We start from the raw sequence: 55,787 nt of genomic DNA, 5'->3' as shown, positions 1-55,787 counted from the left end.
TCGAAGATCCAATCATGAAGCCTCGAATTGCACAATGGCCATCTCTCGCGCAACAAAAGTTCGTGCCCACCCTGAGGCGCCTGCCGCACCCCCGCCCGCGCTCGATCGCACCGACAAGGCGATCCTGCGCGCCCTGCAAACCGACGCGTCCATCTCCAACGTGGCGCTGGCCGACAGAGTCCACCTGAGCCCGCCGGCCTGCCTGCGCCGGGTCGACCGCCTCAAGCGCGCCGGGCTGATCGATGCGACGGTGGCGCTGCTCAATCCCCAGGCGCTCGGCGCCGGCATGCTGGTGATGATCGGCGTGGTGCTCGATCGCTCGACGCCGGAGTCCTTCAGCGCCTTCGAGAAGGCGGCGGCCAAGATCTCCGGCTGCATGGAATGCCATGTCGTGACCGGCGAGTTCGACTACTTCATGCTCGTGCGCACGCGCGACGGCGAGAGCTTCAACCGGCTGCACGCCGAGCAACTGCTGTATCTGCCCGGCGTGCGGCAGATTCGCTCCTTCATCGTGCTCAAGCAGGTGCTCTCGACGACGCAGATCCCCCTGTGAGCTGCGGCTGAACAAAGACGTCGATGTCGGCGGCGGCTCGGCCGCCGCCGGTGAAGAAGATCCTTAGCCAGCGCGCGGCCAGGTGCCCGTGCCCGTTGGCGAAGGGATTGAAGAGGCGCACCAAATCAAGGGGTAATGGTTTCAAAGTAGAACAATCACCTACTAGAATGCGAATCACTCTCAACAAGATTTCGGGACGGAGAATTGACTTCCAGCTTTTCCGCGCGGCGCAAGGCCGCATCGCTTCTGGCGGGGTATATGGCGATGACCGCTTCATCGACGGTGTTTGCGCAAGTGGGCAGCGGCGGCGCGCTGCCCGAGGTGCGCGTCGACGCGAACGCGGAGAAGGAGACTGCCACCACCCCGGTGATCGGTTACCGCGCGAAGAACGCCGCCACCGCGACCAAGACCGACACCCCGCTCGCGGAGACGCCGCAGGCGGTGACGGTGGTCACGCGCGACCAGATCGTCGACCAGGGCGCCACCAACCTGCAGGACGCGCTCACCTATGCGGCCGGCGTCCGTTCGGACGCCTACGGCCTCGATGCGCGCACCGACTCGTTCCGCGTGCGCGGCGCCTACCCCGACGTCTACCTCGACGGCCTGCGCCAGGCGTACGGCTACTACACCAGCACCACCCGCACCGAGCCGTACATGCTGGAGCGCCTCGAAGTGCTGCGCGGGCCCTCGGGCATGCTGTTCGGGTCGGGCACCGCGGCCGGCATCGTCAACATGGTGAGCAAGCGGCCGCTGCAGGAGACCCAGCGCGAGGTGGGCGTGCAGCTGGGCAGCTGGAACCGGCGCCAGCTCCAGGCCGACCTGACCGGTCCGCTGACGGCCGACGGCCAATGGTCGTACCGCCTGATCGCAGTCGCGCGCGAGGCCGACACCCAGGTCGATTTCGTGCCGGACGACCGCCGGCTGATCGCGCCCTCGCTGACCTGGCGCCCGAACGCCGCCACCTCGCTTACGCTGCAGGGCCTCTATCAGAAGGACAAGAGCGGCACGACTTCGCAGTTCTTGCCGTGGGAGGGCACGCTGTTGCCGAACCCCAACGGCCGCCTGCCGACCAGCCGCTTCATCGGCGAACCCGGCGACTACTACGACAGCGAGCGCAAGACCTTGGGCTGGCTGTTCGAGCACAAGTTCAACGAGAACTTCACCTTCCGCCAGAACTTCCGCCACGCGCAGAACGAGAACGACAACAGCTACCACTGGGCAGACGCCTTCACCATCCCCGGGGGCTGGGGCGCCGACCCCGTCGGCAAGCGTCGTCTGGCGCGCTTCATCGACAGCTCGCTCACGCGCAACCGCATCGACACGCTGGACAACCACCTCGAGAGCCACTTCGATACCGGTGCGCTCAAGCACACGCTGCTGGTCGGCGCGGACTACCAGCGCCACCGCGAGAACGTGTGGGCCGGCATCTCGATGAGCGAGATCGATGCCTACGCACCGATCTACGGCAACCGGCTCGAGCCGGAGCGCACGGCGCGGCCGCGCACCACCCAGCGCGCGACCGGCGTCTACCTGCAGGACCAGATCAAGCTGGGCAACTGGAACTTCATCGCCGGCCTGCGGCACGACCGCGTCGTCGCGGGTTCGGAAGGCAGCGAGGACGCGAGGGACAGCGCAACCAGCAAACGCTTCGGCGTCCTGTATGCCTTTCCCTCGGGTTGGTCGCCCTACGTGAGCTATGCGGAATCTTTCACGCCGCAGTCGCCTCGCGACGGCAGGGTGTTCTCGCCGCTGCGCGGCGAGCAGTGGGAAGCGGGCGTCAAGTACGAGCCTGCGGGGCGCGGTCTTGCCTTCAACGCCGCGGTCTACGATCTGCGCGAGAAGAACCAGATCGCGCAACCGATCCCCAATGTCTACACGCAGCTGGGCGAGACCAAGACGCGCGGCGTCGAGCTCGAGGCCAAGGGCTCGATCGCGCCGAACCTCGATATCACGGCGCACTACAACTACACCGACCTCGATCCGCAGCTCGAAGGCCTCCCGCGTCATCAGGCGGCCGTGTGGGCCAAGTACCGCTTCGCGATTGCAGGCGTGCCGGGCTTCTCGGTGGGCGCCGGCGTGCGCCACATGGGCTCCTTCCGAGACGTGTCCTTCGGCGGCAGCGGCCCCCGCATCCCGAGCGCAACGCTGCTCGACCTGGTGCTCGCCTACGAAACCGCGAAGTGGCGCTATGCGCTCAACATCAACAACGCGACCGACAAGGCGTATTTCAGCACCTGTCTCGCGCGCGGCGACTGCTGGTGGGGCGCGCGCCGCAACGTCGTGGCCAGCGCCACCTACCGCTTCTAGACCCGAGGAATCCCGCGATGAACAACAGCCGAAGGATCAAGGCCTGGGCCTGGGTGCACAAGTGGAGCAGCCTGGTCTGCACGGTCTTCATGCTGCTGCTGTGCATCACCGGGCTGCCGCTCATCTTCCACCACGAGATCGGCCATCTGCTGGGCACCGAAGTCGATGCGCCGAAGATGCCGGCCGGCACGCCGCGCGCCAGCCTCGACCGCGTGATCGCGACGGCGCACGCGCTGCATCCCGAGCGCGTGGTGCAGTTCGTGTCCCAGCCCGAGGACGACGACGGCCTCTGGTTCGTCACCCTCACGCCCACGCCGGCCCCCACCGACGACTTCAAGTCGGTGGCGGTCGACGCGCGCACCGGCCAGGTGCTGGCGCAGCCCAAGTTCGACGAGGGCTTCATGTGGGTGATGCTCAAGCTGCACGTGGACCTGTTCGCCGGGCTGCCCGGCAAGCTGTTCCTGGGCTTCATGGGCCTGCTGCTGCTGGTGGCCATCGTCAGCGGGGTGGTGCTCTACGCGCCCTTCATGCGCAAGCTGGATTTCGGCACCGTCCGGCGCGAGCGCCGGCCGCGCCTCAAGTGGCTGGACCTGCACAACCTGCTGGGCATCGTGACCCTGGTGTGGGCCTTCACGGTGGGCGCCACCGGCATGATCAACACCTGGGCCGACCTGGTGATCAAGTACTGGCAGTACGACCAGCTGAGCGCACTGCTCACCCCCTACAAGGGCCAGCCCGAAACGCCGAAGGCCGAGCGCGGCTCGGTGCAGCGTTCGCTCGACGTCGCGCTCGAGCGTGCGCCGGGAATGAAGGTCAGCTTCATCGCCTTCCCGGGCACGGCCTTCTCGAGCCCGCACCACAACACCGTCTTCCTGCGCGGCAGCGAGCCTTTCACCTCGCGCCTGCTGCAGCCGGTGCTGGTCGATGCCAGGACCGCCGAGGTGACCGCCAGTCCGCAACTGCCGTGGTACCTCACGGCCCTGCTGGTCTCGCAGCCGCTGCACTTCGGCGACTACGGCGGCATGCCGATGCAGATTCTCTGGGCCCTGCTGGACATCGCCACGATCATCGTGCTGGGCAGCGGGCTCTACCTGTGGCTCAAGCGCGGCAAGACCGTGCCGGCGGACGCGCCGGGGGAGGTCGCCGCCAAGGGCGCGCCGGCGGCGCCGATCGCGCGGCCGGCCGTGACCGCGAAGGCGGGTTCATGACCAAGGTGCGGCATTCTTTCCGGCACCTGTGGGGCTGGCCGATCTTGCTGGGCGTGCTGACCTCCATCGGCCTGGTGTCCGCGCTGTTCAGCGACGGCGGGCTGGGCGATGCAGTGGCCTGGGTCGCGCTCGGCGTCCCGACGGTGATTGGCTTCTGGTACGGCTGGCGGCGCGCGCCGGCGCGTTCCTAGTTTCAATGGCGCGTCCTGCGCCATAGGGTCTTGCCCGCCGCGGCGGGGCGGCGGGTGGCCGCAGAATCGCCGCGATGAAATCCCGTCTTGCCACGGCCGGCCTGGTCGCCGCCGCTTCCTGTGCCGCCCAGGCGCAGGAAGCCCCGCCCGCGCCCACGCTGCGCGAGATCACCGTGTCCACCCCGCGTGGCGAAATGCGGCCTTTCGAAGTGCCGGGTTCGGTCGATCGGCTCGAGGGAAGCGAGATGCGCGATGCGCGCCTTGGCGTGAACCTTTCCGAGAGCCTGGGCCCGGTGCCGGGGCTGCAGGTCCAGAACCGCTACAACTACGCGCAGGACCTGCAGTTGTCCATCCGCGGCTTCGGCGCGCGCTCCACCTTCGGCGTGCGCGGCGTGCGCCTCTACGTGGACGGCATCCCGGCCACGCTGCCCGACGGCCAGGGCCAGACTTCCAACATCGACATCGGCTCGGCCGACCGCGTCGAAATCCTGCGCGGGCCCTTTTCGGCGCTCTACGGCAATTCCTCGGGCGGCGTGGTGCAGGTCTTCACCGAGGAGGGGGAGGGGCCGCCGACCTTGGGCTTTTCGGCGGCTGGCGGCAGCTTCGGCACCTGGCGGGTCGGCACCAAGCTCGGCGGCTCCACCGGCGCCGTCGACTACACCCTGAGCGCCAGCCGCTTCCACACCGATGGCTGGCGCGAGCACAGCGCGGCGGAGCGTGAGATCCAGAACGGCAAGCTGGGCTTCCGCCTGGACGATGGCAGCAAGCTCACGCTGGTCTTCAACAGCGTGCATGTCCACGCCCAGGACCCGCTGGGCCTGTCGGCCGAGCAGTACGCACTGAACCCGCGCGGCGCCGACCTGGCGAAGCAGTTCGATACGCGAAAGACGGTGGACCAGCAGCAGCTCGGGCTGAGCTACGAGCGCCGAATCGATGCCCGCAACACGCTGCGCCTGATGGTCTACGGCGGCCAGCGCAGCACCGTGCAGTTCCAGTCCATCCCGCCCGCGGCGCAGCTGAATCCGCTGCATGCCGGCGGGGTGATCGACCTGGCGCGCGACTACGGCGGCGTGGACCTGCGCTGGAGCGCGAAGCTGCAGCTGGGCGACCGGCCCTTCGACCTGGTCGCCGGCCTGGCCTACGACAAGCTGCGCGAAGAGCGCCGCGGCTTCGAGAACTTCTTCGGCCGGGCCGCAGCGCCCCTGGCCCTCGGCGTGCAGGGCCGGCAGCGCCGCAACGAGCGCAACGAGGTGCGCAACCTCGATCCCTATGTGCAGGGCAGCTGGCGCTTCGCCGACGCCTGGACGCTGGAAGCCGGCCTGCGCCGCAGCAACGTGCGCTTTTCTTCGCACGACCTCTACATCGGTGGGCCCAACCGCGACGACAGCGGCAGCGCACGCTACGGCAGGACCCTGCCGGTGGCCTCGCTGCGCTACCAGGCGACGCCCGACCTGGCGCTCTATGCCTCTGCCGGGCGCGGCTTCGAGACGCCCACGCTCAACGAGCTGTCCTACCGGGCCGACGGCATCGGCGGGCTCAACTTCGGGCTGCGGCCTTCGGTCAACACCAGCGTCGAGGTCGGCGCCAAGGCGCGCCTGGCCGGCGGCCTGCTCACCGCGGCCCTGTTCCAGACCCGCACGCGCGACGAGATCGTGACCAACACCAACCTCGGCGGGCGCGCCACCTTCCAGAACGCCGGCCGCACCAGGCGCGACGGCTTCGAGCTGGCCTGGCAGCACGAGACCGCCGATCACTGGCGCACGCAGCTGGCCTACACCTGGCTCGACGCGCGCTACCGCGATGCCTTCTGCTCGCCTGCGCCCTGCGGCACGGGCAGCACGGTGGCCGCGGGCAACCGCATCCCCGGCATTGCCGAGCATGCGCTCTATGCCTCCTTCGGCTGGGTGCCGCCCGAGGGCTGGCGCGCCGGCGCCGAACTGCGGGCGCTCGGCCACATCGAAGCCAACGACCGCAACACGGCCGGCGCGCCGGGCTATGCGGTGGCGGCGCTGTACGCGGGCTATGTCAAGCGCTGGGCGCAATGGGACTTCAACGCCTTTCTGCGTGTGGACAACCTCTTCGACCGGCGCTACGTCGGCTCGCTGATCGTCAACGAGGGCAATGCGCGCTACTTCGAGCCCGCGCCGGGACGCAGCTGGACGCTGGGCATGGGAGCGGCGTATCGTTTCTGAGTTGCGGCTGCCAAGGCGAGGAGCGCAAATGGCTCAAGTGGAATTCAGGGATCGACACGATGCGGGCCGGGTGCTCGCGAAGGCGCTCGCGGCCTGGCGCGGCCAGCCCGAGGTGGTGGTGCTGGCGCTGCCGCGCGGTGGCGTGCCGGTGGCCTGGGAGGTCGCCCGGGCCTTGGAGGCACCGCTCGACGTGCTGGTCGTGCGCAAGCTCGGCTATCCGGGCCAGGAGGAGCTCGCGATGGGCGCGATCGGGCCCGGCGGCGTGCGCGTGATGTCCGATGTCCCGCGCATGTGGCCCGTGTCCGACGCCGAGGTGGAAAGGGTGGTCCAGCGAGAGCAGGAAGAGCTGGCGCGCCGCGAGCGGCTCTACCGCGGCGAGCGCGCCCCGCTGGTGCTGGCCGGGCGCGTGGCCATCCTGGTCGACGACGGCCTCGCCACCGGCGCCACCATGCATGCGGCCTCGCTGGCGGTGCGTGCGATGCAGCCGCGGCGGATCGTGGTGGCGGTCCCCGTGGGTTCGAGGGAGGCCGTGCAGCTGCTGAACACGGTGGCGGACGAAGTGGTCTGCGTCCATGTCCCGGAGCCGTTCCGCGCGGTCGGCCTCTGGTACGAGAACTTCGGCCAGACCAGCGACGAAGAGGTGCGCGAGCTGCTGCAGGGCGAAGGCGCCCAGCCCGATTGAAACGGCCGGTTTTTACAGCCCGGCAGCGGCTCGCAGCGCCGCAGCCTTGCTCGTGTCTTCCCAGGTGAACTCCGGCTCTTCGCGGCCGAAGTGGCCGTAGGCCGCGGTCTTGCCGTAGATCGGGCGCAGCAGGTCCAGCATCTGGATGATGCCCTTGGGACGCAGGTCGAAATGCTCCTGCACCAGCTCCGCGAGCTTGGCATCGGAGATCACGCCCGTGCCTTCGGTGTAGACCGTCACGTTCATCGGGCGTGCCACGCCGATCGCGTAGGCCACCTGGATCTGGCACTGGCGCGCCAGGCCCGCGGCCACGATGTTCTTGGCCACGTAGCGCGCGGCATAGGCGGCCGAGCGGTCCACCTTGCTCGGGTCCTTGCCCGAGAAGGCGCCGCCGCCGTGCGGGCAGGCGCCGCCGTAGGTGTCGACGATGATCTTGCGGCCGGTCAGGCCGCAGTCGCCCTGCGGACCGCCGATGACGAAGCGGCCTGTCGGGTTGATCAGGTACTTGGTGTTCTTCAGCCATTCCTTGGGGAGCACCGGCTTGATGATCTCTTCGATGATGGCTTCGTTGAACGAGGCCTTCATCTTGGTCGGCGTCTCGCTCTGGTCGGGGTGGTGCTGGGTGGAGAGCACCACGGTGTCGATGCTGTGCGGCTTGCCGTCCACATAGCGCATGGTCACCTGGCTCTTGGCGTCCGGCCGCAGGAAGGGCAGGCGGCCGTCCTTGCGCAGCTGGGCCTGGCGCTCGACGAGGCGGTGTGCGTAGTAGATCGGCGCGGGCATCAGCTCGGGCGTCTCGTCGCAGGCATAGCCGAACATCAGGCCCTGGTCGCCGGCGCCGGTGTTGAGGTGGTCGTCGCTCGCGTGGTCCACGCCCTGGGCGATGTCGTTGGACTGCTTGTCGTAGCAGACCATCACGGCGCAGCCCTTGTAGTCGATGCCGTAGTCGGTGTTGTCGTAGCCGATGCGCTTGATGGTGTCGCGCGCGACCTGGATGTAGTCGACATGCGCGTTGGTCGTGATCTCGCCGGCGAGCACCACGAGGCCGGTGTTGGTGAGCGTCTCGGCGGCCACGCGGCTGCGCGGGTCCTGGGCGAAGATCGCGTCGAGGATGGCATCCGAGATCTGGTCCGCGACCTTGTCGGGATGGCCTTCGGAGACCGATTCGGAAGTGAAGAGAAAGTCGTTCGCCATTCGATAAAACTCCAAGCAGTTGAATTGGCGCGTTGCCAATCCATTTGGAGTGTGGCGAACGCTTTAGCAGTGATGTTTAACGTCGCCCTGCAAGTAGTTCCATAACTCAGCGACAATTTCGATTGTATTCGAGCCGCGCGATAGCCCGCGCGCGCGTCCTGGTTTTCACCCCCTCCAACTGGATGATCCTTCTCTTTCGATTGCTCGCCCATGTGCCGCTGCGCTGGATGCATGCCGCCGGCCGCTGCCTGGGCTGGCTGGTGTGGTGGGGCTCGCCCACCTATCGCCAGCGCTTCAAGGACAACGCCGAGCGTGCCGGCTTCACGCCCGCGCAGTACCGCCCGGCCATCGGCGCCGCCGGGGCCATGGCGGCGGAGCTGCCGTGGCTGTGGGCCCGGCCGCAGGGCGAGAGCGTGCTGCCGCGCATCGTGCGCTGGGAGGGCGCGGCCGAACTCGAGGCGGCGCTGGCGGCGCGCAAGGGCGTGATCATCGCCTCGCCGCACATCGGCTGCTGGGAGATCCTGGGGCAGGCCATCGGCGAGCGCTTCGTCGACGCCTACGGCCCGATCACGGCGCTGTTCCGTCCGGCGCGCAAGAAGTGGATGGCCGAGCTGATCGGCGCCGGCTCGCGCGAGCGGCGCGGGCTGCAGATGCTGCCCACCAGCGTGGCCGGCGTGCGCGGCCTGATCCGCACGTTGCGGGCAGGCGGCTATACCGGCATCCTGCCGGATCAGGTCCCGCCGCTGGGGCAGGGCGTCTGGGCGCCCTTCCTCGGCCGGCCGGCCTACACCATGACCCTGCTGCCGCGCCTGGCGCAACAGACCGGGGCGCGCGTCTTCTTCGGCGTGTGCGAGCGGCTGCCGCGCGGCGCGGGCTATGCGATCCGCCTGACGCCTTTCGACGGCACCGCCCTCGGCGACCCGAAGGCCACGCCTGAAGCCGCCGCCGCCGCGATGAACGAGGGCATCGCCGCGCTGATCCGCGCGCTGCCGGGCCAGTACGTCTGGGACTACGCGCGCTACAAGCAGCCGCGCGGCGAAGCGGCGGCAGTGACCGGGGCGGAGGCCGCGCCATGAGCGTGTTTTCACGCCTCGGCATCGTCTTCATGCGCACCCTGGCCCATGTGCCATTGCCAATGGTGCGCGGCTTCGGCACCGTGCTGGGCCACGTGCTGCATGCCGTCGCCGCGCCGCGCCGGCGCGTGGTCGACGCCAACCTGGCGCTGTGCTTCCCGGACAAGCCACCGGCCGAGCGCCGGCGCATCGCGCGCGAGACCTTCGTCTATGTGGCGCAATCCTGGCTGGACCGCAGCTGGCTCTGGCATGCGCCCGAAGAGACCGTGGCCGCACGGCTGCAGGTGAAGGGCTCGGCGGAGGAGATCGACGAGATCGCCAACGGCAAGGAGCCGATGATCCTCTTCGCGCCGCATTTCTACGGTCTCGATGCGGCCGCCACGGCCCTGACCATGCACACGGCGCGGCCCTCCACCACCATCTACACCACGCAGCGCGACCCGATGGTGGACGAGTGGATCCGCGAGGGCCGCAAGCGCTTCGGCAACGTGATCACGCTCAATCGGGTCGACGGCATCAAGCCGATCATCGCGGGGCTGCGCAAGGGCGGCCTGCTGTACCTGCTGCCCGACATGGACTTCGGCCGCGACCAGACCGTCTTCGTGCCCTTCTACGGCGTGCCGGCGGCCACCGTGCCCTCGCTGTCGCGCTTCGCCCGGCTCGGGCGGGCCAAGGTGGTGCCGATCGTCTCGAAGCTCACGCCCACCGGCTACGAGATCGAGGTGCTGCCGGCCTGGCGGGACTTCCCGACCGAAGACGTCGTGGCCGACACGGCGCTGATGAACCAGCGCCTGCAGGGCTACATCGACACCATGCCCTCGCAGTACTACTGGGTGCACCGGCGCTTCAAGACGCGCCCCGAGGGCGCAGCGCCCGTCTACTGAGTCCGCCGGAGGAAGGCCTCGATCTCGCGGGCCACGAACTCCGGCTGCTCGTGCAAGATCCAGTGCGTGGCGTCGGGCACCTTCTTCAGATCGAGCTTCGGCACGTAATCTTCCAGGCCTTCGAGCAGCCCCGGCAGGAGCGCCGCGTCGTCCAGCGCCCAGAAGACGAAGGTGGGCACCTCCACCACCAGCCGTTCCCGTGGCAGCTCGGGGATTTCGGCGGCAGGCTTGCCGGGGATGGCCGGCTTCATCGGCGTCACGCGGTAGAGGTTCAAGGCGCCGGTGAGGCCGTGGTCCCACACCTCGCGGTACTTGGCCTTGACGTCCTCGGTCAGCCAGCCGTAGCCGTCCGGCCCCGCCTTCATCTGCGTGAACGAGAGCCACATGCGCTTGTAGTCGTCGGCCGACATCAGCGCTTCGGCATCGGGCCGCGCGAGGAAGTTCATGTAGGCGCTGGCGGCCTGCTGGGCGGGGTTGTTGCGCAGCTCGCGTACGAAGGTGCCCGGATGCGGCGAGTTGATGATGACCAGCCGGCCCAGCTTGTCGCCATGCTGGTTGCCGTAGCCCCAGCCGAAGGCGCCGCCCCAGTCGTGCGCGACCAGCACCTCGATGCGGCCGTCGTCACGCTCGCTCCGGGCGAGCTGCTCGACGTCCTGGATCAGCAGGTGGGCGCGATAGGCCGACACCTCGGTGGGGGAGCTCGACTTCTCGAAGCCGCGCAGGTTCGGCGCCACGCAGCGGTATCCACCGTGCTCCGGCTGGCTGAAATGCTCGAGCAGCTCGTCCCAGATGAACGCGGCTTCCGGAAAGCCGTGCAGGAACACCATCAAGGGGCGGCCGGGCTCGCCGGCAGCACGGCAGCTGAGCGTGGTGCCGTTGGGCAGCGCCCGGGCAAAGGTCTGGATCATGGCGGGTCGTCTCCTTCTTTCGGTTCTGCGGGCGGCTCGTCCTGCGGATGGGCCCAGCGCCACAGCAGTTCAGCCGCTTCGTCCACTCCCTGTTGTTTCAAGGCCGAGAACAGTTTGACCTCGCCGCCGCCGGCCTGCAGTCGCACGATGGACAGCGCCTTGGCGCCGTCGGAACGCGTGAGCTTGTCGGCCTTGGTCAGCAGCACGAGGAACTTCAGGCCCTGCTCGACCCGCGGGCGGATGACTTCCAGCAGGATCTCGTCGAGTTCGGTGAGGCCGTGGCGCGGGTCGCACATCAGCACCACGCCGCGCAGGCTCTCGCGCGTCATCAGGTAGTTGCCCATGACGCGCTGCCAGCGCAGCTTGGCCTCGCGCGGCACGGCCGCGTAGCCGTAGCCCGGCAGGTCGGCCAGCACGGCGTCGTCCACCTTCTGCCTGCCGACGCCGAACAGGTTGATGTGCTGGGTGCGGCCGGGCGTCTTGGAGGCGAAGGCCAGGCGGGTCTGCTGGGTCAGCGTGTTGATGGCGGTCGACTTGCCGGCGTTCGAGCGCCCGACGAAGGCGATCTCCGGGAGCTCGAGGGCGGGCAGATGCTCCAGCTGCGGCGCGCTGGTCAGGAAGTGGGCGGTATGCAGCCAGCCGCGCGCGATGCGGATGCGTTCGGCGGCCGCGCCGTCCACGGCAACTGCCGGGCGGGAGAAAGGGGCGGCCGGCTTGCGGCTCGGGGTGGTCATGGGTAGAGCCTCGGTAACGGGGCGCCATTGTAGAATCGCGCGGTTTTGCGCCATAAATCCAGAGCCCCCGATATGAAGTTGTTTGCCCGTCTCCTGCTTGCAGCCCTCATGGGCGCCGCCGCCAGCGCCAGCTTCGCGGCCGACGATCCGGCAAGCAAGCCCGCTGCCGCCGCGGCCCCCGCCAAGGCCGCCAAGCCCGATCCGGCCAAGGGCGACACCATCTTCAACAACACCCCGGCCAACAGCCAGAGCTGCGCCTCGTGCCACAACGCCGACGGCAACTCGGCCATCGCAGCCAACCCCAAGCTGGCGCAACAGCACCCCGAATACATCCTCAAGCAGCTGCAGGACTTCAAGTCCGGCAAGCGCAAGAGCGCGATCATGAAGCCGCTGGCTTCGGCCCTGTCCGAGGAAGACATGCGCAATGTCGCCTGGTTCGTCGGCTCCAAGAAGGTCAAGACGGGCTTTTCGAAAGAGAAGGACCTGGTCGCCCTGGGCGAGAAGATCTACCGCGGCGGCATCGGCGAGCGTCAGATCCCGGCCTGCGCCGGCTGCCACAGCCCGAACGGCGCCGGCATCCCCGCCCAGTACCCGCGCCTGGGCGGCCAGCATGCCGACTACACCATGGTCCAGCTCAACCAGTTCCGCGACGGCACCCGCCAGAACAGTCCTCAGATGACCGGCGTGGCCGCCAAGCTCAACGACCGCGAGATCAAGGCCGTTTCGGACTACATCGCCGGCCTGCGTTGATGGCGCTGGCGCCAGCGTGAACTAACCGCCGATAAAAAACCCCAACAGGGCGGGCCGATCCAGCGAGGATGGCCCGCCTTTTTGCTTTCCACCTTCCGCTTCCATGTCAGCAGTCTCCACCCACGGCCTTCGCATTCGTCGCGGTCCCCATGCGGTCCGTGCGGGCGTGGAACTGCTGTCGTCGATGCGCTTCGCGATCGCGCTGCTGACGGTCATCTGCATCGCCTCGATCATCGGCACCGTGCTCAAGCAGCAGGAACCGGTCAACAACTACATCAACCAGTTCGGCCCCTTCTGGGCCGAGGTGTTCCGCGCGGCGCAGCTGGACTCGATCTACAGCGCCTGGTGGTTCCTGCTGATCCTGGCCTTTCTGGTGATCAGCACCTCTCTGTGCATCGCGCGCAACACGCCGCACATCTTCGCCGACCTGAAGAACATCAAGGAGAGCATCCGCGTCCAGAGCCTGCGCGCCTTCGGCCAGCGCGCCGAGACCCGGCTCGACGAGACGCCCGATGGTGCGGCCAACCGCATCGGACAGCTGCTCGCCGGCGGCGGCTGGAAGGTCAAGCTGCAGCACCGCGATGGCGACGGCTGGATGGTGGCCGCGCGCGCGGGCGGCGCCCACAAGCTCGGCTACATCGCGGCGCACGGTGCCATCGTGCTGGTGTGCCTGGGTGGCCTGCTCGACGGCGACCTGGTGGTGCGCGCCCAGACCTGGTTCAACGGCAAGAGCGTCTACACCGGCGGCGGGCTGATCGCCGATGTGGCGCCGCAGCATCGCCTGTCGCCCAGCAACCCCACCTTCCGTGGCAACATCCTCGTGCCGGAAGGAGGGCAGTCGAGCGTCGCCATCCTGAACCAGGCCGATGGCGTGCTGCTGCAGGACCTGCCCTTTTCCATCGAGCTGAAGAAATTCATCGTCGACTACTACTCCACCGGCATGCCCAAGCTGTTCGCCAGCGAGGTGGTGCTGCACGACCGCGCGACCGGCCAGCAGGTGCCGGCGCGCATCGAGGTGAACCACCCGGCCAGCTACAAGGGCATCGAGATCTACCAGTCCAGTTTCGATGACGGCGGCTCCAGCGTGAAGCTCAAGGCCGTGCCGATGGCGGCGGCGGCCAAGCCCTTCGAGGTCGACGGCATCATCGGCAACAGCTCGGAAATCACCAACGGCAGCGAGCGGCTGACGCTGGAGTACACGGCGCTGCGCGTGATCAACGTCGAGAACTTCGGCGACGCCGGCGCCATGGCGAGCGGTGCCGACGTGCGCAAGGTCGACCTGCGCAACGACCTCGAGTCGCGCCTGGGCGCGGCCAACAAGACCAACAAGCCCAAGGTGCTGCGCAACATCGGCCCGAGCATCGGCTACAAGCTGCGCGATGCCTCGGGCCAGGCCCGCGAGTACCAGAACTACATGGTTCCGGTCGACACCGGCGACGGCCAGCCGGTGTTCCTGCTCGGCATGCGCGAGCGGCCGGAGGAGCCCTTCCGCTACCTGCGCGTGCCGGCCGACGAGCAGGGCTCGATGGACGGCTTCGTGCGCATGCGTGCGGCCCTGGCCGACGCCGACATCCGCACGCGCGCCATCGAGCGCTACATCGCGCGCAGCGTCGATCCCAAGCGGCCCGAGCTGGCAGGGCAGCTGCGCATCTCGGCCGGCCGCGCGCTCGCGCTGTTCGCGGGCGCCGAGCGCGCCAAGGCCAACGCGGTGAGCAGCGGCGGCTGGCAGGCGATCGCCGAATTCATGGAGGCCAACGTGCCGGAGGCCGACCGGGAGCGGGCGGGCGCGGTGCTGGTGCGCATCCTCAACGACGTCCTGTTCGAGGTGCTGAACCTCAGCCGCGAGCAGGCGGGGCTGGCGGCGCTGCCGGCCGACGAGAAGGCGCAGGCCTTCCTCACGCAAGCGGTGCTGGCCGCCAGCGACGCCTACTTCTACCCCGCGCCGGTGGCGATGATGATGACCGACTTCAAGCAGGTCCAGGCCAGCGTGTTCCAGGTTGCCCGTGCCCCTGGCAAGAACATCGTTTACCTGGGCTGCCTGTTGCTGATCGTGGGCATTTTTGCCATGCTGTACGTCCGCGAGCGCAGGCTCTGGGTGTGGCTCGCCAAGGACGCGGGCGCCGGCGGCACGGCGGCCACCATGGCCTACTCGGTCAACCGCAAGACCATCGACAGCGACCGTGAATTCGAGCGCCTGAAAGACAGGCTGCTCGCCCTCAGCAAGGACAGTGGATCATGAACACCACCACCCTCACGCTCAACGAGAGCTGGTTCTCGCGCCGCAACGCCTTCGACTGGGTGTTCGCCGCCCTGGTCGTGGCCGGTGGCCTCTTCGCCTTCTCGCGCTACGCGGGCGCGATGGACATCTACGAGAAAGTCATCCTGCTGGCCACCATCCCCTTCGCCATTTGGCTGGGCTGGTTCTGGCGGCCGTTGCGCGTGCTGGCCATCGTGGTGGCCGCGGCGGCGCTGCTGGGCATCGCCTCCTACCAGGGCGACCTGGCGCGCGCCGACTCCGTGTTCTGGCTCAAGTACTTCCTGTCCAGCCAGTCGGCCATCCTCTGGATGAGCGTGCTCTTCTTCATGAGCACGCTGTTCTACTGGATCGGCTTCTTCGGCGGCCGTCAGGCCGACGCCATGGACCTGATCGGCTCCCGCCTGGCCTGGGCAGCGGTCACGATGGCGCTGATCGGCAGCATGGTGCGCTGGTACGAAAGCCACCAGCTGGGTCCGGACATCGGCCACATCCCGGTCAGCAACCTCTACGAGGTCTTCGTGCTGTTCTGCTGGCTGACGGCGGCCTTCTACCTGTACTTCGAATCGCGCTACGGCACGCGTGCGCTGGGCGCCTTCGTGATGCTGGTGGTGAGCGCCGCGGTCGGCTTCCTGCTCTGGTACACGCTGGTGCGCGAGGCCCACGAGATCCAGCCGCTGGTGCCCGCCCTGCAAAGCTGGTGGATGAAGCTGCACGTGCCGGCCAATTTCATCGGCTACGGCACCTTCGCGTTGGCGGCGATGGTCGCCTTCGCCTACCTCATCAAGGAGCAGGCGCAGGAGACGCGCTGGTACAAGCTCACGCCGATGTGGCTCCTGGGCGTGGCGCTGTGCTTCGTGCCGGTGGCTTTCCGCCAACGGGCGCAGGAAGCGGGCGGCAGCTACTGGTTTGTCTACGCGGCCCTCTCGGCGCTGATCGCCGCCGGCATCCTGCTGGGCCGCAGACGCATCGCGGCGCGGCTGCCGGCCAACGAGGTTCTGGACGACGTGATGTACAAGTCCATCACGGTGGGCTTCGCCTTCTTCACCATCGCCACCGTGCTGGGCGCGCTGTGGGCGGCCGATGCCTGGGGGGGCTACTGGAGCTGGGACCCGAAGGAAACCTGGGCGCTGATCGTCTGGCTCAACTACGCGGCCTGGCTGCACATGCGCCTGGTCAAGGGCCTGCGCGGCACCGTGGCCGCCTGGTGGGCCCTGGGTGGGCTGGCGGTGACCACCTTCGCCTTCCTGGGTGTCAACATGTTCCTGAGCGGCCTGCACAGCTACGGGACCCTGTAGCTGCGCGCCGGCAGCCGGGCGGCCCCCGGTGAAACCGATTGAACGCCCGGCGCGTAACCGAATCAGCATTGGGAACGAATAGATCCCGGTACGACAAAACACGCGAAAGGCGATTCATGTTGATTCGATCCAAGGACCAGGGCTCCATCCATCCGCATCCGAGCGAGATCACGCCGCGCGCGGCTTACGAAGGGCGCCGCGACATGCTCAAGCTGCTCGCCACCGGCGCGGCCGGCGCGGCCATGGCCTCGTGGGCCGGGCGTGAGGCACTGGCCCAGGCCGCCGCGCCGGGCAAGCTGGCCCCGCTGAAGGGCGAGAAGTCGTCGGTGGCCGGTGCGCAGACGATGGAGAAGCTCACCGAGTACAAGGACGCCACCACCTACAATAACTTTTACGAGTTCGGCACCGACAAGGGCGACCCGGTCAAGAATGCCGGCACGCTGAAGACCCGGCCCTGGACTGTCGAGGTCGAGGGGCTGGTCAAGAAGCCGGGCAAGTACGCGATCGAGGACCTGATCAAGCTCAGCGCGCAGGAAGAACGCATCTACCGCCTGCGCTGCGTCGAGGGCTGGTCGATGGTGATCCCGTGGGTCGGCTACTCGCTGGCCGAGCTCATCAAGCGGGTCGAGCCGCAAGGCAATGCCAAGTACGTCGAGTTCGTCACGCTGGCCGATCCCAAGACCATGCCCTTCGTCGGCTCGCGCGTGCTCGACTGGCCCTACGCCGAAGGTCTGCGCATGGACGAGGCGATGCATCCGCTGACGCTGCTCACCTTCGGCATGTACGGAGAGGTGCTGCCCAACCAGAACGGCGCGCCGGTGCGCATCGTGGTGCCGTGGAAGTACGGCTTCAAGAGCGCCAAGTCGATCGTCAAGATCCGCTTCGTCGAGAAGGAGCCGGGGACGGCCTGGAACAAGGCGGCGGCGCAGGAGTACGGCTTCTACTCCAACGTCAATCCCAACGTCGACCATCCGCGCTGGAGCCAGGCCACCGAGCGCCGTATCGGCGACGGCAGCGGGCTGTTCGCCAAGCGGCACAAGACGCTGATGTTCAACGGCTACGAGGCGCAGGTCGGCCAGCTCTACGCCGGCATGGACCTGAAGAAGTTCTACTGAACTGAGCCCATGATGAACAAGCTGCTGCTGCACCCGACTGCCAAGCCGGCGGTCTTCGTGCTGTGCCTGCTGCCTTTTGCCTGGCTGGCCTGGGGCGCGTTCACCGACGCACTGGGCGCCAATCCGGCCGAGTACCTGATCCGCTCGACGGGCGACTGGACCTTGCGCTTCATCTGCATCGTGCTGGCGGTCACCCCGCTGCGCGTGATGACCAAGACCAACGCCTTGGCGCGCTTTCGCCGCATGCTGGGCTTGTTTGCGTACTTCTACGTCGTGGTCCACCTGCTGAGCTACAGCCTGTTCGACATGGGCTTCGACATCCCGGAGATCGCCAAGGACATCGCCAAGCGGCCCTTCATCCTGGTGGGCTTCACGGCTTTCGTGCTGCTCACGCCGCTCGCGGCCACTTCCTTCAACCGCGCGATCAAGGCGCTGGGCGCGAAGCGCTGGCAGACGCTGCACAAGCTGGTCTACGTGATTGCCGGCCTGGGCCTTCTGCACTTCTTCTGGATGCGGGCCGGGAAGAACGACTTCGCCGAAGTCTTCGTCTATGCCGCCATCATCGGGGCGCTGCTCGGGTGGCGGGTCTGGAACTTCGCCAGGAGCAAGAAGGCACCGCGGCCCGCGCCAGGCGGGCGCGTGCAGCTGAGCAAGTGACGGCCTTCAGCGGTCGAACTGCTCGCTGCGCAATTGGTCCTCGATGCTTTCGCGGCGGCGGATCAGCGAGGCGCTCCCTCCGCTGACCAGCAGCTCGGCCGCGCGGCCGCGCGTGTTGTAGTTGCTGGCCATCGCCATCGAATAGGCACCGGCCGACAGCACCGCCAGCAGGTCGCCCGCCTGCACGTCGAGTGCGCGGTCGCGGCCGAGCCAGTCGCCACTCTCGCAGACCGGGCCGACAACGTCGTAGCTCACGGCCTCGCCCTGGCGCGGGGCGACGGGGACGATCCGGTGAAAGGCCTGGTACATCGCGGGCCGCGGGAGATCGTTCATTGCCGCATCGACGATGCAGAAGTTCTTGGCCTCGCCCGGCTTGGTGTAGAGCACTTCGGTCACGCACACGCCGGCATTGCCGACCAGCGAACGTCCCGGTTCGACGATCAGCCGGCGCTTGCCGAAGCCGCGCGCGTCGAGACGCGCGAGCAGCTGCTGCCACAACGCATCGGCCGTGGGCGGCGTGTCGCCGTTGTAGTCGATGCCCAGGCCGCCGCCGAAGTCCAGGCGATGCAGCGCAATGCCGGCCTTCTCGATGGCTTCGACCAGGTCGAGCACCCGTTCCAGCGCCTCGAGGTAGGGCGCGGCCTCGGTGATCTGCGAGCCGATGTGGCAGTCGATGCCGACCACCTGCAGGCCCTTCAGCGACGCGGCATGCCGATAGATGGCGAGCGCGCGGTCATGCGCGATGCCGAACTTGTTGCCCTTCAGGCCGGTGGAGATATAGGGGTGCGTTTTCGGATCGACGTTGGGATTGATGCGCACGCTGATTGCGGCACGGTGCCCCGTTTCGAGCGCGACCGCATTGAGCACGTCGATTTCTGCTTCGCTCTCCACGTTGAAGCAGCTGATGCCGGCCGCCAGTGCCTGCCGCATTTCCTGCTTTGTCTTGCCCACACCGGAGAAAATCACCTTGGACGGATCGGCGCCTGCCGCGAGGACACGCGCGAGCTCGCCGCCGGAGACGATGTCGAAGCCGCAGCCGGCCGCGGCAAAGACGCGCAGCACGCCCAGCGAAGAGTTGGCCTTGATGGCATAGCAGACCAGTGCGTCGCGCCCTTCGAAGCCGCGCTGGTACGCGGCCAGCGCGTCGAGCATCCATTGCTTGGAATAGACGAAAAGCGGCGTGCCGTGCTCGCGCGCCAAGTCTCGCAGCGCCACGCCCTCGACGTGCAGCGTGCCGTTCCGGTAGGCGATGTGGGGATGCCCGGGGAGGCGTTCGGGGTTCGTCACTTCGTTCCTTCGCGGGGCGCGGGCGCACTGCTGGGCGCGGCAGGGATGGGTGCGGCCGCTGCCCCGGAACGCGTAGCATCATCGGTGCTGCTCGAACCAGGCAAGAGCAGGCCCGGGAGCGTGGCGCGATTCTTCGCGGCCGGATCGGTAGGCAGGTAGAGCGCACCCTTCTGACCACAGCCCACCAGCGCGACCCCGACGAGCGCGAGGCCAATCGCGCTCACTAGAATTTGACGAACATTCAGCATGACGAAATTGTAATGACCGATCCCGAGTACATGGACCGCGCCGAGGCCGTGCTGGCCGCCATCGAACGCGGCTGCGACCGCATCAACGATGCGACCGATGCCGATATCGACAACCAGCGCGTGGGGGGGATGATCACCATCACCTTCCGCAACGGCAGCCAGTTGATCATCAACCTGCAAAAGCCTTTGCAGGAGATCTGGCTGGCAGCGCGCTCCGGTGGCTACCACTACCGCCACGACGGCCGCGCGTGGGTCGACACGAAGACGAGCGAGGAGTTCTTCGGCCAGCTGTCGCGCGAGGCGAGCGCACAGGCCGGCCTGCCGCTGCAGTTCACGGCCGGCTGAAGGCGATCAGTTGCGGAAGAGCTCGAGGATGCGGTTGCGCTCTTCCGGCGGCGGCGGCGCACCGATGGGCGCGCCGGAAATCGCCTCGACCGGCGGTGTCGGGCCGGCCTCGACGCCGAGATTCGCGACGCCGCGGCCTGGCGCATAGTCGTCGTAGTACCACTCGCCGCCCACGTTGACCACGCCGGCCGGGGCCGTGGCAGTCAGCTCCGTCACCGGCACGCCCTTGATGGCGGTCTCCATGTAGCTGATCCAGATCGGCAGGCTCAGGCCGCCGCCGGTCTCGCGGTCGCCGAGCTTGCGCGGCGTGTCGTAGCCCATCCAGGCCACCGCTGCCATCGTCGGCTGGAAGCCCGCGAACCAGGCATCCAGCGAGTCGTTGGTCGTGCCGGTCTTGCCGTAGAGGTCGGGGCGCTTCAGCGTGGCCTGCGCCTTGGCGGCGGTGCCGCTGCGGGCCACTTCCTGCAACAGGCTGTCCATGATGAAGGCGTTGCGTTGCGGGATGGCGCGCATCGTCTCGTTGAGCAGCGGCGGCTGCGTCTCCACGAGCACCTTGTCCTTGTGGTCGGTGATGCGCGTCACGAGGTAGGGATTGACGCGGTAGCCGCCGTTCGCGAACACCGAGTACGCGGTTGCCATCTGCATCGGCGTGACCGCGCCGGCACCCAGCGCCATCGGCAAGTAGGCCGGATGCTTCTCGCGCTCGAATCCGAAGTTGCCGATCCAGTCCTGCGCGTAACGCGTGCCGATCGACTGAAGCACGCGAATCGAAACCATGTTCTTGGACTTGGCGAGCGCGCGGCGCAAGGACATCGGCCCCTCGAAGTTGCCGTCGTAGTTCTTGGGCTCCCAGGGCTGGCCGCCGGTGGTGCCGGCGTCGAAGAACAGCGGCGCGTCGTTGACCACCGTCGCGGGCGTGAAGCCCTTCTCCAGTGCCGCCGAATAGATGAAGGGCTTGAAGCTCGAGCCCGGCTGGCGCCAGGCCTGCGTCACGTGGTTGAACTTGTTCTTGTCGAAATCGAAGCCGCCGATCATGGCCTTGACGGCACCGTCACGCGGATCGAGCGCAATGAAGGCACCTTCGACTTCCGGCAGCTGGGTGATCTCCCAGGTGTTCTTGGGCGTCTTGACGACACGGATCACCGCGCCGCGGCGGATCTTGATGTTGGGCGGCGCTTTGTCCGACAGGCCCGACTGCGCCGGGCGCAGCCCTTCGCCGACGATCTGCACGGTGTCGCCGTTGGCACGCACCGCATTGATTTCCTTGGCATTGGCCTTGAGTACCACCGCCGACATCACGTCGCCGTTATCGGGGTGCTCGGCCAGGGCGTCATCGACGGCCTCGTCCAATTCTTTGGGATCGTTGGGCAGGTCGACGAACTTTTCGGGGCCGCGATAGATCTGGCGGCGCTCGTAATCCATGATGCCCTTGCGCAGCGCCTTGTAGGCGGCCGCCTGGTCGGCAGCCACCAGCGTCGTGTAGACCTTGAGGCCGCGGGTATAGGTGCTGTCGCCGTACTGCGCGTACATCAGCTGGCGCACCGTCTCCGCCACGTATTCGGCATGCAGGCGGGTCGGGTCGGCGCCGTCGCGCAGGTGCAGCTCTTCCTTCTTGGCCTCGGCCGCCTGTTCGGCGGTGATGAAGCCGGCTTCCTGCATGCGGTCGATCACATAGAGCTGGCGCCCGCGCGCACGCGTCGGATTGTTGACCGGATTGTTCGCACCCGGCGCTTTCGGCAGGCCGGCGAGCATGGCGGCCTGAGCGATGCTGATGTCCTTGAGCGGCTTGCCGAAATAGGCTTCCGAGGCCGCCGCGAAGCCGTAGGCGCGATTGCCCAGATAAATCTGGTTGAGATAGATCTCGAAAATCTGGTCCTTGCTGAGCAGGTGCTCGAGCTTGAAGGTGAGCAGGACCTCGTAGATCTTGCGGGTCAGGGTCTTCTCGGAACTCAGATAGACGTTGCGCGCCACCTGCATGGTGATGGTGGAGGCGCCCTGGCTCTTCACCCTGTTCATGTTCGCGATCCCGGCGCGCAGCAAGCCCTTGTAGTCGACCCCGCCGTGATCGTAGAAGCGGGCGTCCTCGGCGGCCAGCACCGCGTCCTTCATGACTTTGGGAATGGTCGCGATCGGCGTCAGGTTGCGGCGCTCCTCGCCGAACTCGCCGATCAGGATGCCTTCGGAGGAGAACACACGCAGCGGCAGCTTGGGCCGGTAGTCCGCCAGGTCGGAGATGTCCGGCAGATTCGGATAAGCCACCGCCAGCGCCACGGCGACGACGCAGATCATGGACACCACACCGGCCGCGGCGATGCCCAGTCCCCACATCACGAAGCGCAGAAGCCAGGTCAGCCAGGCAGGGCGCTGGGGAGGCGGGGGAGTCTTGGCGGGCCCGTTGGGGCGAGTTTTTTCGGGCATGAAGCGAGGGTGAAGTCAGCCGCAATTATAAAAAGCGAGGTCCTCCGGGCGGCTCATCGAGGCTAGATAAAACCCAAGTACTCGCATTTGTGACGTAAGTTGTGAATCGCCGCTGTTACGTTCCCTTTTGACAACGCTTGGTGCCACAGTTCGGGCCAAGGCGCTTGGTTGGCGCCACACGTCCTGATAGCATGCAACCACACGCAAATATTTCCAATCGTTACAAACACAACGGGATATAACTTGGCTGCCTTGGGATCGCTGTTTAGCCGTCAACCCGCGCCGCTGCTCGGGTTGGACGTCAGCTCCTCCAGCGTCAAGCTGGTCGAGCTCGGCCGCGACGCCAGCGGCAAGTTGATTCTGGAACGTTGCGCGATCGAGCCACTGGAGCGCGGCTGGATCACCGATGGCAACGTGGAAAAGTTCGATGAAGTGGCCGAGGCGGTCCGTCGTGCCGTGCGCAAGAGCGGAAGCCGAACCAAGAACGCGGCCCTGGCCCTGCCTCCCTCAGCCGTCATCACGAAGAAGATCGTCCTTCCGGGCGGGATGAGCGAGCAAGAGCTCGAGATCCAGGTCGAGTCCGAGGCCAATCAATACATTCCCTTCTCGCTCGACGAGGTGAGTCTGGATTTCTGCGTCATCGGCCAGAGCGCCAGTGCGATGGGCGATGTCGAGGTCCTGATCGCCGCCTCGCGCAAGGAAAAAGTCCAGGATCGCCAGGGCCTGGCCGAAGCGGCCGGTCTCAAGGCGGTCATTCTCGATGTCGAGTCCTATGCGTCGCGCCTGGCAACGGCGCGGCTGATCGAACAGCTGCCCGGCCAGGGTCGCGACGCGGTGGTGGCGCTGTTCGAAGTGGGCGCCTTCACCACCAGCATGCAGGTGCTGCGCAACCAGGAAGTCCTCTACGACCGGGACCAGGCCTTCGGTGGTGCCCAGCTCACGCAGTTGATCGTTCGGCAGTACGGCTTTTCCGCCGAAGAGGCGGAGACCAAGAAGCGCAGCGGCGACTTGCCCGACGACTACGGATCGGGTGTGCTCAAGCCCTTCGTGGCGAGCATCGCGCAGGAAATTGCGCGGGCGCTCCAGTTCTTCTTCACCAGTACGCCGCACAACCGCGTCGACTACGTGTTGCTGGCGGGTGGCTCGGCCGCGCTGCCGGGCCTTACCAGCGCCGTGACGCGCCAGACCTCTTTCGCCTGCTCACTGGTCAATCCCTTCGATGGCATGGAGATCGGCAGCGGCATCCGCGAGAAGAAGGTCCGGCGCGAAGCGCCTTCATACCTGACCTCGTGCGGACTTGCCATGCGGAGGTTCCTGCAGTGATCCTGATCAACCTGCTCCCGCACCGGGAAGCTGCACGCAAGCGCCGCCGCGAAACCTTCTATGCCACCCTTGGCGCCTCGGCTGTGGCGGGCTTCCTGATCGCAGGCGGCGCCTTTCTCTGGTACCAGGCCCAGATCTCCAGCCAGCAGTCCAAGAACAGCTTTCTCCAGGCCGAGATCAAGAAACTCGAGTCGGAGATCAAGGAAATTTCGACGCTGCAGGCCGAAATCGCCGCCTTGCGCGCCCGCCAGCAGGCCGTCGAGGACCTGCAAGGCGACCGCAACATGCCCGTGCATCTGCTCAACGAGCTCGTGCGGCAGTTGCCCGATGGCGTCTACCTGACGAGCATGAAGCAGGACAACCAGACCGTCACGCTGCTTGGCCAGGCGCAATCCAACGAACGGGTCTCGGAGCTCCTGCGCAACCTGGGCAACAACAGCCCCTGGCTGGTCAAGCCGGAGCTGATCGAAATTACCTCCGGCAATGTCAGCCTGAGCGCGCGTGACCAGCGCCGCGTGGCGAACTTCACGATGCGTATCGGGCTCAAGCGGCCTACGGATGCGCAGAAGGCCGCGACCGGCGCAGGCGCGGCAACCTCCGCTGCAGGTAAAGGCTGAGCCTCATCATGGCAACCCAACGCGCATCCTCCAACATCGACATCGGCGCCGCCCTGCAGCGCTTCGGCGACCAGTTTCGGGGGCTGAATCCGAACGATCCCTCTATCTGGCCGCCGGTGCCGCGCTATGCGCTGTGCGTGTTGGTCACGGCCATGGTGCTGGTGGCCCTGTGGTTCGTCTGGCTTACCAACTCGAACGACGAGCTCGAGGCCGAGCGGGCCAAGGAAGTCGCGCTCAGGGCCGACTACCAGAAGAAGGTGGGTCAGGCTGCCAACCTGGAGCTGCTGAAGAAGCAGCGCGAGCAGGTGCAGCAGTACGTGACGCTGCTCGAAAAGCAACTGCCTAGCAAGGCCGAGATGGATGCCTTGCTCTCCGATATCAACCAGGCGGGCCTCGGCCGCAGCCTGCAGTTCGAGCTGTTCCGCCCGGGCCAGATCGTCGTGAAGGACTATTACGCGGAGCTGCCGATTGCGGTGCGCGTCACAGGGCGCTACCACGACATGGGTGCTTTTGCCGCCGACGTCGCCAATCTCTCGCGCATCGTGACCTTGAACAACCTGGCCGTGACCCCCGGCAAAGACGGCGTCCTGACGATGGACGCCACCGCGCGGACCTTCCGCTATCTGGACGAGGAAGAGCAGGCGGCACAGAAGCGCGCCGCGGCGGGAGCAAAAAAGAAATGAGCAGGCTTGCCTTTGTGCTGTGCATCGGTGCAGCGGCCGTCGGCCTGAGCGGCTGCATCGGCTCTGAACAGGATGAACTCCAGCAGTGGATGGCCGAGCAGCGGGCCCAGGTGCGCCCCACCGTGCCGCCCATCACAGAACCCAAGAAGTTCACGCCCCAGGCCTATACCGAAGGCAATGCGTTCGAGCCCTTCAACATGCAGAAGCTCACGCAGGCCCTGCGCCGTGATTCGGCCCAGCCGAGCACTTCGGGCCTCATCGCGCCCGAGCTGGCACGCCGCAAGGAGGCCCTGGAGGCTTTCCCGCTCGATTCGATGGCCATGGTGGGCAGCATGAACCGCAATGGACAGCCGGTGGCCCTGGTCACCGTCGACAAGCTTCTCTACCAGGTTCGGGTGGGGAACTATCTGGGACTCAACTACGGGCGCATCACCCGTATCAGCGAAACCGAACTCGCCTTGCGTGAAATCGTGCAGGACGCCGCCGGTGAATGGATCGAACGCGTGGCGACGCTGCAGTTGCAAGAGAGGTCGAAATGAAACCCAGGAATTCAAGGTTCGCGCAGTGGCTGCGCGTGGTCGGTGTCAGCCTGCTCGCGCTCGGCGCGGCCGCGGCAGCACATGCGCAGAACGCAATCGAGTCGGTGACCACCTCGATGCAATCGGGCGCCGAAGTCATCCGGATCGACCTGACTCAGCCGCTGGCCGCGGCGCCCACGGGCTTCGCCATCCAGACGCCGGCGCGCATCGCACTCGACTTCCCCGGCGTGACGAACGCCATCGGCCGTTCGGCGATCGACGTCAACCAAGGCAACCTCCGCTCCATCAACGTGGTGCAGGCCGGTGAGCGTACGCGCCTGGTGCTGAATCTCAAGCAGGCCACGGCGTACAAGGCTGAGATCCAGGGCAAATCGCTCCTGGTTTCTCTGGAGCCCGTCCCCGGTGCAGCGCTGGTCGCCTCGACGCCGCAGGCCTTCGCAGAGAACCGCAACCGCGACACCCTGCCGCTGCGTGACGTCGATTTCCGCCTGGGCTCGGACAACACCGGCCGCGTGGTGGTCGACCTGGCGAACAACCAGGTGGGTGTCGACATTCGGCAGCAAGGCCGCAACCTGGTCGTGGAATTCACCAAGTCGACGCTGCCCGAAGGCCTGCGCCGCCGCCTCGACGTCTCGGACTTCGGGACCCCCGTGCAGACCGTGACCACCCAGCAGGCCGGCGACCGCGTGCGCATGACCATCGAGCCCAAGGGCGACTGGGAGCACAGCGCCTACCAGAGCGAAAACCAGTTCGTGGTCGAGGTGCGCCAGCGCAAGGTCGACCCGACCAAGCTGACCCAGGGCGTGGGCTACACCGGCGAGAAGCTGTCGCTGAATTTCCAGAACATCGAGATCCGCTCCCTGCTGCAGGTGATCGCCGACTTCACAAACTTCAACATCGTGACCTCGGATTCGGTGACCGGCGCGCTGACCCTTCGCCTGAAGGACGTGCCTTGGGATCAGGCCCTGGACATCATCATGCAGGCCAAGAACCTGGGCATGCGCAAGAACGGCAGCGTGCTGTGGATCGCGCCCAAGGACGAGATCAACGCCAAGGAAAAGCTCGAGTTCGAGGCGCAGGCCGCGATCCAGAACCTGGAGCCGCTGCGCACCCAGTCCTTCCAGCTGAACTACACCAAGGCGGTCACGATCGCGCAGGGCCTCACGGGCACCGGCCAGGGCAGCAGCGGCGGCTCGGGCACCACCACCCGCATCCTCAGCCCGCGTGGCAGCGTGATCGCCGAATCGCGTACCAACCAGCTCTTCGTGTCCGACATCCCCTCGCGCCTCCAGCAGGTCGCCGAGCTGATCCAGAAACTCGACGTGCCGGTGCGCCAGGTGCTGATCGAGGCGCGCATCGTCGAGGCCTCCGACACCTTCGGCAAGTCGCTGGGTGTGCGGCTGGGCGGCGGCGTCGCCGGCGCCACGATCGGCTCCAACAATGGCCGTTCCGTCTTCGGCAACGTCGGCGCGATCCCAGCCGTGACCGCGGCAACCGCGACCACCCCGGCGAGCGCGCTGACCACCTTCACGAACTCGAACTTCGTGAACCTGCCCTCGACCGGCGTGGCCGGCAACGGCAACGCGCCCGGCACCTTCGCCATCTCGCTCTTCAACTCCAGCTTCTCGCGCATGCTGAACCTGGAAATCTCGGCCCTCGAAGCCGACGGCAAGGGCAAGGTGGTGTCCAGCCCCCGCGTGGTGACGGCCGACCAGACCAAGGCGCTGATCGAGCAGGGCACGGAGCTGCCCTATCAGGTCGCGACCTCCAGCGGCGCCACCTCGATCGCCTTCCGCAAAGCCAACCTCAAGCTCGAGGTCACGCCGCAGATCACGCCCGAAGGCAACATCATCCTCACGCTGGACGTCAACAAGGACACGGTCGGCCAAGCGACGACGGCGGGCTTTGCGATCAATACCAAGCACGTGCAGACCGAGGTGCTGGTCGAGAACGGCGGAACGGTGGTCATCGGTGGTATCTTCGAGCTCACCGAAACCAACGACGAATCGCGCGTGCCGGTGCTGGGTGAAGTGCCCTATGTGGGGGCACTGTTCCGCAAGCGCGAACGCGTTGCCAACAAGACCGAAATGCTCGTCTTTATCACCCCGAAGATGATTACCGACCGTAACGCCGCGCGCTGAAGCGCGCGGGCGTTCGCAGCACCGCGTGGCGGTCGCACTCGTCGGCCTCCCCGGCGCCGGAAAATCCGCGGTGGGCCGACGCCTTGCCCAACGGCTTCAGCTCCCCTTCATCGACAGCGATGACCTGATCGAGCGGCGCATCGGCTGTTCCATCCGCGACTACTTCGAGCGCGAGGGTGAGCAGAGCTTTCGCGATCTCGAGCAGACCGTGATCGCCGAGCTCGCGGCCTCGGCCCAGGGCATCGTCTCGACCGGCGGCGGTTCCGTGCTGCGCGAGGCCAACCGGGTCCAGCTGCGCACGAACTTCCACGTGATCTACCTGCACTCCTCCCCCGAGGACCTCTTCAGGCGCCTCCGCCACGATGTCAAGCGGCCGCTGCTGCAGGTGGCCGATCCGTTGGGCCGCCTGCACGAGCTTTACAGCGCCCGCGATCCGCTTTACCGCGAGGCCGCCCACGATGTGGTCGAGACCGGCCGGCCTTCGGTCGCGATGCTGGTGAACATCATCGTGATGCAGCTGGAGCTGGCCGGCCTCGTACCCCCCGGCTCCCGCGGCGATCCGCAGGGCTGAGCCGGCGCGCGGGCGCCGTGCGCCTAAACTCGGAGCCATGCGAGTGTCCGCCTCCCCCGAATGCGTCGAGATCCAGCTCGGCGAGCGCAGCTATCCGATCCTGATCGGCAGCGACCTGCTTGGCGACCCAGCCAATTTCACTGCCGTTCCCGCAGCCGCCACGGCCCTGATCGTCACCAACACCACCGTGGCGCCGTTCTATGGCGAAGCCCTGCGCCGGACGCTGGCAAGCCGCTTTCGGGCCGTGCATCTGCTGGAACTGCCCGATGGGGAGAGGCACAAGGACTGGCCCACGCTGAACCTGATCTTCGACGCCTTGCTGAGTCATGGCTGTGACCGCAAGACGGTTCTCTTCGCCCTCGGTGGCGGCGTGGTGGGCGACATGACCGGATTCGCCGCGGCCAGCTACATGCGCGGCGTGCCCTTCGTCCAGGTGCCCACCACGCTGCTCGCGCAAGTCGATTCGTCCGTCGGCGGCAAGACGGCGATCAACCATCCGCTCGGCAAGAACATGATCGGGGCGTTCTACCAGCCGCGCCTCGTGCTGTGCGACCTCTCCACGCTGGCCACGCTCCCGTCCCGCGAGCTCAGCGCGGGCCTGGCCGAGATCATCAAGTACGGCCCGATCTACGACATGGCCTTCTTCGACTGGATCGAGGCGAACATCGAAGCGCTGGTGGCTCGCGATCCGGTCGCGCTGGCCCATGCGGTCCGGCGCAGCTGCGAGATCAAGGCCGCGGTCGTCGGGCAGGACGAGCGCGAGACCGGGTTGCGGGCGATCCTGAATTTCGGCCACACCTTCGGCCATGCCATCGAGGCCGGCATGGGCTACGGCCGCTGGCTGCACGGCGAAGCGGTCGGATGCGGCATGGTCCTGGCCGCCCATCTGTCGCAACGCCTGGGCGGCGTCGATGCGGCCTTCGTCCGGCGGCTGTCGGCGCTGGTCGAGCGTGCGGGCCTGCCGGTAATCGCCCCCGCGCTCGGCGCCGAACGCTATCTCGAGCTGATGCGCATCGACAAGAAATCGGAAGCCGGCGAGATCCGCTTCGTGGTGATCGACAAGCCCGGCTCGGCCGTCATGCGCAGCGCCCCTGACGCCATCGTGCGCGAGGTGCTGGCGCAGTGCTGTGCGGACTGAATCGGGCAGCAGGGCGATGAGCCTGGCACGCTACGCCAGCCATCCGGCGCAGTCCCGCGGCCGGCGCCATGCCGAGGCGCCGGCCCCCACGCGCGACGCCTTCCAGCGCGACCGCGACCGCATCGTTCATTCCACGGCTTTCCGGCGCCTGGTTTACAAGACCCAGGTTTTCCTCAACCACGAGGGCGATCTGTTCCGCACCCGCCTCACGCATTCCCTCGAAGTGGCCCAGCTCGGCCGCTCCATTGCGCGCTCGTTGCGCCTCAACGAGGATTTGGTGGAAGCCATTGCGCTGGCGCACGATCTGGGCCACACGCCCTTCGGCCATGCGGGGCAGGACGCGCTGGATGCCTGCATGGTGGAACACGGTGGCTTCGAGCACAACCTGCAGAGCCTGCGGGTGGTGGATGCGCTCGAGCATCGCTATCCCCAGTACGACGGGCTCAACCTGAGCTTCGAAACACGCGAGGGCATCCTCAAGCATTGCTCGCGGGCCAACGCCGAGCGCCTGGAGGCGGCCGAGCCGGGTGGGGTAGGGCGGCGTTTCCGCGATCGCACGCAGCCGAGCCTCGAGGCGCAGCTGTGCAACCTCGCCGACGAGATTGCCTACAACGCACATGACATCGACGACGGCGTGCGTTCGGGGCTCATCGGCCTCGAGCGGCTGGGCGAGGTCGCGCTGTTCAACCGCTACCTGCGTGAAACGCTCGACGAGCATCCGCAGCTGCAGGGCCGGCGCGTGCTCTACGAAGCGATCCGCCGAATGCTGAGCGCTCAGGTTTACGACGTGATCGACGCCACGCACGGCGCGCTCGAGGCGGCAGCGCCCGCCGATGCGGATGCGGTGCGCCGTGCCGCGCCGCTGGTGCTCTTCAGCGAGACCATGCGCGCCCAGTCCACCGAGCTGAAGCAGTTTCTCTTCCGCAACCTGTATCGGCATCCGCGCGTCATGCAGACCACGAGCCGGGCGAAGGAGGTGGTGCGCGAGCTGTTCGCCGCCTACATCGACGATGCGCAGCAGATGCCGGCGTCCTACGCGCAGCGCGACGATCGCCATCGCGCGGTGGCCGACTACATCGCCGGCATGACGGACCGCTTCGCGATCCGTGAGCACGAACGCGTCACGGGACGGCCATGGAGCGAATGACCGCCATGTCTTCGAATGCACCCATTCCCGGCGCCACGCTGGCCGTGGTGCTGGCCGGCGTGGCCGCGGCCCTGCACCTGGGCAAGCTGCCGCCGGCAGTGCCCGCGCTGCAGGCGACGCTGGGCATCGACCTCGTCGAAGCGGGCTTCCTGCTGTCGCTGGTGCAGGTCGCGGGCATGTGCCTGGGCATCGTGTTCGGCTTGATGGCCGATGCCATCGGCTTGCGGCGCAGCATGCTGGCGGGCCTGGCCGTGGTGACGCTTGCAAGTGTGCTCGGCGGGCTCGTCGGAAGCACGGTTGATGCCGGCCCCGGCGCCATTCGCTGGCTGTTTGCGCTGCGCGCGCTCGAAGGCCTGGGCTTCCTGCTGGCGGTGATGCCCGGGCCCGGGCTGATCCGCTCGCTTGCGCCGCCGAGCGCAGAGAAGAAAGCGCTGGGTCTCTGGGGCGCCTACATGCCTTTCGGCGTGGCGCTCGCGCTCCTGCTCGGTCCGGCCTTGATCGCCTGGGGCGGCTGGCCGGGCTGGTGGTGGGTGTTGTCCCTGGTGTCGGCTGCCGCGGCGCTGTGGGTGCTGCTCGTCGTGCCCGCGGACAGGCCATCCGTTGCGCCGGGTACGCCGTCCCCTTCGGTCTGGTCGGCGCGCCTGTTCGATACGGCCCGCTCCAGCGGCCCCTGGACGCTGGCATCGGCCTTCGCCGTCTACTCCTCGCAATGGATGGCCGTGATCGGTTTTCTGCCCGCGATCTATGCCGACGCCGGCGTGCCGGCCGCCTGGAACGCGGCATTGACCGCGCTTGCCGCCGCGATGAACATCATCGGCAACGTCAGCGGCGGCCGCTTCCTGCAGCACGGCGTCGCGCCCGAGCGCCTGTTGCGCTGGGGTTTCGTCGCGATGGCGCTGGGCAGCGTCGCGGCCTTCGCGCAGATCGGCCCGGCCGGGGGCGCCGCGAGCCTGCCGCCTGCGCTGCGCTACCTCGCCGTGTGCCTGTTCTCGCTGGCCGGCGGAATGATTCCGGCGACGCTCTTCATGCTTTCCACCCGGCTTGCGCCAAGTCCCTCGACGGTCTCGACGACCGTGGGGATGATGCAACAGGCCTCCTCGCTCGGCCAGTTCATTGCCCCACCGGTGGTCGCCTGGATCGCCCATCGGGCCGGGGGCTGGCAATGGACCTGGCTCGTGACTCTCGCGTGTTCCATGGCCGGCCTGGCGCTGGCAGCACGCGTGGCGCCGGCGAGATCCCGCACGGGGACTGCGATATGAACGACCATCCTCTCATCACTGCCGAGGAAGCACGGGCGGACACGCAGCGCTGGCTCGAGCGTGCCGTGATCGGGCTGAATCTCTGCCCCTTCGCCAAAGCCGTGCATGCGCGAGGCCAGATCCACTACGCGCTCTACCTGCAGCGCGAGGAGGGCGGCTTGATCGATGCCTTGCTCGACGAGGCGCGCGCGCTGGCGGCCTGCGGCGCGTCAGAGCGCGACACCACCCTCCTGATCGCACCGAACACCTTGGCCGACTTCCTGGACTTCAACGATTTCACCGCGCGCGCCGAGCGCCGGCTGGCGCGCGCGGGCTTCGAAGGCAAATTCCAGCTGGCCAGCTTCCATCCGCGCTTTCAGTTCGCCGGAGCAGAGCCCGACGACATCACGAATGCGACCAATCGCGCCCCCTACCCGACGCTGCACCTGTTGCGCGAGGACAGCGTGAGCCGCGCCGTCGAGGCCTTCCCCGACGCGCAGGCCATCTTCGGGCGCAACATGCAGATCCTGCAGCAGCTGGGCGCCGAGGGCTGGTCGGCCCTGGACGTCGGGCCGGGCGGAGCGCCGCGATGAACGGAAAGGCCCTCGCCAAGGCCTCGAAGGCCGAAGCCGAACTGCAGGAGGTCCTGCGTCCTGGCCAGTCGATCGAGCTGTTGAAGGAACTGCACATCCTCACGCGCGAAGGACGGCTCAATCAGGACTCGCGCCGCAAGCTCAAGCAGGTCTACCACCTGTTCCAGTTCATCGAGAAGCTGCTGCTCGAGCTGCCGGAGGAGGGCGCGCACGCCACCCTGGCCGACCACGGCGCCGGCAAGTCCTATCTCGGCTTCATCCTCTACGACCTGTTCTTCGGCCGGCGCGGCGGGGGGCGTGTGTACGGCGTCGAAACACGGGCCGACCTGGTCGACAAGTCGCGCGCCCTGGCGAAGCTGCTGGGCTTCGATCGCATGGCCTTCCTCAATATCAGCGCGGCCGAATCCGCCGACGCGGCCGAGCTGCCGGCGCAGATCGACGTGGTGACCGCGCTGCATGCCTGCGACACCGCCACCGACGATGCCATCGCCTTCGGCCTCGCGAAGCAGGCGCGCTTCATGGTGCTGGTGCCCTGTTGCCAGGCCGAGGTTGCGGCATGCCTGCGCCAGACCAAGGCGCTGTCGCTCTCGCGCACGCCCCTGGCCGAGCTCTGGCGCCATCCCCTGCACACGCGCGAGATCGGCAGCCAGCTCACCAACGTCCTGCGCTGCCTCTATCTGGAGGCCAACGGCTACCAGGTCACCGTCACGGAGCTGGTGGGTTGGGAGCACAGTCTGAAGAACGAGCTGATCATTGCGCGCCGCACCGGCCAGCGCAAAGCCAGCGCCGCGGCCCGGCTCCAGGAACTGCTCGCCCAGTTCGGGCTGGAGTCGCTGCTGGAGACGCGCTTCCGCCCGGGCTGATCTCGCCATGGCCCGCCTTCCACGTCTCACGCTGGCCGAGCTGCCGCACCACGTGATCCAGCGGGGCAACAACCGCCAGGCCATCTTCGTCGACAACGCCGACCGCGAGATGCTGCTCGCGCTGCTGGGCGAGAACGCGGCGCGCTTCGGCATCGCGTTGCATGCCTACGTGCTGATGGACAACCACTACCACCTGCTGGCCACGCCGGCGAGCGCGGACGGGTTGCCGCTGTGGATGCAGGCCGTGGGCCGGCGCTACGTGCGCTACTTCAACGACCGGCACGGGCGGACCGGTACCCTGTGGGAGGGCCGCTACAAGTCCACGCTGATCCAGACCGAGCGCTACCTGCTGACCTGCATGGCCTACATCGACCTCAACCCGGTGCGCGCCGGCCTGGTCGCCGAGGCCCGCGACTTTCCCTGGTCCAGCCATGCGCACTACGCCGGGCTGCGCCACGACAAGCTGCTGACGCCGCATCCGCTCTACTGGTCGCTGGGCAATACGCCTTTCGCCCGCGAGGCCGCCTACGCCGAGATGGTGCGTGGCGGGGTGACGGGTGCCGACCAGACCCTGCTGACCGAGGCCACCCTGCACGGATGGGCGGCGGGAGATCGCGACTTCCTCGAAGCGCTTCAGAAGAACACGTCGCGACGCGTCCTGAAGGCGCGGCCGGGGCGTCCGCCATCGGACCGAGGCTGACTGAACAGCTGCGTCACGGGTCGCACGAAGGAGGCTGCGCCACGCCCCCTTAAATGTGTCCCTAATTTAAATCCGAGCCAAAGGCTCAGGATTTAATGGGAATCTGACCCCCAATAAAACACTTGGCATTGTTTGTGCAACGCAATATCCTTCCCCTCCCTGCGAAAAACTGAAGGAGCGCGCCCATGACGACGGCTGCCGAGATCGAGCATCTCCAACAACACGGTCTTTATTCCGCCGCCGACGAGCACGATTCGTGCGGCGTCGGCTTCGTGGCCCACATCAAGGGCGAGAAGAGCCACTCGATCGTCTTGCAGGGCTTGAAGATTCTCGAGAATCTCGATCATCGCGGCGCAGTGGGCGCTGACAAGCTGATGGGCGATGGCGCCGGCATCCTGATCCAGCTGCCGGACGTCCTCTACCGCGACGAGATGGCCAAACAAGGCGTGGCGCTGCCCCCGCCCGGCGAATACGGCGTCGGCATGATCTTTCTGCCCAAGGAGCACGCATCGCGCGAAGCCTGCGAGCAGGAACTGGAGCGCGCCGTCAAGGCCGAAGGCCAGGTGCTGCTGGGCTGGCGCGACGTGCCGGTCAACCGCGAGATGCCGATGTCCCCGGCCGTGCGCAAGAAGGAACCGCTGCTGCGCCAGATCTTCATCGGCCGCGGCAACGACGTCATCGTGCAGGACGCGCTGGAGCGCAAGCTCTACGTGATCCGCAAGACTGCCAGCGCGGCCATCCAGCGCCTGAAGCTCAAGCACAGCAAGGAGTACTACGTCCCGAGCATGTCGAGCCGCACGGTGGTCTACAAGGGCCTGCTGCTGGCCGACCAGGTCGGCACCTACTACCTCGACCTGCAGGACAAGCGCTGCATCTCGGCCCTGGGCCTGGTGCACCAGCGCTTCTCGACCAACACCTTCCCCGAGTGGCCGTTGGCCCACCCGTACCGCTACGTCGCCCACAACGGCGAGATCAACACCGTCAAGGGCAACTACAACTGGATGAAGGCGCGCGAGGGCGTGATGTCCTCGCCGGTGCTGGGCGCCGACCTGCAGAAGCTCTACCCCATCAGCTTCGCCGACCAGTCCGACACCGCCACCTTCGACAACTGCCTCGAACTGCTCACCATGGCCGGCTACCCGATCAGCCAGGCCGTGATGATGATGATTCCCGAGCCCTGGGAGCAGCATGCGACCATGGACCCGCGCCGCCGCGCCTTCTACGAATACCACGCGGCCATGCTGGAGCCCTGGGACGGTCCGGCCTCGATCGTCTTCACCGACGGCCGCCAGATCGGCGCCACGCTCGACCGCAACGGCCTGCGCCCGTCGCGCTACTGCGTGACCGACGACGACCTGGTCATCATGGCCTCCGAGTCGGGCGTGCTTCCCGTGCCCGAGCAGAAGATCGTTCGCAAGTGGCGCCTGCAGCCCGGCAAGATGTTCCTCATCGACCTGGAGCAGGGCCGCATGATCGACGACGAGGAGGTCAAGGCCACCCTCGCCAACAGCAAGCCCTACAAGCAGTGGATCGAGAACCTGCGCATCAAGCTCGACAGCGTCCAGGCCGAGGCCGTGCAGCCGCCGCTGAGCCAGGTCCCGCTGCTGGACCGCCAGCAGGCCTTCGGCTACACGCAGGAAGACATCAAGTTCCTGATGAGCCCGATGGCCGCCGCCGGCGAGGAGGGCATCGGCTCCATGGGCAACGACAGCCCGCTGGCCGTTCTGTCCAACAAGAACAAGCCGCTCTACAACTACTTCAAGCAGCTGTTCGCGCAGGTCACGAACCCGCCCATCGACCCGATCCGCGAGGCGATCGTGATGTCGCTCGTGTCCTTCATCGGGCCGAAGCCGAACCTGCTGGACATCAACCAGGTCAACCCGCCGATGCGGCTGGAGGTGAGCCAGCCCATCCTCGATTTCGCCGACATGGCGAAGCTGCGCGACATCGGCACCTACACCCAGGGCAAGTTCAAGAGCTACACGCTGGACATCACCTATCCGCTCGCCTGGGGCGAGGAGGGCGTCGAAGCCAAGCTGGCCTCGCTGTGCGCCGAGGCGGTCGACGCGATCAAGGGCGGCCACAACATCCTGATCGTGAGCGACCGCGCGGTCAGCGCCACGCAGATCGCCATCCCCGCGCTGCTCGCGCTCTCGGCCATCCACCAGTACCTGGTGCGCGAGGGGCTGCGCACCACCGCCGGTCTGGTGGTCGAGACCGGCTCGGCGCGCGAGGTCCATCACTTCGGCGTGCTCGCCGGCTATGGTGCCGAGGCTGTGCATCCCTATCTGGCGATGGAAACGCTGGCCGCCATGCACGAAGACCTCTCGGGCGACCTCAGCGCCGAGAAGGCGATCTACAACTACGTCAAGGCGATCGGCAAGGGCCTGTCCAAGATCATGTCGAAGATGGGTGTCAGCACCTACATGAGCTACTGCGGCGCCCAGCTCTTCGAGGCCATCGGCCTCAACAGCGACACGGTGGGCAAGTACTTCACCGGCACCGCCAGCCGCGTCGAGGGCATCGGCGTGTTCGAGATCGCGCAGGAAGCCATCCGCATGCACCAGGCGGCCTTCGGCGACGACCCGGTGCTCGCCCACATGCTGGACGCCGGCGGCGAATACGCCTGGCGCACCCGCGGCGAGGAGCACATGTGGACGCCGGACGCCATCGCCAAGCTGCAGCACAGCACGCGCGCCAACAACTTCAACACCTACAAGGAATACGCGCAGCTCATCAACGACCAGAACCGGCGCCACCTCACGCTGCGCGGCCTGTTCGAGTTCCGCATCGACCCGGCCAAGGCGATTCCCGTGGACGAGGTCGAGCCCGCGAGCGAGATCGTCAAGCGTTTCGCCACCGGCGCCATGTCGCTGGGCTCGATCAGCACCGAGGCGCACTCGACGCTTGCCGTGGCCATGAACCGCATCGGCGGCAAGAGCAACACCGGCGAGGGCGGCGAGGACCCGGCGCGCTACCGCAACGAGCTCAAGGGCATTCCCATCAAGCGGGGCGACACGCTCAAGAGCGTGATCGGCGAAGCCAACGTCGAGGTCGACCTGCCGCTGGACGACGGCGACTCCCTGCGTTCGAAGATCAAGCAGGTGGCCTCCGGCCGCTTCGGGGTCACGGCCGAGTACCTCTCGTCGGCCGACCAGCTGCAGATCAAGATGGCGCAGGGTGCCAAGCCCGGCGAAGGCGGCCAGCTGCCCGGCGGCAAGGTCTCCAACTACATCGGCCAGCTGCGCTACTCGGTGCCCGGCGTGGGCCTGATCTCGCCTCCGCCTCACCACGACATCTACTCCATCGAGGACCTGGCCCAGCTGATCCACGACCTGAAGAACGTCGCGCCGCATGCCAGCGTCAGCGTCAAGCTGGTGAGCGAGGTCGGCGTGGGCACCATCGCGGCCGGGGTGGCCAAGTGCAAGAGCGACCACGTCGTGATCGCCGGCCATGACGGCGGCACCGGCGCCTCGCCCTGGTCCTCGATCAAGCATGCGGGCAGCCCCTGGGAAATCGGCCTGGCCGAGACCCAGCAGACCCTCGTGCTCAACCGCCTGCGCGGCCGCATCCGCGTGCAGGCTGACGGCCAGATGAAGACCGGCCGCGACGTCGCCATCGGCGCGCTGCTGGGCGCCGATGAGTTCGGCTTCGCGACCGCGCCGCTGGTGGTCGAGGGCTGCATCATGATGCGCAAGTGCCACCTCAACACCTGCCCGGTCGGCGTCGCCACGCAAGACCCGGTGCTGCGCAAGAAGTTCTCGGGCAGGCCCGAGCACGTGGTGAACTACTTCTTCTTCGTCGCCGAGGAAGTGCGCCAGATCATGGCGCAGCTGGGCATCCGCAAGTTCGACGACCTGATCGGCCGTGCCGACCTGCTCGACACCCGCAAGGGCATCGAGCACTGGAAGGCCCGCGGCCTGGACTTCAGCCGCCTGTTCGCGCAGCCCAACGTGCCGGCCGAGGTGCCGCGCTTCCACGTCGAGGCGCAGGACCACGGCCTCGCCAAGAGCCTCGACAACAAGCTGATCGAGAAGTCGCGCCCCGCCATCGAGAAGGGCGAGAAGGTGCAGTTCATCGAGGTGGCGCGCAACGTCAACCGCTCGGTGGGCGCCATGCTCTCCGGCGCGCTGACCAAGGTGCATCCGCAGGGCCTGCCCGACGATTCGATCCGCATCCAGCTCGAGGGCACGGGCGGCCAGTCCTTCGGTGCCTTCCTGGCGCGCGGCATCACGCTGTATCTGATCGGCGACGCCAACGACTACACCGGCAAGGGCCTCTCGGGCGGCCGCGTGGTGGTGCGCCCCAGCCTGGACTTCCGCGGCGAGGCCACCCGCAACACCATCGTCGGCAACACCGCGCTCTACGGCGCGACCACCGGCGAGGCCTTCCTGAGCGGCGTCGCGGGCGAGCGCTTCGCCGTGCGCCTGTCGGGCGCCACCGCGGTGGTCGAAGGCACGGGCGACCATGGCTGCGAATACATGACCGGCGGCACGGTGGTCGTGCTGGGCAAGACCGGGCGCAACTTCGCAGCCGGCATGAGCGGCGGCGTTGCATTCGTCTACGACGAGGACGGCCAGTTCGCCTCGCGCTGCAACCTGGCGATGGTCTCGCTGGACAAGGTGCTGACCTCGGCGGAGCAGACTGCCAGCGTGCATCGCAAGATCTGGCACGAGGGCGAGACCGACGAGGCCAGGCTCAAGAAGCTGCTGGAAGACCACCACCGCTGGACCGGCAGCAAGCGCGCGCGCGAGTTGCTCGACACCTGGGCCGTGGCGCGCACGCGCTTCGTCAAGGTCTTCCCGAACGAGTACAAGCGCGCTCTGGCCGAGATCCACGACCGCAAGGTCGAGCTCACCAGCAGCGGCAACAACGCGCATGTGGGCCTCGAGCCGCACGCGGTCGTCAACAAGCCGGTCACGGCCTGAGCAAACAACAACTCTTCACACGCCGTGCGGTCTCTCCACGTATGACGCCCTCTCCCTTCGGGGAGCATCGCGGAACCGGCTTTGCCGGGCCGCTGGTGCTGCCACCGGAAGGGGGGAGGCGGCTACACGAGGCGAGCAAGCGACGGGGGTGAGCAAAGGATTCACGATGGGAAAGATCACCGGCTTCATGGAGCATGAGCGCATCGAGGAGGGCTACAAGCCCGTCGAGGAGCGCGTCAAGCATTACAAGGAATTCGTCATCGGCCTCGATGCGCAGCAGGCCAAGGTGCAAGGCGCGCGCTGCATGGACTGCGGCACGCCCTTCTGCAACAGCGGCTGCCCGGTCAACAACATCATTCCGGACTTCAACGACCTGGTCTACCGCAACGACTGGCAGAGCGCCTTCGCGGTGCTGGACTCGACCAACAACTTCCCCGAGTTCACCGGCCGCATCTGCCCCGCACCGTGCGAGGCGGCCTGCGTCCTCAACGTGAACGACGATCCGGTCGGCATCAAGTCCATCGAGCACGCGATCATCAACCGCGCCTGGCAGGAAGGGTGGGTGGCGCCGCGTCCGGCCAAGCACAAGACCGGCAAGAAGGTCGCCGTGGTGGGCTCCGGCCCGGCCGGCATGGCGGCGGCGCAGCAGCTCGCGCGCGTCGGGCACGACGTCACCCTGTTCGAGAAGAACGACCGCATCGGCGGCCTGCTGCGCTACGGCATTCCCGACTTCAAGATGGAGAAGACGCACATCGATCGCCGCATCGAGCAGATGAAGGCCGAAGGCGTGGTGTTCCGCACCGGTGTGGTGGTCGGCGCCGCGAAGGACCCGCTGGGCAAGGGCTCCAAGGTCACCAACTGGGCCAAGGAGACCGTGACGCCCGAGCAGCTCGACAAGGAATTCGATGCCGTGGTGCTGACCGGCGGCGCCGAACAGTCGCGCGATCTCCCCGTGCCGGGGCGCGATCTCGACGGCATCCATTTCGCGATGGAATTCCTGCCGCAGCAGAACAAGGTGAACGCGGGCGACAAGGTCAAGGGCCAGATCCGTGCCGACGGCAAGCACGTGATCGTGATCGGCGGCGGCGATACCGGCTCCGACTGCGTGGGCACCAGCAACCGCCATGGCGCTGCCAGCGTCACCCAGTTCGAGCTGATGCCGCAGCCGCCGGAAGAAGAAAACCGGCCGATGACCTGGCCCTACTGGCCCTACAAGCTGCGCACCAGTTCCAGCCACGAGGAGGGCTGCGAGCGCGAGTTCGCGATTTCCACCAAGGAATTCATCGGCGAGAAGGGCAAGGTCACCGGCCTCAAGACCGTGCGGGTCGAGTGGAAGGACGGCAAGATGCTCGAGGTCCCCGGCACCGAGACGCTGCTGAAAGCCGACCTGGTGCTGCTGGCCATGGGCTTCGTGAGCCCGGTTGCCGGCGTGCTGGATGCCTTCGGCGTCGAGAAGGACGCCCGCGGCAACGCCAAGGCCGGCGTCGACTTCGTCGGTGGCTACGCGACCAACGTGCCCAAGGTGTTCGCCGCCGGCGACATCCGCCGCGGCCAGTCGCTGGTGGTGTGGGCGATCCGCGAAGGCCGCCAGGCGGCGCGCGCGGTCGACGAGTTCCTGATGGGCTACAGCGACCTGCCGCGGTGAGTGTGCTGAATTAGGCGGGGATTAGCCCCCTATTTGGGTGGATGGGCACGTCCTGTGCTTCATTTATCATGGATGGCTACCGCGAGCCGGGGATGCCTCAGGCGCCCCGGCTTTTCTGTTGTCCATGAACCCACCCGAGTCCTCACTGATTGAATTTCGCGATGTCCGCTTCGGCTACGGGGAGCGGGCGATTCTCGACGGCGTCTCCTTCACGGTGCCCCGCGGCAAGGTCACGGCGCTCATGGGTGCTTCCGGCGGCGGCAAGACCACCGTGCTGCGTCTCGTCGGCGGCCAGGTGCGCGCGCAGCGCGGCGAGGTGCTCTTCGACGGCCAGGACATCGGCAAGCTGGGCAGCGATGCGCTCTATGCCGCGCGTCGCCGCATGGGCATGCTGTTCCAGTTCGGTGCGTTGTTCACCGACATGAGCGTGTTCGACAACGTCGCCTTCCCGCTGCGCGAGCACACGCAGCTGCCCGAGGCGCTGGTAAGGGACATCGTGCTCATGAAGCTCGACGCCGTCGGCCTGCGCGGCGCTCGCCAGCTGATGCCCAGCGAGGTCTCCGGCGGCATGGCCCGGCGCGTGGCGCTGGCCCGGGCGATCGCCCTCGACCCCGACCTGGTCATGTACGACGAGCCCTTCGCCGGCCTCGACCCGATCTCCCTGGGCACCGCGGCGCGCCTGATCCGCCAGCTCAACGACACGCTGGGCCTGACCAGCATCGTGGTGTCGCACGATCTGGAAGAGACCTTCCGCATCGCCGACCACGTGATCATCCTGGCCAACGGCGGCATCGCCGCACAAGGGCGGCCCCAGGAGGTGCGCGCGAGCGGCGATCCGCTGGTCCATCAGTTCGTCAATGCGCTGCCCGACGGGCCGGTGCATTTCCACTATCCGGGCGTCCCGGTGGAGCAGGACTTCGGCAACAACGCGCATGGGGAACGGGGATGAGCTGGTATCGGCCTGCCGATCTGGGATTCGCCGCGCGCTCCAAGCTGAGCGATCTCGGCATGGGCGCACGCCTGTTCCTGCGCCTCACGCTGCGCGGCGCGCGCAGCCTGCGCCGCTTCGGCCTGGTGCGCGACCAGGTCCACTTTCTCGGCAACTATTCGCTGGCGATCATCGCGGTCTCCGGCCTCTTCGTCGGCTTCGTGCTCGGGCTGCAGGGCTATTACACGCTGCAGCGCTACGGCTCCTCCGAAGCGCTGGGCCTGCTGGTGGCGCTGAGCCTGGTACGCGAGCTCGGCCCCGTGGTCTCGGCCCTGCTCTTCGCGGGCCGCGCGGGCACCTCCCTGACCGCGGAGATCGGCCTCATGAAAGCCGGGGAGCAGCTGAGCGCCATGGAAATGATGGCCGTGGACCCGGTGCAGCGCATCCTGGCGCCGCGCTTCTGGGCTGGCGTGATCACCATGCCGCTCTTGGCGGCCGTCTTCAGCGCGGTCGGCGTGATCGGCGGCTGGGTGGTCGGCGTGCTGATGCTGGGCGTCGACCCGGGCGCCTTCTGGGGCCAGATGCAGAGCGGGGTCGATGTGTGGCGCGACGTGGGCAACGGCGTGGTCAAGAGCATCGTCTTCGGCTTCACCGTGACCTTCATCGCGCTGCTGCAGGGTTTCGAGGCCCAGCCGACGCCCGAGGGCGTGTCGCGCGCGACCACCCGCACGGTGGTCGTCGCCTCCCTCGCGGTGCTGGGGCTCGACTTCCTGCTCACCGCCATGATGTTCAGTATCTAGAAAGCAAAGGCAAAGGCACTCCATGCAACGTTCCAAGATCGACGTCTGGGTCGGCCTGTTCGTGCTCATCGGCGCGGCAGCGCTGCTGTTCCTCGCGCTGCAGTCCGCCAATCTGCTGAGCCTGAATTTCCAGAAGACCTACGCCGTCACCGCCCGCTTCGACAACATCGGCGGGCTGAAGCCGCAGACGGCCGTCAAGAGCGCGGGCGTGGTGGTCGGCCGTGTCGAATCGATCACGTTCGACGACAAGAATTTCCAGGCCAGCGTCACGCTCGCGTTGGAGAGCCGTTACAGTTTCCCCAAGGACAGCTCCCTCAAGATCCTGACCAGTGGCCTGCTCGGCGAGCAGTACATCGGCATCGAGGCGGGCGCCGAGGAGAAGAACCTTCAAGCCGGTGACACCATCACCGCGACGCAGTCGGCGGTCGTGCTGGAGAACCTGATCGGACAGTTTCTCTACAGCAAGGCCGCTGATGGCAGCACGCCACCGGGCAGCAGCAATAAGAAATGAAACCACGACCCCCCCATGATCTGCCGCGCACGCCGCGCGGCACCGCCTCGGCCCTGCGCAGCCTGGGTGCCATTGCAGCGCTGGCACTGGCCACCGGCTGCGCCTCCGGGCCCAAGGCCCATCCGGCCGACCCGTTCGAGCCGCTCAACCGCGGCGTCATGCGTTTCAACGACGTCGTGGACGACGCCGTGCTGGTGCCGGCTGCGACGGCCTACCGCCGGGTGCTCCCCTCCTTCGTGCGCACGGGGGTCAACAACTTCTTCGGCAACCTGTCCGATGTGTGGAGTTTTGCCAACAGCGTGTTGCAGCTCAAGATGGAGCACAGCGCCCAGACCTTCATGCGCGTGAACGTCAACACGGTCTTCGGGCTCGGCGGGCTGCTGGACGTCGCCACCGAGGCCGGCATCGACCGCCACTCCGAGGACTTCGGCCAGACTCTGGGCCGCTGGGGCGTGCCCAGCGGTCCGTACCTGGTGCTGCCGCTGCTGGGTTCTTCGACGGTGCGCGACACGGCTGCCCTGACCGTCGATCGGCAGGGCGACCTGCTCAACCAGATCCACGACGTCCCGTGGCGCAACTCGCTCTACTTTGTTCGCGTGATCGACGCGCGCTCGAACTTCCTGCGCGCGAGCCGGCTGCTCGACGACGCGGCGCTCGACAAGTACACCTTCACGCGCGACGCCCACCTGCAGCGCCGCAAGAACGACGTGCACGACGGGGACCTGCCGAACGACGGCAATTGACCGTGTATCCGGCGCTTGCATCCCGTTGCGCGCTTTGCACGGGAGCGGGAACCCCGTTCACAGGCCCCGGCTCCAATTTGCCACGGGTCGCAAGGACTCGAAACTTTCAACAAGGGAAACTTCGATGAATCAAATCCTGCAACGACGCTCCGTTGGGCGCCTGATGCTGGCCGGCCTGCTGCTCGCGGGCGCTGCCGCCTTCGTGCGGCCGGTCCAAGCCGCCGACGAGGCGCCGGATGCGCTCGTCAAGCGGCTGTCGACCGACGTGCTCGAGACCATCAAGGCCGACAAGTCGATCAAGTCCGGCGACGTCAACAAGATCATGGTCCTGGTCGACACCAAGATCATGCCGAACGTGAACTTCCAGCGCATGACCGCTTCCGCCGTCGGCCCGGCATGGCGCCAGGCCACGCCCGAGCAGCAGCAGCGCCTGCAGGAAGAGTTCAAGAAGCTGCTGGTGCGCACCTATGCCGGCGCGCTCGACCAGGTCAGCGACCAGAGCGTGGTCGTGCGTCCCTTCCGCGGCTCGCCCGACGACAAGGAAGTGCTGGTGCGCACGGAGGTCCGCGGCAGCGGCGACCCGGTGCAGCTCGACTATCGGCTCGAGAAGACGCCCGGGGCGGCAGGCGGCTGGAAGATCTACAACCTCAACGTCCTGGGCGTGTGGCTGGTCGATACCTACCGCAGCCAGTTCGCGCAGGAGATCAACGCCAAGGGCATCGACGGCCTGATCGCTGCGTTGACAGAGCGCAACAAGCGCAACGGCAAGAGTTGAGTCGAGCCCGATGCTGGTCCTGCCGCCCAAGCTCACGCACGACGAAGCGCCGGCCTGCGTGCTGATGCTGCGCCAGGGGCTCGCGGGGCAGGCTGCCTCCTCCATGGTGGTCGATGCCAGCGCCCTCGCGCAGTTCGACTCGTCGGCTCTCGCGGTCCTGCTCGAATGCCGGCGCGAAGCCAGCGCGCTGGGACGCGGCTTCGCCGTCAAGGGGCTGCCGCCGCGCCTGCGCGAACTCGCGTCGCTTTACGGCGTGGCAGGGCTTCTGCCCGCTGCGCCCTGATCCGGCGGGCCTTTATCGTGCCCGGAAGCGCAAAAACCTCAGGGCCCTAAAATCGCGGGCTCCCATGCCTGCGATCTCCTTCCAATCGGTCTCCAAGACCTATCCTGCCTCGCGCCAGCAGCGTGCCCAGGGAAAATCCGGGCTGCGCGCCGTCGACGGGGTCACGTTCCAGATCGAGGAGGGCGAGTTCTTCGGTCTTCTGGGCCCCAACGGCGCCGGCAAGACCACGCTGATCAGCATGCTGGCCGGCCTGTCCAGGCCGAGCGCGGGCACCATCAGCGTCCACGGTTTCGACGTCCAGCGCGAGTACGGGCAGGCACGCCGTGCGCTCGGCGTGGTGCCGCAGGAGCTGGTCTTCGACCCTTTTTTCAACGTGCGCGAATCGTTGCGCATCCAGTCGGGCTACTTCGGCATCAAGAACAACGACGACTGGATCGACGAGCTCCTGAGCAGCCTGGGCCTGGCCGACAAGGCGGGCGCCAACATGCGCCAGCTCTCCGGTGGCATGAAGCGGCGCGTGCTGGTGGCACAGGCGCTGGTGCACAAGCCGCCGGTCATCGTGCTGGACGAGCCCACGGCAGGCGTCGACGTCGAGCTGCGCCAGACCCTTTGGCAGTTCGTCGCCAAGCTCAACAAGCAGGGCAGCACCGTGCTCCTGACGACGCACTACCTCGAAGAGGCCGAGGCGCTGTGCAACCGCATCGCGATGCTCAAGCAGGGCCGCGTGATCGCCCTGGACCGCACCAGCGAGCTGCTGCGTTCGGCCGCCAGCAACGTGCTGCGCTTCAAGACCGACGGCATGCTGCCCTGGGAACTGGCCCAGCATGCGCGCATCACGGGGCGCATCGTGCAGCTGCCGGCGCAGAACGCGCGCGAGGTCGAGCAGTTGCTGGCCGCGATCCGCGAGGCCGGGCTCGACGTGGAAGACGTCGAGATGCGCAAGGCCGACCTGGAGGACGTGTTCATCGACCTGATGGCGGGCGAGCAGACGCCCCTGGAGGTCGCGCGATGAGACATCCCGTGTCGACCCTCTGTGGGATCTTCAATCGAGCGCGGGGGCTCCCATGATGGTTCATGCCCTCGGCTGGCGCGCCTTGCTCTACAAGGAAACGCTGCGCTTCTGGAAGGTCGGCTTCCAGACCGTGGGCGCGCCGGTGCTCACGGCGCTGCTCTACCTGATGGTCTTCGGCCACGTGCTGGAAGGCCGCGTCACGGTCTATGGCTCGGTCAGCTACACCGCTTTTCTGGTGCCGGGCCTGGTGATGATGAGCGTGCTGCAGAACGCCTTCGCGAACAGCTCGTCCTCGATCATCCAGAGCAAGATCATGGGCAACCTGGTCTTCATCCTGCTCACGCCGCTGTCGCACTGGGGGTGGTTCCTGGCTTACGTCGGTTCCTCCGTGGTGCGTGGACTGGTGGTGGGCTTGGGCGTGTTCGCGGTGACGGCCTTCTTTGCCGTGCCCGGCTTCGTCGCACCGCTTTGGATCGTGGTCTTCGCCTTTCTGGGCGCCGCCATCCTCGGCACGCTGGGACTGATCGCCGGGCTCTGGGCCGAGAAGTTCGACCAGATGGCCGTGTTCCAGAACTTCCTGATCATGCCCATGACCTTCCTCTCGGGCGTGTTCTATTCCATTCATTCGCTGCCGGCCTTCTGGCAGACGGTGAGCCACCTGAACCCCTTCTTCTACATGATCGACGGCTTCCGCTACGGCTTCTTCGGCGTCAGCGACATCTCGCCCTGGGTGAGCCTGGCCATCGTCGGCGGCGCCTGGCTGGTGGTGAGCGCGATCGCGATTCACCTGCTGCGCATCGGCTACAAGATCCGAGGCTGAACCCCATCCAAGACATGACTGCCGAAGAGCTGCAATCCATCATCCAGGCCGGCCTGCGCTGCGAGCACATCGCGCTCGAGGGCGACGGCCGCCACTGGTACGCCACCATCGTGTCCACCGAGTTCGAGGGCAAGCGCGCGATCCAGCGACACCAGCGCGTCTACGCCACCCTCGGTGCCAAAATGCACACCGACGAAGTGCACGCGCTCTCGATGAAGACCTACACGCCCGCCGAATGGGCGGCTCAAAACTCCTAGTCGCTGGACCTTTTCATGGACAAACTCCTGATTCGCGGCGGGCGCCAGCTCCGCGGCGAGGTGCTCATTTCCGGCGCGAAGAACGCGGCCCTGCCGGAGCTCTGCGCGGCGCTCCTGAGCGACCGCCCGGTCACCTTGCACAACGTGCCGAGCCTCAACGACGTCACGACCATGCTCAAGCTGCTGCGCAACATGGGCGTGGCGGCCGAGCGCGATGACAACGGCACGGTGCGCCTCGACGCCGGCCCGCTGCACACGCCCGAGGCACCCTACGAACTGGTGAAGACGATGCGGGCCTCGGTGCTCGCGCTGGGGCCGCTGCTGGCCCGCTTCGGCAAGGCCCGGGTCTCGCTGCCGGGGGGCTGCGCCATCGGCTCGCGGCCGGTCGACCAGCACATCAAGGGCCTGCAGGCCATGGGCGCCGAGATCGTGGTCGAGCACGGCTACATGGTGGCGAGCATCGGGGGCGGGCGCCGGCGCCTGCACGGCGCTCGCATCACCACCGACATGGTGACCGTCACCGGCACCGAGAACTTCCTGATGGCCGCCGCGCTGGCCGAGGGCGAGACCGTGCTTGAGAACGCCGCGCAGGAACCCGAGATCACCGACCTGGCCGAGATGCTGATCGAGATGGGCGCGCGGATCGAAGGCCACGGCACCAGCCGCATCCGCATCCAGGGCGTGGAGAAGCTGCAGGGCTGCAAGCACCGCGTGGTGGCCGACCGCATCGAGGCCGGCACCTTCCTCTGCGCCGTGGCCGCCACCGGCGGCGAGGTGCTGCTGCGCCACGGCCGCGCCGACCACCTCGACGCCGTGATCGAGAAGCTGCGCGAGGCCGGCGTGGAAGTCGACGCAGTGGACGAGGGCATCCGCGTGCGCAGCCGGGGCCGCCTGAAGGCGCAGAGCTTCCGCACCACCGAGTACCCGGGCTTCCCCACCGACATGCAGGCCCAGTTCATGGCCCTCAACGTGATCGCCGACGGTACCTCGACCGTGACCGAGACCATCTTCGAGAACCGCTTCATGCACGTGGACGAGATGCTGCGCCTGGGCGCCAAGATCCAGACCGACGGCAAGGTGGCGGTGATCGAGGGCGTGCACCAGCTTTCCGGCGCCACCGTCATGGCGACCGACCTGCGCGCCTCCGCCAGCCTGGTGATTGCCGGCCTCGTGGCCGAGGGCGAGACCCTGGTCGACCGCATCTACCACCTGGACCGCGGCTACGACCGCATGGAAAGCAAGCTGCGCGGCCTGGGCGCCGACATCGAGCGCGTGGCCGGCGCGGCGGAGTACCAGCCGTGATCACGCTCGCGCTGTCCAAGGGACGCATCTTCGACGAGACGCTGCCGCTGCTGGCGGCGGCCGGCATCGAGGTCAGCGAGGACCCCGAGAAATCGCGCAAGCTCATCCTCGCGACCTCCCGCCCCGAAGTGCGCGTGGTGCTGGTGCGTGCCTCGGACGTGCCCACCTACGTGCAGTACGGGGGCGCCGACCTGGGCGTGACCGGCCTGGACGTGCTGCTCGAGCACGGCAATCAGGGCCTCTATCAGCCGCTGGACCTGCGCATCGCCGCCTGCCGGCTGAGCGTGGCGGTGCGCGCCGACTACGACTATGCCTCGGCCGTGCGCCAGGGCTCGCGCATCAAGGTCGCGACCAAGTACGTCGGTCTGGCGCGCGAGTTCTTCGCGAGCAAGGGCGTGCACGTGGACCTGATCAAGCTCTACGGCAGCATGGAGCTGGCGCCGCTCACCGGCCTGGCCGATGCCATCGTCGACCTGGTGTCGACCGGCAACACGCTCAAGGCCAACCACCTGGTCGAGGTCGAGCGCATCATGGACATCAGCGCGCGCCTGGTGGTCAACCAGGCCGCGCTCAAGCTCAAGCAGGCGCCGATCCGGCACATCATCGACGCCTTTGCCTCGGCCACCCCCACCGCCGTCACGGGAGGCCTGACATGAACGTGAAAGCCACTCCCGCCCGCCTGTCGACCGCCGCCGGCAGCTTCGAAGCGGATTTCCGGGCGCGGCTGCACTGGTCGGCCGACACCGACGCCGCAATCGAGCAGGTGGTGGCCGACATCCTGGCCGACGTTCGGCAGCGCGGCGATGCGGCGGTGCTCGAATACACGCGGCGCTTCGATCGCTTGGATGCGAAGAGCCTCGAGGCCCTGGAGCTCAAGGCCGCCGAGTTGCGCGCCGCCTTCGAGGCGCTGCCCGCGGCCCAGCGCGAGGCGCTGGAGGCCGCTGCCGGTCGCGTGAAGAGCTATCACGAGGCGCAGAAGAAGGCCAGCGGCGAGAGCTGGAGCTACCGCGACGCCGACGGCTCCCTGCTGGGCCAGAAGGTCACGCCGCTGGACCGCGTCGGCATCTACGTGCCGGGGGGCAAGGCGGCCTATCCGTCGAGCGTGCTCATGAACGCGATCCCCGCGCACGTGGCCGGCGTCGGCGAGATCATCATGGTCGTGCCCACGCCGGATGGCGAGAAGAACCCCCTGGTGCTCGCCGCCGCCCACGTGGCCGGCGTGACGCGCGCCTTCACCATCGGCGGCGCGCAGGCCGTGGCCGCGCTGGCCTACGGCACCGCCACCCTCCCGGCGGTCGACAAGATCACCGGCCCCGGCAATGCCTACGTGGCCGCCGCCAAGCGCCGCGTGTTCGGCACGGTGGGCATCGACATGATCGCCGGGCCGAGCGAGATCCTGGTCCTGGCCGACGGCAGCACGCCGCCCGAGTGGGTCGCGATGGATCTCTTCAGCCAGGCCGAGCACGACGAGCTTGCGCAGAGCATCCTGCTGTGTCCCGACGCCGCCTACATCGAGCAGGTGCAGCAGGAGATCGACCGCCTGCTGCCCACGATGCCGCGTGCAGCGATCATTGCTGCCTCGCTCAACGGCCGCGGCGCGCTGATCCACACCAAGAGCATGGAAGAGGCCTGCGCCATCAGCAATCGCATCGCGCCCGAGCACCTGGAGGTCAGCAGCCGCGAGCCGCACCGCTGGGAGCCGCTGCTCAGGCATGCCGGCGCGATCTTCCTCGGCGCCTACACCAGCGAGAGCCTGGGCGACTACTGCGCCGGCCCCAACCACGTGCTGCCCACCAGCGGCACCGCGCGCTTCAGCTCGCCACTGGGCGTCTACGACTTCCAGAAGCGTTCCAGCCTGATCGAGGTCAGCGAGGCGGGCGCGCAGCCGCTGGGCCGGATCGCCGTGATCTTGGCTGAAGGGGAGGGCCTCGCGGCGCACGCCGAGGCCGCCCGCATGCGCTTGCGTTGAAGGGACGGGCATGGCGATCCCGACGCTCCGGTCCTTCCGCTGCCTGGTCCTTCTGGGCCTGGCGGCCGCCGGCGCCACCTGCCAGGCCATGAGCATTCGCGAGCTGCGCTTGCTCGAAGCCAACGAGAAGGACGGCAAGATCTACGCCAACTACTATCTGGTCGGCGTGGTCGAGGGCCTGCGTGAAGCCAGCGAGGCCGAGCAGCGCGCCGGGCAGAAGCCGCTGTTCTGCGTCAATGGCCGCCGGCTCGAGCCTGCGATGGCGCGCACGCTCTACCAGACCGAGCTGACACGCAACGCCGACAGCTACGAGGCCGACATGCCGGTGCAACTGGTGGTCTCGGCCGCCCTGCGCAACAGCTACCGCTGTCCCTGAATCGAATGACTTCCGCTTCCGACGACACCACCTCCGCCCTGGGCCGCATCCGCGCCGACGTCCAGTCGATGCACGCCTACGCCGTGCAGGACGCGCGCGGCCTGCTCAAGCTCGACGCCATGGAGAACCCCCACGGCCTGCCGCCTGCGCTGCAGACGGCGCTGGGCGAGCGCCTGGGCGCGCTGGCGTTGAACCGCTATCCTGGCCCGCGCAGCGCCGACCTGCAGCGGGCGCTGGTGGCCTACGCCGGCGTGCCCAAAGGCTTCGGGCTCATGCTCGGCAACGGCTCGGACGAGCTGATTTCGCTGCTCGCCATGGCCTGCGACCTTCCCGGGGCTGCGGTGCTCGCGCCCGAGCCCGGCTTCGTGATGTACGCGATGAGCGCCCGGCTGCAGGGCCTGCGCTTCGTGGGAGTGCCGCTCACGGCCGATTTCGAGCTCGACGAGGCCGCCATGCTCGCGGCCATCGAGCGCGAGAAGCCGGCCATCGTCTACCTGGCGTATCCCAACAACCCGACCGCCAACCTGTGGGACGACGCCGTGATCGAAAAGATCGTCCAGGCCCAGGGCGCCCAGGGCGGCCTGGTCGTTGTCGACGAGGCCTACCAGCCCTTCGCCTCGCGCAGCTACATCGACCGGATCGCGCGCCACGGCCATGTGCTGCTCATGCGCACCCTCAGCAAGTTCGGGCTGGCGGGCGTGCGCCTGGGCTACCTGATCGGCCCGCAGGTGCTGATCGCCGAGGTGGACAAGGTCCGCCCGCCCTACAACATCAGCGTGCTGAACTGCGAGTGCGCCCTGTTCGCGCTCGAGCATGCCGAGGTGTTCGCCGCGCAGGCGGCCCAGATTCGCGCCGAGCGCGCCCGAATCGTCGAGGCGCTGAGCCGCCTCTCGGCGGTCAAGAGCTGGCCCAGCGACGCCAACATGATCCTGGTGCGCGTGCCGGATGCCGCCCGGACCTTCGAGGGCATGAAGGCGCGCGGAGTGCTGATCAAGAACGTTTCTAAAATGCACCCACTGCTTGCGAACTGCCTGCGCCTGACCGTCGGAACCGCCGACGAGAATGCCCGGATGCTCGCGGCCCTCGAAGCCTCGCTATGAACACCCCCACGGCCCCCGAACCCGTCGTCAGCGCCGCTGCTGGCGCGCGGACCGCCTCCGTCACGCGCAACACGGCCGAGACGAAGATCACGGTCTCGGTCAACCTCGACGGCAGCGGCCGCTCGAAGCTCTCGACCGGCATCGGCTTCTTCGACCACATGCTGGACCAGATCGCCCGCCACGGCCTGATCGACCTCGAGATCGACTGCCAGGGCGACCTGCACATCGACGGCCACCACACGGTGGAGGACGTGGGCATCACCCTCGGCCAGGCCGTTTCCAAGGCCGTGGGCGACAAGAAGGGCATCCGCCGCTACGGCCACGCCTACGTGCCGCTGGACGAGGCGCTCAGCCGCGTGGTGATCGACTTCTCCGGCCGGCCCGGCCTGGTGATGCACGTGCCCTTCACCAGCGGCATGATCGGCAGCTTCGACAGCCAGCTCACCTACGAGTTCTTCCAGGGCTTCGTCAACCACGCTTTCGTCACCCTGCACATCGACAACCTCAAGGGCGTCAATGCGCATCACCAGTGCGAAACCGTCTTCAAGGCCTTCGCGCGCTCCCTGCGGGCGGCGCTCGAACTCGATCCGCGCTCGGCCGGCGTCATTCCTTCGACCAAGGGTTCCCTCTGAGCAGCAGCAAGAACACCGTCGCCGTCGTCGACTACGGCATGGGCAACCTGCGTTCGGTCTCGCAGGCGGTGCAGCATGCGGCCGACCAGGTCGGGGTGGAGGTCTTCGTGACCGCCGACCCCGAGGTGGTGCGCCGCGCCTCCCGCGTGGTGCTGCCGGGCCAGGGCGCCATGCCCGACTGCATGCGTGAGCTGCGCGACTCCGGGCTGCAGGAGTCGGTGCTGGAGGCGGCGGCTTCCAAGCCCCTTTTCGGCGTTTGCGTGGGCATGCAGATGCTGCTGTCAGCCAGCGACGAGGGCCCGACCGAGGGCTTGGGACTGATCCCCGGCCGGGTGCTCAAATTCGAGCTGGCCGGGCGAACCCAGCCCGACGGCAGCCGCTACAAGGTCCCCCAGATGGGCTGGAACCAGGTGCTGCAGACCCGGCCGCACCCTGTGTGGGCGGGGGTGCCGGATGGCAGCTACTTCTATTTCGTGCACAGTTTTTACGCACGCCCGGCGAACGTCCTCCACAGCGCAGGCGAGACGGAATACGGCGAACGCTTTACCGCCGCCATTGCACGCGATAATATTTTTGCAACCCAGTTCCACCCCGAGAAGAGCGCGGACCATGGGTTGCAGCTGTACCGAAACTTTCTCCACTGGAATCCCTGAAGCAGTTTTTTCGCTGCGCTTCATCGCTCGCGCCCTGCGCAAATCCCGCACCATGCTCCTCATTCCCGCGATTGACCTCAAGGATGGCCACTGCGTTCGCCTCAAGCAAGGCGACATGGCCCAGTCCACCATCTTCAGCGAAGACCCGGCCGCCATGGCGCGCCAGTGGATCGAGGCCGGTGCGCGGCGGCTGCACCTGGTCGACCTGAACGGCGCCTTCGCGGGCAAGCCGCAGAATCACGCCGCGATCAAGGCGATCCTGCGGGAGGTGGGTGACGACATCCCCGTGCAGCTGGGCGGCGGCATCCGCGACCTCGACACCATCGAGCGCTACATCGACGACGGCCTGCGCTACGTGATCATCGGCACCGCGGCGGTCAAGAACCCCGGCTTTTTGAAGGACGCCTGCAGTGCCTTCGGCGGCCACATCATCGTCGGCCTCGACGCCAAGGACGGCAAGGTCGCCACCGACGGCTGGAGCAAGCTCACCGGCCACGAGGTGGCCGATCTCGGCAAGAAGTTCGAGGACTATGGCGTCGAGTCGATCATCTACACCGACATCGGCCGCGACGGCATGCTCTCGGGCATCAACATCGATGCCACGGTGAAGCTGGCACAGGCGCTCACCATCCCGGTGATCGCGTCGGGCGGGCTGTCGAACATGGCCGACATCGACAAGCTCTGCGCCGTCGAGGCCGACGGCATCGAGGGCGTGATCTGCGGGCGTGCGATCTATTCGGGCGACCTGGACTTCGCAGCCGCGCAGGCGCGAGCCGACGAGCTGGCCGAACAGTAGACCCTGCGATCGGGCGTCGCGCCCTTCGCCACGCGCTCGGCAAGGCACGCCTGGTCAGGCCTGTCGTTTTCCCTTGTCTGCACGCGCCGGTGTTCGGGCACCGGTGTACTGGCCTGCGAATCATTTCTCGCTTTTTGTCGCGTCAGCACGACTGCGCCAACAGAAATTCCTAGCATTCCTCGGCCGCTGAATCCTCCGGGTTTCACGAATTGCGGCCTGAGCTTCCGGCGTGTGTACGGGGGCGCACGGGCCACGCTCAAGCGGCGTAGCCCTCCACGTGTGCACCGCGCGCGTGGGTCCCCGAACGACCCGTGAACTCCCCCCATGAACAGAACGCATCGCAGCCTTTGGAACACCTCACTGGGCGCCTGGGTCGCCGCCCCCGAGAACACCCGTGCGCGGGGCAAGCGCAGCGGCATTGCCAGGGCTTCGGCGCTGACGGCCGCCCTCTTGTTCGGCGGTATGCCTGCCGCGTATGCGTGCACCGCAGGCAACACCGCCGAACTGGCCGCCTGCATCACAGGCAACGACGCGGTCATCGATCTCACGGCCTCCATCACGTTGAGCGGGAATCTGCCCGTGCTTGAGCGCGACCTGACCATCAACGGCACCAGCCCCACCGGCCAGCGCTTCGTGCTCGATGGCGCCGGTCGGTTCCGAGGTTTTTTCATCGGCTCGGGCACCACCATCGTCAATGGCCTGACGATGCAGAACCTGCGCGCCCAAGGGGGACACGGTGGGACGGGCTCGTCGTCAGGCGGGGGCGGCATGGGTGCAGGCGGCGCGGTGTTCGTGGTCACCGGAGCAGGAGCCACCCTGAACGACGTAGTCATCCTGCGCAGCGGTGCGGTCGGTGGCAATGGCGGCAGCACAATGCCCGGTGAAGGCAGCGGTGGCGGTGGGGGCATGGGTGGGAATGGCGGCACAGTCGTTGCAGGAGCCAACTCGGCAGGCCGTGGCGGCGGCGGATTGTTCGACGACGGAGGCGCCGGGTCGGGTGCCACCTTCCTCGGCGGCAACGGCGGCGGGCCGAATGGCGGCCAAGGCGGAGACGGGGTGAGTGGGCAGAGCGGCGGCCTCTACACGGGGGGCGGAGGCGGCGGTGCGTCTTCAGTGGTGGTCGCTCAAACCAATGGCGGCAACGGCGGCTTGGGCGGCGGCGGCGGTGGCGGCGGCACCGGAACGATGTCATCCGAGGGAGGAAGCGGAGGATTCGGTGGTGGTGGGGGCGGCGGGGGTGCTGCCGCAAGGGGAGGGGCAGGCGGATTTGGCGGCGGGGGCGGCGGTGGCGACATCAGTGGGGCGACGATCGGCGGATTCGGGGGAGGCAGCGCTTCCGGCCGCCAAGGCGGCGGCGGCGCTGGCATGGGCGGTGCCGTTTTCGTCATGGACGGCGGCTCGCTCACGCTGGGCGGCAATAGCGAGGTGCGCGAAAACAGCGTGACGGGTGGTGGCGGTGCTCAACTCGGCTCGGCCTTCGGTGGCGGCATCTTCATGCAAGGTGCACTCAGCAAGCTTGTCTTTGCAACTGAGGTTCAACGGTGGCGGCCTGCGTACCACCGGTGCCTTCGCCACCGCGCGAAACATCGACATCGAGGCGGGCGGCGGCACCTTGCAGACTTACAGCGATCTTGCGGCGACCGGCATCGTCAGCGGCGCGGGGGCCTTGACCAAGACCGGTTCCGCGACGCTCAGTCTCACCGGCGAGAACACCTACAGCGGCGGCACCGATCTCAAGCAGGGCCGCATCGCTGTCGGCAGCGACCGCGCCCTGGGCACCGGCGAACTCGCCATGCATGAAGGCACCATCCTGCTCTTTGCCGCCGATGGGCTGACCTTGGCCAATCCCATCGCCTTCACCGACGCGGTCGATCCCTTCATCGATACCGGCCCTTTCACCGCCACCCTCACCGGCGCCATCACCGGGCCTGGCGATCTGAGCAAGATCGGCAGCGGCACCCTCATCCTCTCGGGTGCCAACACGTACACGGGCGCCACTGCGGTCACCGAAGGCACCTTGCGCGCCGGTGTGCCCAACACCTTCAGCCCGGCCTCGGCCCACAGCGTCGCCTCCGGCGCCAAGCTCGACCTCGCCGGCTTCAGCCAGAGCGTGGCGGGCCTCACGAACGCCGGGACCGTCTCGCTCATCGGCGCTGCGCCTGGTACCACCCTCACCGTCACCGGCCCCTACGTGGGCAACAACGGCCTCCTGCGCCTGGGCACCTACCTGGGAGACAGCGCCAGTGCGAGCGACCGGCTCGTCTTGAGCGGCCCGAGTGCCGTCGCCACTGGAAACACCACCGTGCAAGTCGTCAACCTCGGCGGCCTGGGTGCGCTCACCAGCGGCAATGGCATCGAGCTCGTGAGCGCCCTCGACGGCGCCACCACCACCGCGCAGAGCACCAA

At 67.5% G+C, this 55,787-nt stretch carries 53 protein-coding genes and 1 pseudogene; 47 read left to right on the top strand and 7 right to left on the bottom strand.

The genetic code is table 11. The features are described 5' to 3' along the window. The first annotated feature begins 34 nt into the window (after window positions 1–34). The 6 genes from AC3A6Y_RS30840 (at window position 35) to AC3A6Y_RS30815 (ending at window position 7,133) form a co-directional block, all read left to right on the top strand. Entirely contained in the window at window positions 35–553 is a 519-nt protein-coding gene (locus AC3A6Y_RS30840; protein WP_487872022.1) for an Lrp/AsnC family transcriptional regulator, read from the top strand. Between the two features lie 264 nt (window positions 554–817). Then, window positions 818–2,860, top strand: coding sequence for a TonB-dependent siderophore receptor (locus AC3A6Y_RS30835; RefSeq protein ID WP_487872021.1), 2,043 nt, complete (start codon window positions 818–820; stop codon window positions 2,858–2,860). Window positions 2,861–2,877: 17 nt separating this feature from the next. Beyond that, the gene (locus tag AC3A6Y_RS30830; protein ID WP_487872020.1) at window positions 2,878–4,068 is read left to right on the top strand and encodes a PepSY-associated TM helix domain-containing protein; all 1,191 of its coding nucleotides are present in this window, start codon (window positions 2,878–2,880) and stop codon (window positions 4,066–4,068) included. Then, on the top strand, window positions 4,065–4,259 hold the full coding sequence (locus tag AC3A6Y_RS30825) for a hypothetical protein (protein WP_487872019.1): 195 nt from the start codon (window positions 4,065–4,067) through the stop codon (window positions 4,257–4,259). The genes AC3A6Y_RS30830 and AC3A6Y_RS30825 overlap by 4 nt, the downstream gene beginning before the upstream one ends. Window positions 4,260–4,333: 74 nt before the next feature. Continuing rightward, entirely contained in the window at window positions 4,334–6,451 is a 2,118-nt protein-coding gene (locus AC3A6Y_RS30820; protein ID WP_487872018.1) for a TonB-dependent receptor family protein, read from the top strand. A gap of 28 nt (window positions 6,452–6,479) precedes the next feature. Beyond that, on the top strand, window positions 6,480–7,133 hold the full coding sequence (locus AC3A6Y_RS30815) for a phosphoribosyltransferase (RefSeq protein ID WP_487872017.1): 654 nt from the start codon (window positions 6,480–6,482) through the stop codon (window positions 7,131–7,133). 12 nt (window positions 7,134–7,145) lie between these two features. On the opposite strand, the gene metK is transcribed toward AC3A6Y_RS30815, so the two are convergent. Next, entirely contained in the window at window positions 7,146–8,327 is a 1,182-nt protein-coding gene (gene metK / locus AC3A6Y_RS30810; protein WP_487872016.1) for a methionine adenosyltransferase, read from the bottom strand. 182 nt (window positions 8,328–8,509) lie between these two features. Between metK and AC3A6Y_RS30805 the strand changes: the two genes are divergently transcribed. Beyond that, complete coding sequence (locus AC3A6Y_RS30805) at window positions 8,510–9,403, top strand: lysophospholipid acyltransferase family protein (protein WP_487872015.1); 894 nt, start codon at window positions 8,510–8,512, stop codon at window positions 9,401–9,403. Next, window positions 9,400–10,284 (top strand): lysophospholipid acyltransferase family protein, encoded by an 885-nt coding sequence (locus AC3A6Y_RS30800; protein ID WP_487872014.1) that lies wholly within the window; start codon window positions 9,400–9,402, stop codon window positions 10,282–10,284. The genes AC3A6Y_RS30805 and AC3A6Y_RS30800 overlap by 4 nt, the downstream gene beginning before the upstream one ends. On the opposite strand, the gene AC3A6Y_RS30795 is transcribed toward AC3A6Y_RS30800, so the two are convergent. Together AC3A6Y_RS30795 and yihA are read right to left on the bottom strand one after the other, a co-directional pair. Beyond that, window positions 10,278–11,192 (bottom strand): alpha/beta fold hydrolase, encoded by a 915-nt coding sequence (locus tag AC3A6Y_RS30795; RefSeq protein WP_487872013.1) that lies wholly within the window; start codon window positions 11,190–11,192, stop codon window positions 10,278–10,280. The two genes, AC3A6Y_RS30800 and AC3A6Y_RS30795, sit on opposite strands and share 7 nt — an antisense overlap. Then, window positions 11,189–11,926 carry a ribosome biogenesis GTP-binding protein YihA/YsxC gene (gene yihA, locus AC3A6Y_RS30790; protein WP_487872012.1) on the bottom strand — a complete coding sequence of 246 codons (738 nt, stop codon included), beginning with the start codon at window positions 11,924–11,926 and terminating at the stop codon, window positions 11,189–11,191. The genes AC3A6Y_RS30795 and yihA overlap by 4 nt, the downstream gene beginning before the upstream one ends. A 72-nt stretch (window positions 11,927–11,998) precedes the next feature. On the opposite strand from yihA, the gene AC3A6Y_RS30785 reads away from it, so the two are divergent. The 5 genes from AC3A6Y_RS30785 (at window position 11,999) to AC3A6Y_RS30765 (ending at window position 18,000) form a co-directional block, all read left to right on the top strand. Beyond that, window positions 11,999–12,676, top strand: coding sequence for a c-type cytochrome (locus AC3A6Y_RS30785; RefSeq protein ID WP_487872011.1), 678 nt, complete (start codon window positions 11,999–12,001; stop codon window positions 12,674–12,676). Between the two features lie 103 nt (window positions 12,677–12,779). Further along, window positions 12,780–14,915 carry a cytochrome c biogenesis protein ResB gene (locus tag AC3A6Y_RS30780; protein WP_487872010.1) on the top strand — a complete coding sequence of 712 codons (2,136 nt, stop codon included), beginning with the start codon at window positions 12,780–12,782 and terminating at the stop codon, window positions 14,913–14,915. Continuing rightward, window positions 14,912–16,228, top strand: a complete 1,317-nt coding sequence (gene ccsB, locus AC3A6Y_RS30775) for a c-type cytochrome biogenesis protein CcsB (RefSeq protein WP_487872009.1) — start codon at window positions 14,912–14,914, stop codon at window positions 16,226–16,228. The genes AC3A6Y_RS30780 and ccsB overlap by 4 nt, the downstream gene beginning before the upstream one ends. 116 nt (window positions 16,229–16,344) lie before the next feature. Beyond that, a complete protein-coding gene (gene msrP, locus AC3A6Y_RS30770) occupies window positions 16,345–17,343 on the top strand; it encodes a protein-methionine-sulfoxide reductase catalytic subunit MsrP (RefSeq protein WP_487872008.1) in 999 nt (332 codons plus the stop codon). Between the two features lie 12 nt (window positions 17,344–17,355). Continuing rightward, on the top strand, window positions 17,356–18,000 hold the full coding sequence (locus tag AC3A6Y_RS30765; protein ID WP_487872007.1) for a protein-methionine-sulfoxide reductase heme-binding subunit MsrQ: 645 nt from the start codon (window positions 17,356–17,358) through the stop codon (window positions 17,998–18,000). Between the two features lie 6 nt (window positions 18,001–18,006). Here AC3A6Y_RS30765 and lysA read toward each other — a convergent pair whose 3' ends face one another. Next, the gene (gene lysA, locus AC3A6Y_RS30760; protein WP_487872006.1) at window positions 18,007–19,287 is read right to left on the bottom strand and encodes a diaminopimelate decarboxylase; all 1,281 of its coding nucleotides are present in this window, start codon (window positions 19,285–19,287) and stop codon (window positions 18,007–18,009) included. Next, window positions 19,284–19,535: an LPS translocon maturation chaperone LptM gene (lptM, locus tag AC3A6Y_RS30755; RefSeq protein ID WP_487872005.1), complete on the bottom strand. Its 252-nt coding sequence runs from the start codon at window positions 19,533–19,535 to the stop codon at window positions 19,284–19,286. The genes lysA and lptM overlap by 4 nt, the downstream gene beginning before the upstream one ends. Before the next feature lie 12 nt (window positions 19,536–19,547). Between lptM and cyaY the strand changes: the two genes are divergently transcribed. Then, window positions 19,548–19,880: an iron donor protein CyaY gene (gene cyaY / locus AC3A6Y_RS30750; protein WP_487872004.1), complete on the top strand. Its 333-nt coding sequence runs from the start codon at window positions 19,548–19,550 to the stop codon at window positions 19,878–19,880. 6 nt (window positions 19,881–19,886) lie between these two features. Here the strand turns inward: cyaY and AC3A6Y_RS30745 are convergent, their stop codons facing one another. Further along, entirely contained in the window at window positions 19,887–22,298 is a 2,412-nt protein-coding gene (locus tag AC3A6Y_RS30745) for a penicillin-binding protein 1A (RefSeq protein WP_487872003.1), read from the bottom strand. A gap of 243 nt (window positions 22,299–22,541) precedes the next feature. Here AC3A6Y_RS30745 and AC3A6Y_RS30740 point away from each other — a divergent pair, with 243 nt between their 5' ends. From AC3A6Y_RS30740 to AC3A6Y_RS30585, 32 genes and pseudogenes are all read left to right on the top strand, one after another. Continuing rightward, window positions 22,542–23,621, top strand: coding sequence for a pilus assembly protein PilM (locus AC3A6Y_RS30740; RefSeq protein ID WP_487872002.1), 1,080 nt, complete (start codon window positions 22,542–22,544; stop codon window positions 23,619–23,621). After that, window positions 23,618–24,238 carry a PilN domain-containing protein gene (locus tag AC3A6Y_RS30735; protein ID WP_487872001.1) on the top strand — a complete coding sequence of 207 codons (621 nt, stop codon included), beginning with the start codon at window positions 23,618–23,620 and terminating at the stop codon, window positions 24,236–24,238. Before AC3A6Y_RS30740 ends, AC3A6Y_RS30735 begins: the two co-directional genes overlap by 4 nt. Before the next feature lie 8 nt (window positions 24,239–24,246). After that, entirely contained in the window at window positions 24,247–24,921 is a 675-nt protein-coding gene (locus AC3A6Y_RS30730; RefSeq protein WP_487872000.1) for a type IV pilus inner membrane component PilO, read from the top strand. Beyond that, window positions 24,918–25,460, top strand: a complete 543-nt coding sequence (locus tag AC3A6Y_RS30725) for a pilus assembly protein PilP (protein ID WP_487871999.1) — start codon at window positions 24,918–24,920, stop codon at window positions 25,458–25,460. The genes AC3A6Y_RS30730 and AC3A6Y_RS30725 overlap by 4 nt, the downstream gene beginning before the upstream one ends. Then, the gene (locus tag AC3A6Y_RS30720) at window positions 25,457–27,601 is read left to right on the top strand and encodes a type IV pilus secretin PilQ (RefSeq protein ID WP_487871998.1); all 2,145 of its coding nucleotides are present in this window, start codon (window positions 25,457–25,459) and stop codon (window positions 27,599–27,601) included. The genes AC3A6Y_RS30725 and AC3A6Y_RS30720 overlap by 4 nt, the downstream gene beginning before the upstream one ends. A gap of 25 nt (window positions 27,602–27,626) precedes the next feature. Further along, window positions 27,627–28,172 carry a shikimate kinase gene (locus AC3A6Y_RS30715; RefSeq protein WP_487871997.1) on the top strand — a complete coding sequence of 182 codons (546 nt, stop codon included), beginning with the start codon at window positions 27,627–27,629 and terminating at the stop codon, window positions 28,170–28,172. A 37-nt stretch (window positions 28,173–28,209) separates the two neighbouring features. Next, the gene (gene aroB, locus AC3A6Y_RS30710; protein WP_487871996.1) at window positions 28,210–29,310 is read left to right on the top strand and encodes a 3-dehydroquinate synthase; all 1,101 of its coding nucleotides are present in this window, start codon (window positions 28,210–28,212) and stop codon (window positions 29,308–29,310) included. A 16-nt stretch (window positions 29,311–29,326) separates the two neighbouring features. Further along, on the top strand, window positions 29,327–30,457 hold the full coding sequence (locus tag AC3A6Y_RS30705) for a deoxyguanosinetriphosphate triphosphohydrolase (protein WP_487871995.1): 1,131 nt from the start codon (window positions 29,327–29,329) through the stop codon (window positions 30,455–30,457). Between the two features lie 5 nt (window positions 30,458–30,462). Beyond that, a complete protein-coding gene (locus tag AC3A6Y_RS30700) occupies window positions 30,463–31,716 on the top strand; it encodes an MFS transporter (RefSeq protein WP_487871994.1) in 1,254 nt (417 codons plus the stop codon). Beyond that, entirely contained in the window at window positions 31,713–32,288 is a 576-nt protein-coding gene (locus AC3A6Y_RS30695; protein WP_487871993.1) for a DUF1415 domain-containing protein, read from the top strand. Before AC3A6Y_RS30700 ends, AC3A6Y_RS30695 begins: the two co-directional genes overlap by 4 nt. Further along, window positions 32,285–33,151 (top strand): class I SAM-dependent methyltransferase, encoded by an 867-nt coding sequence (locus AC3A6Y_RS30690; RefSeq protein ID WP_487871992.1) that lies wholly within the window; start codon window positions 32,285–32,287, stop codon window positions 33,149–33,151. Before AC3A6Y_RS30695 ends, AC3A6Y_RS30690 begins: the two co-directional genes overlap by 4 nt. A 7-nt stretch (window positions 33,152–33,158) precedes the next feature. Beyond that, complete coding sequence (locus tag AC3A6Y_RS30685) at window positions 33,159–33,851, top strand: transposase (RefSeq protein ID WP_487871991.1); 693 nt, start codon at window positions 33,159–33,161, stop codon at window positions 33,849–33,851. Window positions 33,852–34,036: 185 nt separating this feature from the next. Then, window positions 34,037–38,779, top strand: a complete 4,743-nt coding sequence (locus AC3A6Y_RS30680; protein WP_487871990.1) for a glutamate synthase-related protein — start codon at window positions 34,037–34,039, stop codon at window positions 38,777–38,779. Window positions 38,780–38,945: 166 nt separating this feature from the next. Continuing rightward, window positions 38,946–40,424, top strand: a complete 1,479-nt coding sequence (locus tag AC3A6Y_RS30675) for a glutamate synthase subunit beta (protein ID WP_487871989.1) — start codon at window positions 38,946–38,948, stop codon at window positions 40,422–40,424. Between the two features lie 124 nt (window positions 40,425–40,548). Then, on the top strand, window positions 40,549–41,373 hold the full coding sequence (locus AC3A6Y_RS30670; protein ID WP_487871988.1) for an ABC transporter ATP-binding protein: 825 nt from the start codon (window positions 40,549–40,551) through the stop codon (window positions 41,371–41,373). Continuing rightward, on the top strand, window positions 41,370–42,152 hold the full coding sequence (mlaE, locus tag AC3A6Y_RS30665; protein WP_487871987.1) for a lipid asymmetry maintenance ABC transporter permease subunit MlaE: 783 nt from the start codon (window positions 41,370–41,372) through the stop codon (window positions 42,150–42,152). Before AC3A6Y_RS30670 ends, mlaE begins: the two co-directional genes overlap by 4 nt. Window positions 42,153–42,174: 22 nt before the next feature. Then, the gene (gene mlaD / locus AC3A6Y_RS30660; protein ID WP_487871986.1) at window positions 42,175–42,663 is read left to right on the top strand and encodes an outer membrane lipid asymmetry maintenance protein MlaD; all 489 of its coding nucleotides are present in this window, start codon (window positions 42,175–42,177) and stop codon (window positions 42,661–42,663) included. Beyond that, entirely contained in the window at window positions 42,660–43,406 is a 747-nt protein-coding gene (locus AC3A6Y_RS30655; protein ID WP_487871985.1) for an MlaA family lipoprotein, read from the top strand. Before mlaD ends, AC3A6Y_RS30655 begins: the two co-directional genes overlap by 4 nt. A 163-nt stretch (window positions 43,407–43,569) precedes the next feature. Continuing rightward, window positions 43,570–44,181: an MlaC/ttg2D family ABC transporter substrate-binding protein gene (locus tag AC3A6Y_RS30650; protein WP_487872081.1), complete on the top strand. Its 612-nt coding sequence runs from the start codon at window positions 43,570–43,572 to the stop codon at window positions 44,179–44,181. Window positions 44,182–44,191: 10 nt separating this feature from the next. Then, window positions 44,192–44,464: an STAS domain-containing protein gene (locus AC3A6Y_RS30645; RefSeq protein ID WP_106555025.1), complete on the top strand. Its 273-nt coding sequence runs from the start codon at window positions 44,192–44,194 to the stop codon at window positions 44,462–44,464. Between the two features lie 64 nt (window positions 44,465–44,528). After that, entirely contained in the window at window positions 44,529–45,476 is a 948-nt protein-coding gene (locus AC3A6Y_RS30640) for an ABC transporter ATP-binding protein (protein WP_487871984.1), read from the top strand. A gap of 55 nt (window positions 45,477–45,531) precedes the next feature. Then, the gene (locus AC3A6Y_RS30635) at window positions 45,532–46,296 is read left to right on the top strand and encodes an ABC transporter permease (RefSeq protein ID WP_106555125.1); all 765 of its coding nucleotides are present in this window, start codon (window positions 45,532–45,534) and stop codon (window positions 46,294–46,296) included. Window positions 46,297–46,310: 14 nt separating this feature from the next. Continuing rightward, complete coding sequence (locus AC3A6Y_RS30630; RefSeq protein ID WP_487871983.1) at window positions 46,311–46,553, top strand: BolA family protein; 243 nt, start codon at window positions 46,311–46,313, stop codon at window positions 46,551–46,553. A gap of 15 nt (window positions 46,554–46,568) precedes the next feature. Further along, window positions 46,569–47,855: a UDP-N-acetylglucosamine 1-carboxyvinyltransferase gene (gene murA, locus AC3A6Y_RS30625; RefSeq protein WP_487871982.1), complete on the top strand. Its 1,287-nt coding sequence runs from the start codon at window positions 46,569–46,571 to the stop codon at window positions 47,853–47,855. Then, window positions 47,852–48,511, top strand: a complete 660-nt coding sequence (gene hisG / locus AC3A6Y_RS30620; RefSeq protein ID WP_487871981.1) for an ATP phosphoribosyltransferase — start codon at window positions 47,852–47,854, stop codon at window positions 48,509–48,511. Before murA ends, hisG begins: the two co-directional genes overlap by 4 nt. Beyond that, a complete protein-coding gene (hisD, locus tag AC3A6Y_RS30615) occupies window positions 48,508–49,824 on the top strand; it encodes a histidinol dehydrogenase (RefSeq protein WP_487871980.1) in 1,317 nt (438 codons plus the stop codon). The genes hisG and hisD overlap by 4 nt, the downstream gene beginning before the upstream one ends. Before the next feature lie 10 nt (window positions 49,825–49,834). Beyond that, the gene (locus tag AC3A6Y_RS30610; RefSeq protein ID WP_487871979.1) at window positions 49,835–50,200 is read left to right on the top strand and encodes a hypothetical protein; all 366 of its coding nucleotides are present in this window, start codon (window positions 49,835–49,837) and stop codon (window positions 50,198–50,200) included. A gap of 5 nt (window positions 50,201–50,205) precedes the next feature. Then, complete coding sequence (gene hisC / locus AC3A6Y_RS30605; protein WP_487871978.1) at window positions 50,206–51,300, top strand: histidinol-phosphate transaminase; 1,095 nt, start codon at window positions 50,206–50,208, stop codon at window positions 51,298–51,300. Continuing rightward, window positions 51,297–51,932 (top strand): imidazoleglycerol-phosphate dehydratase HisB, encoded by a 636-nt coding sequence (gene hisB, locus AC3A6Y_RS30600; RefSeq protein WP_487871977.1) that lies wholly within the window; start codon window positions 51,297–51,299, stop codon window positions 51,930–51,932. The genes hisC and hisB overlap by 4 nt, the downstream gene beginning before the upstream one ends. After that, on the top strand, window positions 51,929–52,585 hold the full coding sequence (hisH, locus tag AC3A6Y_RS30595; protein ID WP_487872080.1) for an imidazole glycerol phosphate synthase subunit HisH: 657 nt from the start codon (window positions 51,929–51,931) through the stop codon (window positions 52,583–52,585). Before hisB ends, hisH begins: the two co-directional genes overlap by 4 nt. Window positions 52,586–52,637: 52 nt before the next feature. Then, the gene (gene hisA, locus AC3A6Y_RS30590) at window positions 52,638–53,381 is read left to right on the top strand and encodes a 1-(5-phosphoribosyl)-5-[(5-phosphoribosylamino)methylideneamino]imidazole-4-carboxamide isomerase (protein ID WP_106555016.1); all 744 of its coding nucleotides are present in this window, start codon (window positions 52,638–52,640) and stop codon (window positions 53,379–53,381) included. A 324-nt stretch (window positions 53,382–53,705) separates the two neighbouring features. Then, window positions 53,706–53,780: pseudogene (locus tag AC3A6Y_RS30585) on the top strand (ESPR-type extended signal peptide-containing protein); the annotation flags it as partial. A gap of 789 nt (window positions 53,781–54,569) precedes the next feature. On the opposite strand, the gene AC3A6Y_RS30580 reads toward AC3A6Y_RS30585, so the two are convergent. Then, entirely contained in the window at window positions 54,570–54,845 is a 276-nt protein-coding gene (locus AC3A6Y_RS30580) for a hypothetical protein (RefSeq protein ID WP_487872082.1), read from the bottom strand. A gap of 52 nt (window positions 54,846–54,897) precedes the next feature. Between AC3A6Y_RS30580 and AC3A6Y_RS30575 the strand changes: the two genes are divergently transcribed. Beyond that, window positions 54,898–55,787 (top strand): autotransporter-associated beta strand repeat-containing protein (locus AC3A6Y_RS30575; RefSeq protein WP_487871976.1); only part of this gene is annotated, 890 nt, incomplete at its 3' end.

This window comes from Variovorax sp. Soil_C_17, assembly GCF_057657265.1.
This window is presented reverse-complemented; position numbering and strand designations above follow the sequence as displayed.

Bases quoted from the DNA above. Each gene is read 5' to 3' on its own strand.
- AC3A6Y_RS30840 (WP_487872022.1), top strand. From the start codon at position 35: ATGGCCATCTCTCGCGCAACAAAAGTTCGTGCCCACCCTGAGGCGCCT.
- AC3A6Y_RS30835 (WP_487872021.1), top strand. From the start codon at position 818: ATGACCGCTTCATCGACGGTGTTTGCGCAAGTGGGCAGCGGCGGCGCG.
- AC3A6Y_RS30830 (WP_487872020.1), top strand. From the start codon at position 2,878: ATGAACAACAGCCGAAGGATCAAGGCCTGGGCCTGGGTGCACAAGTGG.
- AC3A6Y_RS30825 (WP_487872019.1), top strand. From the start codon at position 4,065: ATGACCAAGGTGCGGCATTCTTTCCGGCACCTGTGGGGCTGGCCGATC.
- AC3A6Y_RS30820 (WP_487872018.1), top strand. From the start codon at position 4,334: ATGAAATCCCGTCTTGCCACGGCCGGCCTGGTCGCCGCCGCTTCCTGT.
- AC3A6Y_RS30815 (WP_487872017.1), top strand. From the start codon at position 6,480: ATGGCTCAAGTGGAATTCAGGGATCGACACGATGCGGGCCGGGTGCTC.
- metK (WP_487872016.1), bottom strand. From the start codon at position 8,327: ATGGCGAACGACTTTCTCTTCACTTCCGAATCGGTCTCCGAAGGCCAT.
- AC3A6Y_RS30805 (WP_487872015.1), top strand. From the start codon at position 8,510: ATGATCCTTCTCTTTCGATTGCTCGCCCATGTGCCGCTGCGCTGGATG.
- AC3A6Y_RS30800 (WP_487872014.1), top strand. From the start codon at position 9,400: ATGAGCGTGTTTTCACGCCTCGGCATCGTCTTCATGCGCACCCTGGCC.
- AC3A6Y_RS30795 (WP_487872013.1), bottom strand. From the start codon at position 11,192: ATGATCCAGACCTTTGCCCGGGCGCTGCCCAACGGCACCACGCTCAGC.
- yihA (WP_487872012.1), bottom strand. From the start codon at position 11,926: ATGACCACCCCGAGCCGCAAGCCGGCCGCCCCTTTCTCCCGCCCGGCA.
- AC3A6Y_RS30785 (WP_487872011.1), top strand. From the start codon at position 11,999: ATGAAGTTGTTTGCCCGTCTCCTGCTTGCAGCCCTCATGGGCGCCGCC.
- AC3A6Y_RS30780 (WP_487872010.1), top strand. From the start codon at position 12,780: ATGTCAGCAGTCTCCACCCACGGCCTTCGCATTCGTCGCGGTCCCCAT.
- ccsB (WP_487872009.1), top strand. From the start codon at position 14,912: ATGAACACCACCACCCTCACGCTCAACGAGAGCTGGTTCTCGCGCCGC.
- msrP (WP_487872008.1), top strand. From the start codon at position 16,345: ATGTTGATTCGATCCAAGGACCAGGGCTCCATCCATCCGCATCCGAGC.
- AC3A6Y_RS30765 (WP_487872007.1), top strand. From the start codon at position 17,356: ATGAACAAGCTGCTGCTGCACCCGACTGCCAAGCCGGCGGTCTTCGTG.
- lptM (WP_487872005.1), bottom strand. From the start codon at position 19,535: ATGCTGAATGTTCGTCAAATTCTAGTGAGCGCGATTGGCCTCGCGCTC.
- cyaY (WP_487872004.1), top strand. From the start codon at position 19,548: ATGACCGATCCCGAGTACATGGACCGCGCCGAGGCCGTGCTGGCCGCC.
- AC3A6Y_RS30745 (WP_487872003.1), bottom strand. From the start codon at position 22,298: ATGCCCGAAAAAACTCGCCCCAACGGGCCCGCCAAGACTCCCCCGCCT.
- AC3A6Y_RS30730 (WP_487872000.1), top strand. From the start codon at position 24,247: ATGGCAACCCAACGCGCATCCTCCAACATCGACATCGGCGCCGCCCTG.
- AC3A6Y_RS30725 (WP_487871999.1), top strand. From the start codon at position 24,918: ATGAGCAGGCTTGCCTTTGTGCTGTGCATCGGTGCAGCGGCCGTCGGC.
- AC3A6Y_RS30720 (WP_487871998.1), top strand. From the start codon at position 25,457: ATGAAACCCAGGAATTCAAGGTTCGCGCAGTGGCTGCGCGTGGTCGGT.
- aroB (WP_487871996.1), top strand. From the start codon at position 28,210: ATGCGAGTGTCCGCCTCCCCCGAATGCGTCGAGATCCAGCTCGGCGAG.
- AC3A6Y_RS30705 (WP_487871995.1), top strand. From the start codon at position 29,327: ATGAGCCTGGCACGCTACGCCAGCCATCCGGCGCAGTCCCGCGGCCGG.
- AC3A6Y_RS30700 (WP_487871994.1), top strand. From the start codon at position 30,463: ATGTCTTCGAATGCACCCATTCCCGGCGCCACGCTGGCCGTGGTGCTG.
- AC3A6Y_RS30695 (WP_487871993.1), top strand. From the start codon at position 31,713: ATGAACGACCATCCTCTCATCACTGCCGAGGAAGCACGGGCGGACACG.
- AC3A6Y_RS30690 (WP_487871992.1), top strand. From the start codon at position 32,285: ATGAACGGAAAGGCCCTCGCCAAGGCCTCGAAGGCCGAAGCCGAACTG.
- AC3A6Y_RS30685 (WP_487871991.1), top strand. From the start codon at position 33,159: ATGGCCCGCCTTCCACGTCTCACGCTGGCCGAGCTGCCGCACCACGTG.
- AC3A6Y_RS30680 (WP_487871990.1), top strand. From the start codon at position 34,037: ATGACGACGGCTGCCGAGATCGAGCATCTCCAACAACACGGTCTTTAT.
- AC3A6Y_RS30675 (WP_487871989.1), top strand. From the start codon at position 38,946: ATGGGAAAGATCACCGGCTTCATGGAGCATGAGCGCATCGAGGAGGGC.
- AC3A6Y_RS30670 (WP_487871988.1), top strand. From the start codon at position 40,549: ATGAACCCACCCGAGTCCTCACTGATTGAATTTCGCGATGTCCGCTTC.
- mlaE (WP_487871987.1), top strand. From the start codon at position 41,370: ATGAGCTGGTATCGGCCTGCCGATCTGGGATTCGCCGCGCGCTCCAAG.
- mlaD (WP_487871986.1), top strand. From the start codon at position 42,175: ATGCAACGTTCCAAGATCGACGTCTGGGTCGGCCTGTTCGTGCTCATC.
- AC3A6Y_RS30655 (WP_487871985.1), top strand. From the start codon at position 42,660: ATGAAACCACGACCCCCCCATGATCTGCCGCGCACGCCGCGCGGCACC.
- AC3A6Y_RS30650 (WP_487872081.1), top strand. From the start codon at position 43,570: ATGCTGGCCGGCCTGCTGCTCGCGGGCGCTGCCGCCTTCGTGCGGCCG.
- AC3A6Y_RS30645 (WP_106555025.1), top strand. From the start codon at position 44,192: ATGCTGGTCCTGCCGCCCAAGCTCACGCACGACGAAGCGCCGGCCTGC.
- AC3A6Y_RS30640 (WP_487871984.1), top strand. From the start codon at position 44,529: ATGCCTGCGATCTCCTTCCAATCGGTCTCCAAGACCTATCCTGCCTCG.
- AC3A6Y_RS30635 (WP_106555125.1), top strand. From the start codon at position 45,532: ATGGTTCATGCCCTCGGCTGGCGCGCCTTGCTCTACAAGGAAACGCTG.
- AC3A6Y_RS30630 (WP_487871983.1), top strand. From the start codon at position 46,311: ATGACTGCCGAAGAGCTGCAATCCATCATCCAGGCCGGCCTGCGCTGC.
- murA (WP_487871982.1), top strand. From the start codon at position 46,569: ATGGACAAACTCCTGATTCGCGGCGGGCGCCAGCTCCGCGGCGAGGTG.
- hisD (WP_487871980.1), top strand. From the start codon at position 48,508: ATGAACGTGAAAGCCACTCCCGCCCGCCTGTCGACCGCCGCCGGCAGC.
- AC3A6Y_RS30610 (WP_487871979.1), top strand. From the start codon at position 49,835: ATGGCGATCCCGACGCTCCGGTCCTTCCGCTGCCTGGTCCTTCTGGGC.
- hisC (WP_487871978.1), top strand. From the start codon at position 50,206: ATGACTTCCGCTTCCGACGACACCACCTCCGCCCTGGGCCGCATCCGC.
- hisB (WP_487871977.1), top strand. From the start codon at position 51,297: ATGAACACCCCCACGGCCCCCGAACCCGTCGTCAGCGCCGCTGCTGGC.
- hisA (WP_106555016.1), top strand. From the start codon at position 52,638: ATGCTCCTCATTCCCGCGATTGACCTCAAGGATGGCCACTGCGTTCGC.